Below are 49,049 nucleotides of genomic sequence, written 5' to 3' on the forward strand. Positions count from 1 at the left end.
GCCACACAGGGCTAACAATGGGCTGAGCCCATCTGCAGCCGAAGAATTACTTAAGACCGTGTCCGGAATTAGTTGACCACTACAAAGTTCCCCGGATTGGGGCGCAGGGGCTTGCCCCGCATTGGCTTTGAATTAACTAATTAAGCCAGCCCGCGCAGCGGCCACAGAAACAGTATCGCGGCTGAAAGCCACTCCCACAAAGCCACTCCTACAAAGCCACTCCTACAGCCATTCCCAAAAAAGCCTCTCAAAAACCATTCAGCCTAAAAACGCGCCGCCGGCTGCCAATCGCACCCATAAAAAAACCGGAGCCTCTGCTGCACTCAACAGCAGACACTCCGGTTTTATTACATCTCAGTGCAGACAGCTCTGCTTATATTCTCCCGCGCACTTGCGCGAAAAATTAAAGCGTCAGCAAATACTGCACTAAATCATCCACCTCAGCGCTGTTCTGCGCACACCACGGATGCGGTGCCGCTGGCATACCAATCGGCTCGGCGGTGCCCATTTCATCCGGGCCGTATTCGGCGCGCATTTTCTGGTAATCCCAGTAATAGTGGTCTTTATCCCAGGGTACGCTGACAAAATATTTATGCCGCTCGATAAAGAGGTTACGTTTGTAGCCTTTATCCAGCTTGGTTAAATATTTCGACTTGGGTACACGGAACACATCGCCTTTGCGGTTCAGGTCGGGGAACGGCGTAACATGATCCGGGCCGCCGGCATCCGGGCGTACCGGTGCGTGCAGGGTGTAGTAGTTGTTATACAGGTTGCTGCCCGGTGTGCAGCGTTGCGGGCTGACCAGATCTTCGAGGTTGCGCACATGGCCGTCCGACAATAAACCACGGTGCTGAGTCCAGTAGAGATCACGCAGGAAAGTCGCACGTACCGATTCGGTTTCTTTCTGATAAATGGTCGGGGTAAAGAAGCGGCCGACTTCATCCAGCCTCACCATTTTCTCGTTGGTATTGGCACCTAAGCCGTCGCTGTGGCAGCTGCTGCAGTCGCGCTCATAGGTGGCCTTGCCCCGGTTAACCGCGGCGCTGACATCGGCGTATTGCTGCCAGCCACTCTGTACAAATTCCCCTTCGCTTAACTGAGCATTGCCGGTTTGCGCGCTGAGTTTATTGCTGTATTTCAGCCAGCGGTATAAACCGACGTTACGCAGATCATCGTCGTCCTGATCGAGGGTGGTCATATAGGCGGTCAGGGCTTCGAGCCATTCTTTGCTCATCGCACCCTGCGCGCCGTCCGGTTCTTCGGAGTGAATATAAGAACCTTCAAAACCCACATAGGATTCGGTGTGCGATAACGAACGGCGGATGGCCATATAATTGGTCACGTTCGGAATGGCAATGGGTGAGAACTGGTAGTCGTTGTCGGTATGGCTGCCTTCGCCAACCACGCGCACCATATTGTGCTCACCGGCACCGGCAGGCATATGGTAAAGCAGCATATCTTTGGCGATGTCTTTTTTACCGCCGTTCCAGGCCGGGCCTTCTTCGCTGGTATAAATACCGTCGAAGGTGTTGGTAAGGGTTTGCAACACTGTCCATTTCATCGACCAGTTCGGGTTAGGTAAACCCGGAATCACTTTGCTGATGGCTTGTCCCGGTGCTTTTTCATAACTGACTTTATAGCCGTGACAGGAGGCACAGTTAAAACCAATCCATTCGCCATTGCCTTTATAAGGCTCGTTGGCTTCGGCGTAGCGATAACCCACCCAGTCGCTGTCGCGGGTATTGCCTTTGAATTTCGCCGGTTGTGTGGTTAAAAATCCGGGAATCGGTGTCGCCATCGGGTAGGAATTAAAATACACGTCGTCGATGGCTTCGTCCGGTACTTCGCCGCGCACGGTTTTTACCGCACCAAAGAGTTTCGCCGGATCGGCTTTTCCACCGGCAATCGGGTCGTTAGCTTTGTAATTAAAAATCGCATTCCAGTCGAGTTTGCGCACGCTGTGCGCCACACCGATGTTGTAATCGTAAGACCAGAAAGCCTGACGGCCTTTTTCCACCAGTTGCTCAAAGCCGGGATTATTAACGCTGACGGCTATCGGTGTGGTGGATTTGGCATCGCTCAGGGTCGAGACCACATCGCAGTCGTGCTCAAAAGTATCGGAAATAATGCGCGAGGTTTGTGCATCAATCACGTTATGGGCCTGGCCCGGATGTTTTAATGATTCATTAAACCCGGTGCGCTTTTGCACCTGCACAATTAACGGCCCGCTGCTGGCGTGGTCGGGTACGCGGAAGCGGATTTCGCTGTCGTTCCAGCTGAGAATGTTTTTATCCCAGCTGTCGAACTGTTCGTCGCTTTCAAAATTTACCTGATCGTTAATGGCCAGGTATTGGGTGAACATGCGCAGGTCGGTTTCCAGAATACGGGTATTGCCGAGCATGATTTTTGAGAAGTCGATGTCGGTGCCGCCACCAAAACCGCTGCCTTTTAAGGTAACTTCGTCACCGGTATTCAGTTGTGGGGCATTGGCTGAACCGGCACTCCAGCGCAGTTCGCCATTCACCAGTAATTGCTGAATCTCCGGTTGTGGAAAGTTGGCCGCCGAGGCCGCACGCTGTGCTTCGCGGCTGGCGTCAAAGGTACAGAGCGTTTCCTGATCGGGAAATTCACCGGGCAGTTCGGTAATGCAGCCGCTGAGCAGCAGCGGTACGGCCAGCAATGCCAGCCCTCCGCGGATTGGGTATCTTATTGTCATGGTGGCTAGGCCCCTGATTATTATTGTTGGTAAGAATGCGCCGCTGCAGGCTTAACCGGGCAGCGGCTGTATCACGCTAGGCCTTGCCGCAGAGGCCGACAAGCCTATGATGGGGCCCTGAAGGGGTTGGCCTGAACTACGCTAGTACGTTTGTGCTAAAAACTTGGGGTGGCGTATTTTATCCGCCCGATAGCGGCTAAACAGCCTCAGGTTAAACAGTCTCAGATTAAACAGCCTTGGGTTAAACCGCCTCTACTTAAACCAAGCGGGGAGAGAAGGATGGACGACAGTTTTTTGCTGGCACTGGCAACCTTGTTTGCCACCGTCGGCCCGGTGGATGTGGCGGCGATTTATGCGGCTATCACGGTTCATGCCAGCCAGCAGGAGAAACGGCGTATGGCCTGGCGCGGTGTGCTGATTGCCAGCAGCGTACTGTTGCTGTTTGCGCTGGTCGGCGATCTGGTGCTGCATACGCTGGGGATTTCGCTGGCAGCCCTGCGTACCGCCGGTGGCATTATGCTGTTGCTGATTGGTCTGGATATGGTGTTTGCACGTAATTCCGGTGCCATCAGCACCACGCCGCTGGAGGAAGCCGAAGCCCGCCGGCGAGGAGATGTGGCGGTGTTTCCGCTGGCGCTGCCGTTAATTGCCGGGCCTGGCACCATGGGCGCGGTGATGTTGCTGATGGCGCAGGCGAAGGAGGAGCTGGCGGCGCAGTTGTCGGTACTGGCCGCGTTGTTAAGCGTTATGCTGATCTCGCTGTTGTGCCTGCTGGCGGCCAGCCGGTTAACTCAGCTGCTGGGTGTAACCGGCATGCAGGTTATTACCCGCGTGATGGGCGTTTTATTATGCGCTCTGGCGGTCCAGTTCGTGTTTGATGGTATCGCCGGGAGTGGTCTGCTCAGCCACAGTGCTGACGCGGCCGCTTCTGTTGTGCCCGGCATCACCACGGTCGAGCAGTAATAACAGCGGCGGCAGCAGCAGAAAATCAATCAGCAGTGCCACGGCAATCGACAGCGCCAGCAGGTTGCCCATGTTGGTGCTCGGATTAAAGTGCGAAAATTCCAGCACGGCAAAACCGCCGACCAGAATGGCGGAGGTTATCAGCAGTGCGACGCCAACGGTGTGAAACGCATAACGGATGGCATCGGCGGCCTGCATCGCCAGCGCTTTGCGTGCGTGCTGGTATTTACTGAGAAAATGCACGGTGTCATCCACCACAATGCCAAGGCTGAGACACACCACCACCGAGGTGGCGGTATCGACCAGGCCGCTGATCATGCCCCATAAACCGTAGGCCATCGCCGCCGGCAGAATATTCGGAATCATGCTGATTAATCCCATTTTCCACGACCGCAAGGCGGCAATCAGCAGCAGTGAAATTAATATCAGCGCGAAGCCGGTGCCCTGCAACATGCCATGAATATTGCGGAAGGTAAGGTTGGCAAATACCACATCGAGGCCGGTGGCTTCGCTCAGATGCAACAGCGGTGCATGTTGCTGTGCCCAGGCAATGGCGGCCTGTTCCACACGGATAATATTGACCGAATCGGAGCGGTATAAACGAACCTGCAGGCGCGACGATGAGCGGTCATTATTGACCGTATCGTCCAGACCCAGCCCCAGCGGTAATGACAGTTCGTACAGCAATAAATACTGTGCCGCCGCTTCGGCGGAGTCGGGTACGCGGTAAAAGGCCGGATCGCCGCCGTTTAAATTCTGATTCAGGCGTTTAATGATGTCGGTCAGGCTGCTGACATGCACGACCTCGGGCTGAGCGCGCAGCCACTGGCTGAAGGCTTCCAGTTGCTGCAGGTATTCAACATTATTAATGCCCTCCGCCTGTTGGCTGTCGGCAATCATAAAGAGCAGATGCAGGCCGCCCAGTTCGCGGTCGATCATGTCGTTGGTCTGGCGCACTTCAAAACTTTCGTCAAAAAATTCATGCCAGCGTTCGGTAATTTCGTTGCGGCTGATCTGGCTGGCGCAGGCGGCGACAATCAGCACCATGCTGAGCAGCAGGCCTTTATGATGACGCACAATCAGGTCGGCCAGGCGGTCAATCCACTGGTGGTTATTTTCGGCACGTAATTTTTCCGGCACCGGCAGTAACGCCAGCACGGCGGGCAGAAAAGTGAGGGTAAAGGCCCAGGCAAAAAATACCCCGGCGGCAATCATATTACCCATATCGCGGTAAGGCGGAGAGTCGCTGGTATTCAGGCAAAGTACGCCGACCATGGTGGTAATGCTGGTGATTAAAACCGGGGAGAAATTCAGCCTCATGCTGTTAAGCAGCGCCTGCTGCCGTGGCTGGCCGTGGCGCAGGGCAAAATAATACGACACCAGAATATGCACGGTATCGGCGACGGCAATGGTCATGATGGCCGTAGGTACAAAACCGGTGGGCGGTGTCAGGGTATAACCCAGCCAGCCGAACAGGCCCATGGTGGACACCACCGAGAAACTGATAATGCCGAGAATCAGCAGGGTGCCGGACAGCGTGCGCAGGGTCAGCAGCATAATGCTGATCATCACCAGGTAAGACACCAGTAATAATGATTGGATATCCTGATGAATGGCTTCGCCCATGGTGACATTGGAAACCAGCGAACCGCTGAGCATAATTCTGAAATCCGGGTAACGGGCGCGGAATTCATCGGCGAGGGCGCGGGCGGCGTATACCACCTCCGGGGATTTTTCGGCGCTTTTTCCTTCCGGTAATAAAAAGCGCACATTAACACCGGAGGTGCCGCCATCGGCGGAGATTAATTTATGCAGCAGCTCGGGTAATGAAACAGCCAGTTGCTGCAGGCCGGATAAATCTTCTGCTAATTCTTCCGTGCGGTAAAAATCGTTGATCAGCAGGTCATCGCCATCAACCTGGGTGTGCTGATAATTCTGCAGCGAGTCGACCCGCTGCGAATAGGGCAGCTGCCAGCCGCGTTCTGTCAGTTGTTCAATCAGCCTAAGCCCCTGTGGGGTAAACAGACTGCCGTTGGGGTTCTGCACCAGAAAATAAATATTATCCTGATTGGAATACGTGCGCTCCATGGCTTCAAAGGCCTGCAGTTGCGGATTCTGCGGACTGAAATAGGTGCGGAAATCGCTGGTAAAGCTCAGCTTCAGTACGCCGCTGGCAAGCAGACCGACGATTAACAGGGTAAAAAACACAACGCGGCGCGGGTGGCTGATAACCCACTGGAGGTAGCTTTGGATCATGGTGAAAATGCCTGCAGGCAGAAATTATTATTGTTGGCCGATTGTAGGCTGGTCAGGCCTGCCCACAAGGGGGAATTCCGCCATTCCGTGCTTTTATCCGGTGGGCGGGAACGGCCGCCATCGCTATACTGAGCCTGACTTTCAGGCAGATACCGCAGCAAACAGGAAGAACAGCATGAACGGCAGTAACGATCAGGCAGTACCCAGCATGAACTGGCAGCAATTATTATCGGCCGCCCGTTCCGGTGAGCGTCAGGGTTCACTGGGTTTTGCGCTGGAGCCGGGGCGTACGCCGTTTCATAAAGATTATGACCGCATTATTTTTTCCTCGGCGTTCCGCCGCCTTGATCGTAAAACCCAGGTGCATCCGTTATCGGAAAATGACCACGTACACAGTCGTCTGACCCACAGCCTGGAAGTGGGCTGTGTTGGCCGCTCGCTGGGCACGCGGGTTGGTCAGGCGCTGGGCGAACGCTTACCGCCCGGCATTGATGCCAGCGATGTTGGTGCGCTGGTGCAGGCGGCTTGTCTGGCGCACGATATTGGTAATCCGCCCTATGGCCATACCGGTGAAGATGCCATCCGCCACTGGTTCCGTGCGGAAGAAAATGCCCATTTTCTGCAGGAACTGACGCCACTGCAGCGTGCAGACCTGCAGACCTTTGAAGGTAATGCGCAGGGTTTCCGCATTGTCACGCAGGTGGAGTCGCACCGTTTTCAGGGCGGTATGCGTTTAACCTATGGCACGCTGGGCGCGTTCCTGAAATACCCCTGGACGGTGGATTATGTACAGCGCGGCGAGGCGAAAAAATTCGGCTGTTATCAGACCGAATTACCGCTGTTGCGTGAGATTGCCGGGCGTCTTGGTTTGCTGGAATTAAAGCCGGATTACTGGGCGCGTCATCCGCTGGTGTATCTGCTCGAAGCGGCGGACGACATCTGTTACGGCCTGATCGATCTGGAAGACGGTATCGAAATGGATCTGCTGCGCTACGATGAAGTGGAAGCACTGCTTAAGCCGTTGCTGGCCGATCACTGGGATATGGCTCAGGCCGAACTGGAGCAGGCCGATAACCTGCGCCGGCGTTTACAGGTATTACGCGGTATGGCGATGGAGGTGCTGGTTACCGCTGCCAGTCAGGCCTTTATTCATAACGAAGACGCATTGCTGCGCGGCCGTTTACAAGGCGATCTGATCGATTACTGCCCGCCGGTGGTCAAGAGCGTTGTGCAGGGCGCAAAAGACATGGCGCGCGAACGGATTTTTAAAGACAGCCGTAAACTGGCGGTGGAAATCGGCTCGTATTCCACTCTGGGAGTATTGCTTGAGGCTTTTTTAAGTGCGGTACGTGAGCGCGTACTGGACGGTCAGGCCACTTTCCGTAATCAGCGTGTGCTGGAATTAATGGGCCGTTCGGCGCCACAGGCCGATTGGGGTCTGTATGAGGCCTATATGCGCGCGATTGATTTTATTTCCGGCATGACTGACAGCTATGCGGCACAGATTGCCCGGCAGTTTTCCGGTTACCAGCCACCGGGGCGGGGTTTTTGATACGTCATCGCTGCGTTTGCCAATTGCTGTTTAACGGTGGTCGACCGATAATGCCGGCCATCCTGTTGTTTTCTTTTCGCGCCGGTGAGGTGCTCCGATGATTCACGAATTATTACTGATCGCACTGCTGATTGTTCTCAGCGGCGTGTTCGCGGTGTCTGAAATATCCATTGCGGCTGCCCGTAAAATCAAATTGCGGGTGTTGTCTGACGAAGGCAATGAACAGGCCACTGCCGTTTTACGGCTGCAGGAAGAGCCCGGCGCTTTTTTTGCGATGGTGCAGATTGCTCTGAACGCGATTGCCATTATGGGCGGTATTGTTGGTGAGCAAACCCTGACACCGTATTTTCAGAGTTTGCTGCAGCTGTTTTATCAGGGGCCGATGCTGGAACAGATCAGCTTTGTGCTGTCGTTTACCACGGTGACCTCGCTGTTTATTTTATTTGCCGACCTGCTGCCGAAGCGCCTGGGCATGATTATTCCGGAAACCATGGCAATGAAAGTCGTCACGCCAATGCGTTGGGTCACGCTGCTGCTGAAGCCTTTGGTGATGTTTTTTAACAGTCTGACCAACCTGTTGCTGCGTTTGTTTGGTCTGCCCATGCAACGCGAAGAAACCGTAACCACCGACGATATCGTCGCCATGATGGATGCCGGTGCCGAGCACGGCAGCCTGCAACAGCAGGAATATCACCTGATTGGCAATGTGTTTGAACTGGAAGGCCGCACGTTGCCGACGGCGATGACCATGCGCGAGCAGATTGTGTACTTCGATATTAATGACAGCAGCGCAGACATCAGCGCCAAGATTATCGAGCATCCGCACAACTGGTTTTTAATCTGTGATGGTTCACTGGATAAACTGGTGGGCGCGGTAGAGTCGAAAGAAATTCTGCGCAAAGTGTTAAAAGGCGAGCAGGCCCAAATTGGCGACGATATGATCGAGCGCGAGCTGCTGTATTTACCCGATACCATCACTCTGGCAGAAGGCTTAAATGCCTTTAAAACCACCGCTCAGCCGTTTGCTGTGGTGCTGAATGAATACGCACTGGTGGTTGGTATTCTGACTGTTAAAGATTTAATGAACAGCTTTATGGGCGATCTGGTTGCCTCCAGTGGTGATGAGCAGATTGTGCGCCGTGATGCCAGCTCATGGCTGGTGGATGGCAGCACGCCGGTGGTCGATCTGGCGCGGGTGTTAGGGCTGGATATCGATGATTTTCCCGATAGCGGACAGTATGAAACGGTGGCCGGTTTTTTAATTTACCGCCTGAAACGTATTCCGAAGCGCACCGATTTTATTATTTTTGCCGGCTTTAAATTTGAAGCAATGGATATCGACAACCTGCGCGTTGACCAGCTGATGGTGTCGCGTATTAAAGAAAGCGAAAGCCCGCCGAGTAACCATATCAGCGGACCGTTATAATCATTTTATTGCCTGTACCGCAGCCGGAATAACCTGTTGCAGATGGGCAATAAAATCCTGTTCCAGATGGCTGGTATCGCCGGCAATCACATTGTCGGCGTGGAAGGTTGGCCACTGCTCACGCAGACCCAGATAGCGGTTGGTTAGAATGGGCTGCACCAGAACGTCATCAATATGCTGATAATGTTCCAGCACCGGACAGGCGCCCAGATCGCTGGCTTTCATATTGGAAGTAACAACCAGCATAAAAGCCTTGCCGCCCAGCTGTCCGCCTTCGCCATACATATCGGTAATTAAAAAGGTTTTACGGTGCTGCAATACTTCATCAAAGTATTCTTTTAACAGCGCCGGTGCACCAAACCACCAGATCGGAAAATGGTAAACAATGGCATCGGCCCAGTGCAGATGTTCTATTTCTTCTTCGATGTTCCAGCCGCCAGCGGCCTTAATCGCTGCCAGATTACGCACCTGAACGGAATGTCCCTGACGACGGGCGTAGCCCTCGGTTAATGCTGCAAGTGTGGCATTTAATTCGCCTTTGGCGGCGTACAGTTTGGGGTTAGTGGTCAGAATCAGAATATTCATTAATACCTCTGCCGGTCAGCGGCGTTGTTTGCGGTTCACAATAGGTTGTCGTCACAATAAATAAGGCAGACGGGAACGGTAGGCGCAGGCCTGGCCGCTGCTGTCTGCATGAGTGCGCAGCAATAAAAAATTGCAATCCAGACTCAGTTGCCAGTCTTTGTTGTGACGGCGGCAGGTACGGATATGACGGAACATTGCCCGCACGGGAATGCAGTAAACGGCTGTGCTCATAGGGCCTCCTGTCCGGCTAATCAAAACGGTGTAATACATCGCCCAGTGGACGGCGGGTTTTCTCACCCGGTTCTGTCAGGCGATAGCCCAGCGCCAGTGCCCAGACCGGTTTGAACAGAGTGTTGTCGATACCGGTAAGCTCCTGTAATTGCTGCTCCCAGACATTCTGTACAAAGCCTTCAATTGGGCAGGAGTCGATCCCCAGCAGTGCGGCGACTGTCATCATATTGGCCAGTGGCAGATAGGTTTGGTGAGTGGCCCAGTCGGTCAGGCTGCGCTCGGATTCCAGCAGGTTGAAATCCTGTTCCTGAAAGGTGCGGAAGAAGCCGCCTTTTGCACTCACCACTTCCGCAGGCAGTTGCTGCACCTCGGTCATCATATGGCGGATGTAATCAGAGTCATGACGCACGCCCGGAGCGCAACGCACCATACCAATTAACACGTGGCTGGCACTGGCAAACTGGCGTTTACCGCCCCAGCTGTTTTCACTCAGTTGCGCGCGTAATTGTGGATTCTGAATTAACAGAAACTGCCAGGGCTCGAAGCCAAAAGAGCTGGGTGACAGGCGTCCGGCTTCGATAATGGTGGCAAAGTCTTCGCTGCTGATTTTTCGGGCCGGATCAAAGGTTTTGCAGGCATGACGGAAATGGAACGCCTGCAGGATCTGCTGACGCAGGGTTTGCTGCCCGCTATCGGCGTGATTATTAGGAGCGCTTTGGGTTGCTGCTTCATGGGTGGACATATTGTGTTCCTCGGATGGAGTGGAATATGCCCAGTCTATTTATTGTTTGAAATTGAAAAAGACGATAACGTTTGAGTTACTTTCAAAAATATTTTGATAGTGGCTGTTCAATGGAGGCATTCATGAATCTCGCCGATCTGGAGCTGTTTATTCAGGTGGCCGATGCCGGCAGTTTATCGGCCGCTGCGCGGGTGCTGGACTGCAGTCCGGCGGTGGCCAGTGCGGCATTAAAGCGGCTTGAGCTGCAGCTGGGCGCGCGTCTGTTCAGCCGTTCAACCCGCTCATTGCGGCTGACGCGGGAAGGGACGTTGTTTCTGGCCTATGCGCGCAAGGCCCTCAGCCTGCTGCAGGAAGGTCGCGGTCTGCTGGATGGTGAGCTGCATCATGTGGCCGGACAGCTGAGTATTTCGGCCCCTTCTGATCTGGGTCGCCATTGGCTGCAACCGGCGCTGAATGATTTTCAGGCGCTGTACCCGCAGGTGCAGCTGCAGCTGAGTCTGAGCGATGAGCTGAGTAATTTTTACCGTGATCCGGTGGATGTGGCGCTGCGTTACGGCCAGCTGAGTGACTCCGGGCTGATTGCCACACGGTTGCTGGATAACCGCCGCTTGTTGTGTGCCGCACCGGCATATCTGCAACGGGCGGGAATGCCGCAGCAGCTGGAGGCGTTAAAACAGCATAATTGTCTGACCTTTTTCCTGCGTGGCGAACGTTACGATCACTGGCATTTCCGTGACGGGCAGGGCAATCAGAGCGATCTGACGGTTAATGGTAACCGCAGTGCCAGTGATGGGGCACTGGTGCGCGAATGGGTGCTGGCCGGTCTGGGGATTGCTTACAAATCGCAGTTGGATATTGCTGCCGATGTGCAGGCAGGGCGACTGCAGGTGGTGTTACCCGATTACTGGCAGGATGCGCCGCTGTATCTGGTGTATGCCGAGCGTGAATATCTGCGCCCGGCGGTGCGCTGCTTTATCGACTTTATGAAAGCGCGGGTACGCAGCTGAAGCTCAGCTGCGTCCGGCGCGTAATTCGATAACTTCGGCCGCAGGCGGCAGAGGGGGCGTGCTTTGCGCTGCGTTGTCTTCTGCCGGGTTGTTTGCCGCAGGGGTGTTTTCGGGCGTTCCGGCAGTTGCTTCTTCTATGGCTCGCAGGCGTTCTTTTTCCAGTTTTTTCTTCCAGCGTTTTTCTGCCTTTTTCAGGTGTTTGCCCATCATTTTGGCCAGTTGCGGCACCAGTGCCGGTGGCAGGTCGTGGCCCATGCCCTGAATGACTTTCAGTTTGGCTTTGCGGATGGCGGCAGCGGTGTCTTCTCCCATACGTACCGGAATTAACGGATCGTCGGTGCCATGAATCACCAGCGTCGGCAGTTTGATTTTGCGCAGCAGGTGGCTGCGGTCACCGGCGGCGGTAATAGCGACCAGCTGGCGTTTGAAACCGGTGGGGTTAGTGGTGCGCTCAAAGCTGGTTTCGGCCAGTGCGCGCAGCTCTATTTCATCCATCGGGTAGGCCGGGCTGCCGATTAAACGATTCATGCGCATGGTGTAGCGGATGGACGCTTCGCGGTTAAACGGGGTAGGCCGTTTGGCCAGTTGCAGCAGCACTTTCAGTTTGGCGTCGGGCAGACCGGGGCTGGTGGCCGACGACATAATGGAGGTCAGGCTGCGCACCCGCTTTTTATGTTTGGCGGCGAGAATCTGGGCAATCATGCCACCCATGGAGGCCCCCACCAGATGCGCGCTGTCGATCTCAAGCTCATCCATTAACGCCAGCACATCGCGTGACATATCTTTCAGCGTGTACGGCACCTGCGCTTTGCGTTTGAGTTTGGTCACCAGCCAGGTGGCGAGCAGGCTGGGGTTGCCGTGGTGATCCATCTGCGATGAGCGGCCAACGTCGCGGTTATCGAAGCGAACGACCTGATAACCTTTATCAACCAGTGCCTGACACAGGCTGTCTGGCCAGATCCGCATTTGTGCGCCTAAACCCATAATCAGAATGACGGCCGGGTCGGCTGGATTGCCCATTCTTTCGTAGGCCAGCTCAATGCCATCGGGGGTGCGGATGTGGGTCATGCAACCTTATCTCCATATCGGGGTCTTTGATACTCGCTCGCCTTGTGACCGCGTGGCGGTTAGAATGCGGAACTTTATAGATTGTAGTTATAAGTGCAGAGCTATGGATATCGATTTTCCCCTGATACTGATGGTGCTTACCCTGGGCACCGGCGTGATTGCCGGCGTCGATAAATTCTGGCTGGAGACGCGCCGCAAAGCCCGCGCTGCCGTTCTGATTGCCGAACGTGCCCACCCGGAAGATATCCATGAGGCTGAAACCGAGCCGTTTATTATCGAACAAGCGAAATCCTTCTTTCCTGTACTGGCCATTGTCTTTGTTCTGCGCTCGTTTGTCGCGGAGCCTTTTCAGATTCCATCCGGTTCTATGGAGCCTGGCCTGGTAAAAGGGGATTTTATTCTGGTCAGTAAGTTCCATTACGGTTTGCGGATGCCGGTGTTCGGTACCACTCTGGTGCCGGTCAGCGAGCCACAGCGCGGTGATGTGATGGTGTTTTTCCCACCCGATGACCCGCGTTACTTTATTAAGCGGGTGATTGGTCTGCCGGGCGACCATATTGAATACCGTAACCGCCAGCTGAAAGTGAACGGCGAAGTGATTGAAACCCATGAGCTGGGTGGCGAGCCGCCATACCGGCCGCTGAAGTATCTGGCGCAGGAACAGCTGGATTCTGCTGATGCGACGGTACAGTGGGTGGTCGGACGTGATCAGCGCACCAATCAGACCGTGATCTGGGCCGGACCTGAAGGCGAGTGGGATGTGCCGGAAGGCAGTTACTTTATGATGGGCGACAACCGCGGCAACAGCCATGACAGCCGTGGCTGGGGTTTTGTGCCGGAGAAAAATATTGTGGGTAAAGCCGTGGCGGTATGGATGCACTGGGAAACCTGGAGCGATATTCCATCATTTGGCCGCAATAAGTGGATCGACTGATCTACACTTAGACGATACGTTATAAACAGGTATCGTCTTATGCCATCCTCTGCTTCAACAACGAAAAAAACTCCCTGCAAATTCTGCCAGCGCTCGCGCTGGCTGATGACCATCACGATTCTTGTCGTGTTATTCAGCGTGGCTTTTCTGAATCTCAGTGGCTGAACTGCAGTTTATTTCTGCGTTTTTTTAACTTTCACTAAAGTCGTATCTGCCACGACATATTTTTACCATTTAAGTACTGGATATTTACTGCCAAGGGCATACAATGCCGCCCCTTGATAGGTTGAAGTACGGCAGTTCTGATGAATTATCTGACGAGACAGCTCAAAGGCAAGGCACTGGATATAGTCGATCGACTGCTCCCCGTGCGACCGGTAATGCGCAGCGCCAATGAACAATTGCTGCTGGACCGCGAATCACGCCGCATGCACCTGTATTATTGCCGCAGTTGCCCTTCTTCCATCACCGTTAAACGCCACTGTGAACGCCTCGGTTTGCGTGTGGTAGAAAAAGACGTCCTGCGTGTTAATGCCTACCGTAATGAGCTGCTCAATGGCGGTGGTGCTCCCAAAGTTCCTTGTTTACGTGTTGACGATGAACAAGGCGGCCAGTGGCTGTACAGCCCGGATGCCATTCTCGACTATCTGAAAAACCGCTTCTGATCCTTTAACACTCACTTCCGGCTTCGTCTTATCCTGTTCTGTGGCGTGAACGGCCTTCGCTCCGTTGGCTACCTGACGGTAGAATGCGGGCATTGTGTTTCCTAGGAAGTGGCCATGCCCGTTTTAACGTCTTCATACTGTCCTCCATGGCTGTTGGCCAATGGCTATGTGCAAAGTATTTTCCCGACTTTTTTCCGCCAATTGGATGACGGCCACCTGTTGCGCGAGCGCATTCCCACCGATGATGGCGATTTTCTCGATCTTGACTGGAGCCGGGTAGGTTCACGCACGCTGGTGGTTGTTTCGCACGGACTGGAAGGCCATTCGCGCCGGCCTTATGTGCTGGGTACGGTGCGCGAGGCTAACCGCAACGGCTGGGATGCACTGGCGTGGAACTTCCGTTCATGCGGTGGCGACACCAATCTGTTGCCGCGTATGTATCACAGTGGCGCCACCGATGATCTGCACCGGGTGGTGCGGCACGCATTGTCGCAGGGCTATGAGCAGATTCATCTGGTGGGTTATTCCATGGGCGGTAATCTGAGTCTGGTGTATGCCGGGCGCGAGGCGGCAGAGCTGCCGGAAGAAGTGCGCTCGGTGGTGGCGTTTTCGGTGCCCTGTGATTTACGCGGTAGCGCTTACCAGCTGGCCAAATGGCAGAACCGCGTTTTTATGTGGAAGTTTCTGCGCGATCTGAAAGAAAAAATGACCATAAAATCGCAGCGATTTCCGCATCTGGTGAACGTTGAGGGGTTTGATGATATCCGCACGTTCAAACAATTCGATGATCGTTATACCGCGCCTTTGCATGGTTTCCGCGATGCCGAAGATTATTGGGCGCAGTCCAGCAGTTTGCGGTATTTGCCGCATTTACGGGTGCCAACTTTATTGGTGAATGCCCGCAACGATCCGTTTCTGTCGCCTGAATGTTTCCCGCAACAACTGGCTGCCGGGCATGAGTTTTTGCATCTGGAAATGCCGGACAGTGGTGGGCATGTTGGGTTTATTCAGCACACGGATGATCAGACTTACTGGATGGAGCAGCGGGCAATGCGCTTCATTGCCGACGCGGTGGCAGATGTGGAAAGTCTCAGCAGCCTGGTTGCTCCTGAGGCGGCAGTATCCTGAGCATCAGCAGGGGAAGACAGCGGATGTAAGCGGGTGTGAGTGACGTAGCCGAAGTTTTCCGGCGGTTACGGCAGGTCATCTGCTCCGTACTTATCACAGTAAAATTGACGAAATTTGCCAAATTCATGCGTCAATATTTTGTGATGTTGTGTTTAGTTGTTAAAACAACCATTCACTGAACGTAAGTTGACTAGAGTTTGAAGTAAGCACTTTGCGAGCTTCAGACCATGATCCGTTGGACCTTCTTACTTTTGCTGCTGTTTAGCGCGGCCTCGCGGGCATCGCTGCTGCCACCGGCGCAATGGCAGCAAATCCGGCTCAGCGATGATCGTGTCCTTGAGGTGATGCCCCGTGGCGATAAGCAGCAGTTGTGGGTTGAAACCCGTGACGGCGACGCTTTGTTAGAAGTGGCCGGACACTGGTATCACGCCGTCGCCGGAGCTGATGGTCTGCTGAGCGCAGGTGAGCCTCTGGTCAGTGGCACTCCGGCGGCTGTAGACATGATTCAACCAGCATTCCGCGCGTTTGCTGCCCCGTCCGCAAATATCTCCAGCGCTGCAAGTATAAATGTCTCTGCTGCTCCACAACGTATGCCTTTCCGTTACGATGCCAGCGCTTCTTACTTTCGCCAGTCATTACTGGTGGTGCGTGTTGCCTTTGCCGACCAATCATTTGGCGCGACCGATGCAGAGGTTGCCGGACGCTTCTTCGGTGCGCAGCGCAGTGTGCAAAATTACTACCGCGAAAACTCCTATCAGCGTTTTGATATTCAGCCAGCCCGTGAGCAAAGCGGCATTGCTGACGACGGCATTGTCAGCGTTACCCTGAACCGCAACCATCCGGATTTCGGTAATGGTTATGGCAGTGCCAGCCAGGCGTTGGTGCGTGAGGTGCTGGCGCAGCTGGGGTCGCAACTGGATCTGAATGAATATGACCGTAACGGCGATCAGTGGCTCGACCCGAATGAACTGGGCGTGGTGTTTCTGATTGCCGGTTATGAACAGGCGTATGCCGGTTCCGCAACAACACGCCCGCGCGTGTGGGCACACAAGTCGACTCTGTATCAGGGCCGTCTTGGCGATTTCTATCTGGCAGAGTACGCCATGTTTGGTGAGCAGCATCAGACGCATCTGGCGACCATTGGTGTGATTTGTCATGAGCTGGGCCATTTATTGTTTGATCTGCCTGATCTGTACGACCGCAGCGGAAATGGCATGGGCATCGGCCGCTGGGGATTGATGGGGCTGGGCGGCTGGAACCGTACCGATGGTGTGGCTGGTGAGACGCCGGCTCATATGCTGGCATGGAGTAAAGAACAGGCCGGATTTATCCGTCCGCAGAACGCAGCTGCCGGGATTAACCGGGTTGAGTTACGCGCGGCCAGTGATGGCGACGATGCGTTAACCATCGCGCTGGATAACTACCGTCATGGTGAGCGGCTGATGCTGGAACATCGTCGTCAGTCGGGTTATGACCAGGGGCTGCCGGGCAGCGGTATATTGGTTAGCCGGATTAACGACCGTGCCGGTTTTGGTTCGTTAAGTGCACAGCAGGAAGGTCGTTTATTAGCCATCGAAGAAGCGGATGGCCGCGATGATCTGCTCAGTAACAGTAATTTGGGTGAAGCGTCGGACCTGTTCAGTTCAGCGTCCGGCCAGACGCTCTATTCCGGCAGTGCTCAACAAAACAGCAGCAATGGTGCGGTGCAGTTATTACAACTGCAGGCTGGCCTGGTCGCTGAGTTGGACGTTGATCTTTCACGCGCGCCTCTGGGGGACAACCTAGGGCTGGATGAGTTGCCACCGAACGCAGTCTGGGGAGCCGCCGCAGGTCGTGCCCAGGTGCTGATGACCTTACCGGTTAAAAAGGGTGTGCTGTCGTTTGATGGGGTGGATGTATTTGCGCTGGGGAGTGGCCGTGCCGATATCGCGTTATTCCGCCGTTTTGATGGCCGTGAAGGACAGGAGCTTTTATGGCAGGAAAACCAGTTTGCTGTACAGAGCGGCTGGAACCGCTTGCTGTTTTCCGCTCATATACTGGCCGAGGGGTTGGACAGTGTGGTACTGCAGGTGAGCGTGCAGGCATTGTCTGGTAATGCGCCTCTGGTCACCGATGAGCAGGGTGGTCTGAGTGGTCAGACCTGGGTGCGTTCTGACGAAGCCGAAAACTATGAAGCGGCGGCTTTTGATGCCAGCTTGCGTCTGCTGGTCAGTGTTGATCCTGACGCGCTGGCCTCACCTCCGCTGGTGGATGCGGGTAAAGGCAGTGTCAGCGTTGGACAAAACAGCGCAAACGGCAGTGCGGCCTCGGCGTCATCCGGCGGCGGTGTTCTTCTCTTTATGTTGCCACTGCTGGCGCTGTTGGGCCTCGGCCGTCGCCATTAATAGGTGCCCAGCAGCACATTTCTTCGTCTCTACCCATAGCCATGTGGCGATGCAGCGTGAATAATCCCCTCTGAACCATGTGGCAGCCCATGTGCTGCTGTCTCTGTATGACAAACCGGGGATGGGCTTTGTCTTCTTTCTTGCGATTTAAAACTCTGTGGCGTGGCTACAGCCTGTATGTGCTGATGATTCTCGCCGTTGTATTACTGGTGCTGGCCGAGCCTGTCAGTGGTGAATGGCTGCGTTTTGACCGCATGGCGGTGGACGGCGGTCAATGGTGGCGACTGTTGACCGCCAGTTGGGTGCATCTGTCCTGGCAGCATGCGCTGGGGAATGTCGCCGGCGTTGCTTTGTTTGCATACATTGCCGGTCCTTCACTGAATTCCAGGCGTGGTCTGTTATTGCTGTGTTGGTGTGTGGCGTTTGTCGGCTGCGGGTTGTATCTGTTTGCCCCTGATCTGTACCGCTATGCCGGGCTTTCTGGGGCTTTACATGGCTTGCTGCTGGTTGCTCCTTTTGTTTCTCATTATTACGGTCGCCGTATTGCCTGGCTGTTTTTTGTGGTGATCGTGGCGAAAGTCATCTGGGAGCAAACCCCCTGGTATAACGATATGGCGCTGGCGGATGTGATTGGTGGCCGGGTTGAAACCCGCTCACATTTGTTAGGCACGCTGGCCGGGGTCTTTTTTTTGCTGCAGCTGTATTGGCGGCGAGTTGTGTGCCTGAATCCGGGAGATTAACACCATGAATGAGGAATCGGTGCTGACAGGGGGGGATGAAGAAAACCCCTGGCAGATCCGCAGTCAGAAGCAGGTTTATGACAACCCCTGGATTCGGGTCGATGAATACGATGTTATCAACCCGGCCGGTAATCCGGGGATTTATGGCACGGTCAGTTTTAAGAATCGCGCGGTAGGCATTGTTCCGCTGGCTGCTAATGGCGATATCTGGCTGGTGGGCCAGTACCGCTTTCCTTTACGTCAGTATCATTGGGAAATTCCGATGGGGGGCGCGCCTGCGGATGAGCTGCCGCTGGATTGCGCGCGGCGTGAGCTGAAAGAAGAAACCGGGTTGATTGCCAGAGATTTTACCCCGCTGTGTCATTTGCATATGAGTAACTGCATCAGCGATGAAGAAGGCTTTGTCTTTCTCGCTCAGAATCTGACTCAGGCCGACAGTGAGCCGGAAGAAACGGAGGTGCTGAGCATCCGCCGTCTGCCATTTATGGAGGCGCTGGCCATGGTTCTCGATGGTCGCATTACCGATGCGATTACGGTCGCGGCACTGCAGCGCGTTCGCTTGCTGGGGTTGGCCTGAGGGACGGCGCGTATAGCAACAGAGCAATAAAAAAGGCAGCCAGGCTGCCTTTTTTATGGTCTTGCGGTTGCTCTTTCTACCGGACGGAGACCGGTTCAGCCGTTCGCGGCGATCGGCATTTGTTTGTGCGCCTGGCGATACTGAGCCGGGCTCTGATCAATCTCTTTGATAAAGATGCGATCCAGCGTTCGGCGACCTGACAGGCCGATGTTGAGGGCAATCTGCTCAATGCTCTCTTCGGTGTTCACCAGCAAGCGCTTAGCGGTTTCCAGGCGGACGCTGGTAACGATCTGCTTCAGTGACGTTTCTTCACGATGCAGGTGACGGTTCAGCGTGCGGGCACTGATATGGAAGTAATCGGCAACTTCCTGCTGGTTGGCATTCAGACGGATCTTGTTTTGCAGGAAAGCCTTGCGGATACGCTCTGCCAGTGAGCCGGACCGCGCCAGTTTGCGGTACTGTTCTTCCACTTCACGCTTCATCATATTCAGGATGTGCGGGTTGGTGTTGTGAAGACCCTCATCCAGCCACTTGCTGTGGAACTGAATAGAGCACTCATCAGCGTTGAACTGTACTTCGCTGCGCCACTGGGAGCTGTAATGCTCGCTGTACTGAGTGGCCGGGAATGGCAGGGCGATGGTGCTGATGTTCAGCTCTGGCCCGCACAGCTGCCGTAACCAGCTCAGCAGAGTGCTGATAATAATTTCTGTCCGGCGGCGTTGGGTTGAAACAATAAAATTCTCTTCTACCGGAAGTTTCACCTTAATGATGTTGTCGCGGGTACGGGTGACCTGAATTTCCAGTTGATCGCTCAGCAACGAAGAAAATTTTTCGAGGTAATAGAGTGCTTCGCGCAGGGTGTTGCAGCACAAAAACAAATGCTGCAGCTGGCAGCTGCTGTGAACGTTGAATTTGTGCGATGACTGTACACACAGCGACTCGTCATTGCTGCGTTTCACCAGGTGGCTGATTAATTCGTCCGCATCTTCCGCGTTGATACGGCTGTCCGGGTCTTTCAGCTGTTTGAGTACGCGTTGAATAGCACCGGTTGCACTCTCCGGCAGCTGATCAAAAAACGTCGGGCCTGCAGCTTCCAGCAAAGGACGAACCAATGCGGTGGATACGTAACCTTGTTCCATGTTCATAGGCGTCTAATCTGATTCGGTTTTTGTTTTTTAACCTTACTCAATAGCAAGTGGTATGCCACTGACAGGTTGGTAAAAAGAGCAGGCATTATGGTAATAGAATGTGACCAAATTTGTCATGTGTTACCGTAGGTAACAGAGGGCTGGCACTTATCTACCCGAGCCCCCATTCTGGTCTAATGAGAAAGGTTATATTGTGACGAGTCTAACAATTATTGGCATAAACCTACCCGGAACAGGGTTTTTTTAGCATTTTCTTGTCCGGGCAGGGTAAGGAACTGGTACAGCAGTTCGCTTTTTCAGAATTCGTACTGGGCACCGAGTGTGATTAATTGAAAGCGAACCCGATTAAATTCTTTACTATCCAGCGCCGTTGTCTCTAATTCGGCGCGAATTGCCAGATCGGGAAGGGCGCGCCATAAGAATCCACCACCACTGATTTGGTCTATTGCGGATGTTTGTTTGCTATTGACGATCCGGCGGCTGATGGTTTTGTCCTGGAATGCTTTGATTTCAACAGTGTCATAATCGGCGAACCAAAGATTTGCACCGGTCTTCAGAAAGAAGTCGATATCGTCCGTTAATGAGAAACGATAACGGAAGGTGATCAAAAAACTCTGTGGTCGGGCATTGGCAAAGCCGGTGTAGGTCGCGAACGACTGGCGGTTGTTTGCCGGGTCCGTAGCATCAGTAATGGCATTGGTACGGACGACAGTACCATGCTTGGCATTTCTGAACTTAGGCGGCGTATCGTCATCGACATCGGTAAAGTCGGCTTTGGGGTCGTCATAACTGGCCTCACCAATATCCATGATGCCGAACTCCAGAGCCAAACGATCGGTAATATTCGGGCCAAACGTGAGTTTGATGGTGTTGCCGAAGGAATCCATATCCTGGGAGTCGGTAATACCGCCCTGCAGGCCAACGAATCCGCCTTCTGCCTGTGCGGCAGGGGATAACAGAGATAAACCGAACAGAGAGCTTAACGCCAGCGAAGCCAGCATGCGGCCGTGTAAGGGCTTGCAGGAAGATGAGGCCATAGTGAGGGAATCCATTTTTTATAGTTTTACTGATCAATGTGAACAGAGATTATCTTGTTATTGTATGTGCAGGGTCGCCAGCTGCCGCTGTTCGTACCTGACGTCTGCCGCATAATACCAGTCACTGCTTCAATATAAAGCCACTCTTAGGCCTCTTTACGTTGATAGGTTCATGCGGGCTGCGGCAGGCGCGACCGTCAGGAAACTGAGCGGACATAAATGGCTGTTTAGCGGCCATTGTCTGAAATTCCGCCGCTGCTAGGGTTTGTTTCTGGAGAATATCGGCAAATTTGTCAGTAAGTCTTTCGCCGCACACGCTGATATCGGAAGATAAGATGATAATGAGCTTTATTTTCCGTTAGATTTTGCTATCGTTTATGAAAATCAATTCTTAAAACTACGGTTAATATGACAATTCGAGGTGTAAATTCTCCCGCTAAGCCACAGACTTGGCTGGGGGAAAACGGCATTGTCTATCACGACCTTCATGGCTTCAGTCATCTGACGATTGATCTTGTACGTTATATGCACAATGCCCGCGGACGAATTGCGGGGCGGCGTAAGCGACCGGTATTGATACTGGGTCAGGATATCCTCACGGTGGATTTTGAGGTTCAGTTGTTTGCCTCTCATCCGGATCTTCTGCGCTCTACCAGTGCACTGGCGGTGGTTGGTAATTCTTTTATGCTGCGTCATCTGACGTCGATGTTTCTCAGCTATCACGCGCCGGTCTATCCGGTGCAGCGCTTTGATCTGCGTGACGAGGCTGAGGGCTGGTTAACGGGTATTATCGATCAGACTCAACATGGCTGAGCCTGATCGCTCTTGCGTGTGTTCAGATCTTTTCTATACGTCCTTTCATGTGAACTTTCTCGCCTTTAATGCTGCGTAACTCAAAGTCGATTCCTGCCTTTACTGCTGGTTCGCTGCTCAGGGTTTCGTGCAGGTTGTAATTCAGTTCGACCGTGGATGGCAGAAAAACCGGCAGTTTGAATTCTGTTGTCAGCCGGCAGACGTCACTACCGAGCAAAGGTTGTAAGGCTGCCGCCGTCCGGGCTTTGCTCCACATACCATGAGCTATATGGCTCTTGAAGCCGAACAGTCTGGCGGATAAGGCATACAGGTGAATGGGGTTGGAGTCGCCTGAGACACGGGCGTAGCGACGGCCGAGATTGCTGTTCAGAGTCCAGCGTTCTGCGGTGGTAAAGCTGGCCAGAGGGGCACGTTCTTTTTTGGGCCCGCGCGGCGTATCACTGCGCATCCGCGCCAGGTTGGTACTGACCGACTCCCAGACCAGTTCACCACCGATGGTGACTTCGGTACGGATATCAAATTCCAGGCCTTTGTCGGTGCGACTGCTGCCTGAAAAGTGGCAGCGGATGTCGAGCTTTTCCTCCTGGCGGATGGCGCGGTACTGAGTGACTTCATTGCGGATATGCACCAGCCCCATCAGGGCCAGAGGGAAGTGTTTGTGCAGCATCAGCTCCATATGCAACGGAAAGGCCAATACGTGTGGATAGGTCAGCGGCAGCAGGGAGTTATGGCTGCTGAAACCGCAGACAGCGGCATAAGCCGCCACCCGCTCAGGCCGGGCTTTAACGCCAACCAGCAGGGCTTCGATATCCGGCATGTGCAGGTCGCGTTGACTGGCACCGCGGGCCAGCAGTGCGCGGGCGTATTGGCTCAGAGTTCCCGGAGTCGCACTGAATTGCATGCGTATTGCTTGAGTCATAGCCACGGAGTCCTTATGAATATTCTGATCAGACAGGGGTGAGAGCGCTGAGTATAGAGGCCTGCCGGGAGCGACCATTGGCGCTGCCTCTCCGCACTCTGCGTCAGTTTGGTCAATAGGACTTGCAGCGGCCTGTTTATCTGGCAGAATTCGCCAACACTCATCAGGAATTTCAACGACTTATGTCCGGTGGAATGACAGAACTGCGTGACTCTGGCGTTATGATCCAGCTGGCCCATCAGGCCATGCTGAAGATGGGGCTGGATGTAGATGCGGTGTTTGCACGTTTGGGCGTTACTCCTGAGCTGTTGGCAGACCGTAACATCCGTACTCCGCATGAAGCTCAGCTGATCTTCTGGCATGTCTTGCAGGAAGTCAGTAACGATGCCGATATTGGCCTGCATCTCGGTGAACACATGCCCGTATACAAAGGGCAGGTGCTGCAATACCTGTTTTTATCCAGCCCCACTTTTGGTGAAGGTCTGAAACGAGCGCTTAATTATCAGCGCCTGCTCAGTGACGCTTCTCAGGCCAGTACCGGTATTGAAGGCGAGCAGGCGTACATTCTGGTGGAGAGCTCCAGTGACCGTGTTGCCGGCTTGCGTCACCTGAATGAATGCATGGCGCTTGGGTTGATCCGCTTTTTCCGTTATGTCACTGATGATGCCTTTGTGCCTTCCTGCGTTCACTTCAGCCATGAACAGCCGGCAGACAGCCGCGAGCATGAGCGCATCTTCGCTTGTCCGGTGCTGTTCCAGCAGGAAGATAACCGTATTTATTTCAATACTCAGCTGTTGGATATGCCGTCTTCTCATGCTGAGCCGGAATTGCTGCAGTTGCATGAAAAGCTGGCCATTGAGCACGTGGCCAAGCTGGAGCGGCAGGATATCGTGACCCGTGTGTATAAAGTTTTTGGTGAAATACTGGAGACCGGCCAGGTCAATCTGGAAGATGTTGCCGAGCGGCTGGATATCAAATCGCGAACGTTACGGACCCGTCTGGCAGAAGCGGGTACTAACTTCAATCAATTGCTGGCGGATTATCGTTGCAACCTGGCTAAGCGTTTGTTGTCGGGAACCAATGAAAGTATTGATGAAATTGTCTACCTCACTGGGTTTTCCGAACCCAGCACGTTCTATCGGGCGTTTAAACGCTGGACCAGTCAAACCCCGGTTGAATACCGCAATCAGCGTCGCCAGTCATAATTTCTTCTTAATTTACGCGCAAACGTGGGGGAATCGTCCCCGCGCTGCGGGTGATCTTTGACTTATCATCATCATAGTGTTCATTTTTTGATCTGGTTTTTTCAGTGAGTCTGAGCCATTGTGGGCTTGGAATGGCTGAATCACTATGCGTGAGTCTTGCCGGGATTCAGAAATTCCCCCAGTTTCTATTCGGAGGATTTTTTATGAGCCAGATGCAAAAGTTATCGCTGATTCAACCGCTGGTTGAGCATTTGATGCAGACTCAGGACGTGAGTGAGTGGCGTCAGGCGTTGCTGAATCAGGGGATCATGAATAAAGAAGAAGTGATCAGTCTGGATCAGAGTGCGCTGCATGCCGCCTATAAAACGCTGAAAACCATGCAGCTTTTGCATGAACACCCGGATCACATCATGAATGAAATTGAGCGCAATAAAGTCTGTTGGAAGCTCGATTTTGGTTATGAGTACCATCAGGGAGCCGTTTGCTACTGATGCTCTGAGCGCCGGTTTTCACAGTCTGTTAGCGTAAAACACAAAGCCTGCCAGTCGCGGGCTTTTTTTGTTTACTGACTAAACTGTCACAGGACTTAACTTCCGGCGACAGCCGCCGATAACTAACAGAACGGCAACACAGTCTGAGCGGAGGCTTTATGGCAATCACAATTTCCCCCTCGCAATACCGGAACTACGGCACTCAGGGTCAGGAGGGGAGCAAAAAAGCGGCTACTGAGCCGGCCACCGCTGCCAAGCAGAGCGCTGCTGCGCAATCTCTGGCGAAAGCCATGCCCGGTGTTGTGCAACTGGATAAGAAGCAAAGCCCGGAAGATACGGCCGCCGCCATTCTGCGCCATGTGGAAAATGGTATTAATCAGCTGCGTACTCAGGGAGCCGATCAGAGCCGTATTGATCAGCGTCTGCAGGCCGCGCGTGAAGGTATTGCCAAAGGATATGCTCAGGCCACCGAAATGCTCGATGGTATGGGCTTGCTGGACGACGAATTAAAAAATCAGATTGCCGCCGGACGCCAGATGGTGGATGACGGTCTGGATCAGCTCTCTAAACCGGCAGAGCAGGCGTCGGCGTTGATGACCAGCAACAGCTCATTGCGCGTGGCGAATGAGCTTTCATTGCAGGTACTCACTCAGGAAGGTGATCGGGTAACGGTCCGCTTTTCTCAGGGCAGCAGTCTCAGCACTTCCATAAATAAAGATAACAGTGGCAATTCGGCGTTCAGCCTGCAGGCTTCGGCTCAGCAAAACTGGAGTATGGAAGTGAATGGTAATCTGAGTGAGGCTGAACGTTCGGCGCTGTCAGGTTTGTTTGACGATGTGCAGTCGCTGAGTGAGCGTTTTTTTGCCGGTGATATTGGCAGCGCACTCGAACAGGCAATGGATCTTGGCTTTGATGGCAGTCAGCTGGCATCAATGAGTCTGAATCTGACGCAGCAGACGGTGGCAACATCAACCAAAGCCTATTCCAGGGTGCAGCCTCAACTGCCAACGCCAGAGCTTGAATCAATGAAAGCCCCATTGGCTTCTTATGTCGATGCCTACATGGCCGCACTGGATAAAGCCAGTCCGCTGGCCGATGCGCCGCAAACCTTGCAGGATCTGGTGAATGAATTACTGTCAGAAGAAGAGCGCCTACCCGTATGGCAGTCATTCCATGACGGACTGAATTCATTGATTGGCAATAAAGCCTGAGAGACAAAACCTCACTTCATTATTTCTTCAGCGGGGCAGACTTTTTGTCATGCCCCGACGCTAACCGCTATACTCCCGCCTATCTGTTTTTTATTGGAATTGCCTGATGGCTCTGGTTTTATTCGGCACTGAGGGCTGTCATCTCTGCGAGTTGGCGCAGGCCGTTATTATGAATATGGCCGGACAGATAACGGTGGATGTGTATCTCGAAGACATTGTCGACACCGAAGGTTTGGTGGAGCGTTATGGTCTGCGCATTCCGGTACTTCTGAATGACAACAACGGGGCTGAACTTGATTGGCCTTTTGATGAAGCACAGCTGCTGCAGTGGCTGGCATTAAGCGCTGCGGCAGCAGCCGAATCTGACATTATTTCTGAATAAAGGATGACGAGCATGCGGATTTTTTCTGGACTTTTATTGGCTTCACTGGCGCTTTTACAAGGGTGCTCCAGTACTCAGCTTTCGCCCACCGGAGAAGCGGTTTATTACGCACTGCAGACCGATACCACATTGCGCACCTGGGTAGATTCCTGCGAAGACGTCAGCGCCAAAGCCAAGCAGGCGGCTTATACCGCTAAGCAAAACTGGTGGCAGCGTAACGGTGCGTTTGTTGAAAGTGCGGATTTTGGGCTGGCCTACGATATTATTCATGTCACCGATGAGCGTAACGAAACCGGTGCGCGTATGGCAATGGCTCTGACCTGGCAGGTGGTTGAGACCGCCGAGGCAGAGGTTCAGGAATTACTCAATGCCAGTGGTGATAAAGAAGACCTCTGTCTGCGGGTACTGTCACAATACAATCAGGGAGAGCGTGATTTACGCAGCCAGGATAAGGTGTACGACTCTTTGGTTAACCTGCAGCGCCGCCTGCAACGGGACGGCACCGATCTGAATCTGAAACGGGCATCTATTGAGCAGAAAACAGGGAAAGTGTATGGCCGTTCTTTTTATGTTGTGGAAAAAATGGCGAAACGCAATGGTTGTGCCGGCGCTGAAGTTCATTTGTTAAAAAATGCCTGGCCGCACGAAGTCTACGATGCACGCTGCCCGGATAACAGCTATTTGCTGGTGCGTTGTGAGTGGGGGAACTGTCTGGTAACAGACTGAGAGGGGATCAGGAAATATGAAAAAGAGCCGCAATACGGCTCTTTTTTTATGTGCGTTTTTTATGTGTTGTTTTTATGCGTTACTCCAGCGCCAGCAGGGCGCGATTTTTATCCAGAATAACCTGACCAATGCCTTTTACCTGGGTGATGTCATCCAGAGATTTAAACTGACCGTGTTGTTTACGGTAAAGAATAATGGCTTCGGCTTTCGCTTTGCCAATGCCGTCAAGCTGGCTGAGTTGCTCCGCGGTGGCGGTATTGATATTCACGGCTTTGACTTCTGTGCCGGTAGTGGCAGGCGCTTCGGCTGCTTGTACGCTGAGGACGCCCAGAGTCAGACAGGCAGAAAGGATGATGTGCTTGATCCATTGCATAGTGTTCTCTCCTTGAGATGGGAGTATTGAACATAACAACGAATATTTTGCGGAAAAATCCGGGAAAAGTATCAAATTAGCCGATACTTTTCCCAGACATTGGTGTGACTCAGGCTTTGTCGGCTTTCTTTGCCGGAGCTTTTTTCTTGTCGTGCTCAACCCATTTATTGTCGACAAAATACGCCGACCAATTGGTCGCCTTGCCATCATGCTCACTCATTACATACTGCTCTTTGGTTTTGCGGCTGTAACGGATAATAGCTGGATTGCCTTCCGGGTCCTGACGCGGAGCGTCGAGCAGGAAGTGGTATTTTTGTGGCAGTTCAGCCTGATGTGGCAGCAACTCTTCAACCAAAGGTGCACGTGTTTCGCGTTTTTTCGGAAACTGGCTGGCGGCCAGGAATAAGCCTGTGGCACCGTCACGCAGAACGTAAGTGTCGTCTACTTTCAGACATTTCAGCTCCGGCATGGCAATAGGGTCCATTTTCGGCGGTGCTGCTTCGCCACTCTTCAGCAATTTCCGGGTGTTCTTACATTCGCTGTTGGTACAGCCAAAGTATTTGCCAAATCGACCGGATTTCAGCTGCATTTCGCTGCCGCATTTATCGCATTCGAGTGTTGGGCCATCATAGCCTTTAATCTTGAACTGTCCGGTTTCTACGGCAAACCCGCTGCAATCAGGATTGTTACCACAAATATGAACTTTGCGGGTTTCATCCAGCAAATAGCTTTCCATGGCGTTGTCACAGATAGTGCAGCGGCGCTTGTCCATCAGGCGGCGGCTTTCTGCTTCTTCGTCTTCATCGGCAGAAATCGCTTCATCACCGGGCACCAGATTCAGCGTCTGTGTACAGCGCTCTTTGGGCGGCAGGCTGTAACCGGAACAGCCGAGAAACACACCGGTAGAGCCTGTGCGGATCTGCATATGGCGGCCACAGGTTGGGCAAGCGATGTCTGTATCAACCGGATCATTCGGACGCATGCCATTTTCGCCATCAGCGATTTCCAGTTTTTGCTGGAAGCCCTGATAAAACTCATCCAGGACGTCGGTCCAGTTGATATCACCTTCAGCAATATGATCGAGTTTCTCTTCCATGCTGGCGGTAAAGCCGAAGTCCATCAGATCATCGAAGTTCTCAACCAGACGACTGGTAACAATATCGCCCATTTTTTCGGCGTAAAAACGGCGGCCTTTCAGGCTGACGTAACCCCGTTCCTGAATCGTGGAAATAATAGAGGCATAAGTCGAAGGACGGCCGATACCGCGTTTTTCCAGCTCTTTAACCAAGGCCGCTTCTGAAAAGCGCGGAGCGGGTTTGGTGAAATGCTGCTTCGGCTCCAGTTCAACCAGCTGCAGTGTGTCGCCTTCGCTGACATCCGGCAGCAGTACGTCATCTTCGCCTTTACCCATGGCGGCCAGCACTTTCAGGTGACCATCAAAGCGCATAACGCGACCGCGGGTTTTCAGCTCAAATTCACCGGCTTTAACGGTGATGCTGGTGCTGGTGAATTGTGCGTCTTTGATCTGACAAGCGACAAAACGTCGCCAGATCAGATCGTATAAACGTTGCGCATCGGGCTCCATTGAGCTGAGATCGGTTGCGCGCAGGCGAACGTCGGAAGGACGGATCGCTTCGTGCGCTTCCTGAGCGCCTTCTTTGCTGCTGTAGCTGCGAGGCTCGTCCGGCAGGTACTGCTCGCCCAATTTATCGCTGATGTAGTCGCGTAAGTTACTGACGGCTTCCTGACTCAGATTGGTCGAGTCGGTACGCATATACGTGATGTAACCGGCTTCATACAGACGCTGCGCCAGGGTCATGGTTTTCTTGACGCTGAAGCTCAGGCGTGTGCTTGCGGCTTGTTGCAGCGTTGATGTAATAAAAGGCGCGGCAGGTTTGGAGCTGGTCGGTTTATCTTCGCGTTTGAGAACGTTGTAGCTGTGACCGCGCAGGGCAGACACGGCCGACATGGTGTCTTGTTCGTTGACCGGGCGGAATTCATTACCGTTCTGGCGTGTGACCTGAGCGCGTAACGCTTCACCGCCGGGAGTGCTGAGGTCGGCAAAGGTTTCCCAGTATTCTTCCGGAATAAACGCACGGATTTCACGTTCGCGCTCAACAATTAAGCGTACCGCAACCGATTGCACACGACCTGCGGATAAGCCGCGGGCCACTTTGCTCCACAGCAGTGGCGATACCATAAAGCCAACAACGCGATCAAGGAAACGACGCGCCTGCTGAGCATTAACACGATTCATATTAAGTTCGGAGGGTTGTTCGAACGCGCTCTGAATCGCTTTCTTGGTAATCTCGTTAAAGACTACGCGGCGGTATTGTTTTTTGTCGTCGCCAATAATCTCACGAAGGTGCCAGGCGATGGCTTCTCCTTCGCGGTCCAAATCCGTTGCGAGATAGATTTGATCGGCATCTTTGGCCAATCGTTGCAGTTCTTCAACCACCTTTTCTTTACCCGGCAGGATCTGATAATTGGCCGCCCAGTTTTTTTCCGGGTTAACGCCCATGCGTCCTATCAGCTGCTCGCGCGATTTTTTCTTTTTGTACTCGGCCTTGGCTTCGGGGGACATCTTGCGGGTAAGAGCGGCCTGCTTGGCACGCTCCTTAGGATCGCTGGGCTGTCCTGAGCCAGAGGTTGGCAGGTCGCGTACGTGACCCACGCTGGACTTAACAATAAAGTCCTTGCCCAGGTATTTATTGATGGTTTTAGCCTTTGCAGGCGATTCCACGATAACCAGCGATTTGCCCATATTCCTTTGATTAACCCTTTCTTGTTGATATAGCCAGGCGCACAGAAGGCGACACTTTATAGGTACACCGGGGGGGGTGGTCAAGCTTCTCTCGCCGTCAGTGTCTTGTAATGCTCTCCGGCAGAGCGGTGAAACGTTGCTAAACTTGTCACCAGAGTATGACGATACAGATGCCACCGGGGGCCTTGAAAACAAGGCTGTTGTTTAGGAATAGCATAGATTGCGGGGAACAGTTTTTTATGTCGGCGATTGGTTTGATAGTAGCCATTGCTCTGCCGGTTGCGTTGATTTTGTTCGGACTGGTGATGGCAGGACGCAGACAACAGGCGCAGCAAGCCCAGCGTTTGCAGGCCCGTGCCGTAAAACAGGGAGCGGATGATCTGCTGGAAGCGCTGGAGTTTCTGATTCTCGTCGATAACTTTAAAGAAGTGCAGCTGGCCATTCTGGAGCGGGTAGAGCAGCTGTACGTTGTTTATCAGGAAGCACTGCCGAAAAAAGACGGTGCCGGCGAAGCGGCTGAAGAGCCATTTGATGCCGAACCATACCGGCGAAAAATTGATGAAGGTAAGGGAAATCGCCGGGTATTAAAAAGCGATCGTGAAATTCGTTATGCGCGGCGTCAGTTTGGCCGGGTGCTGAAAGCGTTGAATGTAATGGCGCGAAAACGGCTGATTTCTGAAACCGCCATGATGGAATATCGCCGCTATTTGCGCCTGACGTTACTGGAAAAAGAGGTTGATACCTATACCGCTCAGGGCGATGTGGCGGCCGGGCGCGGGGATGTGATTACCGCCACCAACTATTATAAAGCCGCGAAGAAAATTCTGATTGAATTTGACCTGCAATATCCGGAAAAGAATCAGCGCATCCGTGATCTGACCCAGCGTACTGCGTCTTTATATAGTGGTGGTGACAAGAAAGAGGACAACCTGTCGCAGGCGCTGTCGAAGGAAATAAAAGACGAGCACGATCCTTTTGGTATTCCCACCAACCCGGCAGCATCGGAGAAACGTAAATTCTGATGTCGCAGTTATCCTGAACGTCCTTTTTGCGGGTCGTAAAATGTCAGATTGCCGCATTCTGATATTCCCGCAACATACTGATATTCATAAGAAAAAACGAAATGTGATATTTGTCACACAATAGGCATTCCGCTTTGGGTGGCGGAAACTGACCTGTTAGGCATCATGACTTTTCATTAGTGTGTCTGACAATCGGACTTTGCAGTAACCCGCTGATCGCAGTCGGCAACCACTCAGATATCACGAACAGAGACGCAAGTATGAGTATCCAGGAAGCCGTGTTAATCCTGCATGAACATGAGGTTGTTGAAGCTTATTGGCTGGCGGATTTTGAGCGTCTTGTTCGTCAGCAAACACCGCTGCAGCATGCGGTTGAAAACAAGGTTCAGGCGGCGTATCTGCAGATTGGTAGTCATCGTTCGGCCGAGGCGCTGGTACTGTTTGAGGCGCCGGTCAAACACTCGGTGATCGATGCTCGCTGGTATATGCCATTACGCCGTCTGGCCGACAGTGCCGGGCGTGGTCCGAATATGGGCGCCGGTCGTATTCGCCTGGCTTGCCGAAGTCAGTGCTCCATCAGTTGGCATGCGGACTCGTTGTGGGAACCGGTCACATCCGATTTTATGGCCATCCGTAAAGCATTACGTGGTAATACGCTGCGCGATCAGGCGCCGCTAACCGAACGTGATCTGTGGCCACAGGAGCGTGTCTCTGCAGTGGAGCGGGTCAGTGCCGGTGCCGGCAGTCTGCTGGCTAAAAAACACAGCGATCCGGAAGTGGAAGATCTTAAGCGCACTCTGCGTAACGAGATGGAAGCTTATCGGCGCCAGTTACAACAGCTGCAGCAGGAAATTGAACGGCAGAAAAGTCTGAACGAAAAACTCGGGCGTCAGGCCGGGGCATCCGGTGAGACTGAGCTGGAAGAGTTACGTCAGGTTCATCGCAACGAAATGGCGGCCCATGCCGCAGAAATTGAAACCCTTACGCGGGTGCTGGAGCAGGAGCGTCAGGAAGCGGAACGTCTGCGTCAGGCGTTGAATGAAAGCCGTCCGCAATCTCAGTCAGCACTGAGTAATGAAGAGGCGCTGCGTTTAAAAGAAGAAGTAGCGACCTTGCGTCAGTACCTTGACAGTGCCGAAGAACAGAGTGCAGAGCGTTTTGTCGGCCGTCTCGACGGCCTCGAAGCGGTGTTGGTGGCTTTCCACCCCGGTGTCGGACATCTGACCATCAGTCCGGCACATATGCTGCGCTATGCCGACAATCCTCTGGCATACGCCGCGCAGAAATGCTTTGTCAGTGAAGATATTTACCGCCGCTGGCTGGATCATTATGACGATCCGCACTGCCAGCAATGCAAGGCGGAAATTCCCCGCATAGAACATCCGCGTGAGTTTGATCACGACCTCAATGCCTACTGCAAGCTTCACCGCCAGCTGCATCTTGCCGGCAGTTGACGTGTCTGTGGCAGACAGTTCTGAATTTGACTGGCCCGGATTTGAGTGGCCCGGATTTGAGTGGCCCGGATTTGAGTGGCCAGAGCTGGCCAGTCTGATTCAGCCGCTACCGGCATTCATTGCACCCGCCTTACTGGAGCAGCCCTTGCTGAATTCGGCTGCCCCCGACATTCTGCGGCTCGATCTGCTGCATCCTAATATTTCCGGCAACAAAGCCTTTAAGCTGGCTGGGTTTCTGCCGCGCTTCAGAGAATCCGGCCGCGGCGCGTTGCTGAGTTTTGGTGGACCGTATTCCAATCACCTGCATGCGCTGGCTGCTCTCGGGCAGGCACTGAATACTGCGGTGATTGCGGTAGTGCGCGGCTATGAACACTTGCCGCTGACGGCTACGTTGCAGGATTGTCAGAGCTGGGGGGCTAAGCTGGTTTTCGCCGATAAAAAAACTTATGCCCGCCGTTATGATCTGCAATGGCAGCAGGAGCTGGCTCAGCAATACGATGCCTTTGTGATTCCTGAGGGCGGCGCAGGTGATGCCGGAGCACTGGAGTGCCGGCATCTGGCACCATTGTGCGCCGGCTATGATCAGGTCTGGCTGGCGGTTGGTAGCGGCACCACGGCGCTGGGGGTCGCCAAAGGGCTGCGTGAATTCAATATTGATTGCGAGCTGATCGGCGTGAATGCGGTGGCGGATCAGGGCGAGCGTTTGCGGGCCTGGCAACAGGCGATGCCGGCGGATGTACGCTGGCGCCTGCTGGATGAGGCCCATCTTGGGGGATTCGGCCGCACTTCGCCGGAGCTGCTGGCACTGATTGAACGCTATGACCGCCAGAATCTGCCACTGGACCCGGTGTATACCGCCAAGCTGATGCTGGCCTTTGAACAGGAGTTGGTGACTGAATCTGTGAACGCCCGGGCTTTACTGGTACACAGCGGCGGCTTGCAGGGCCGGCGCGGTTATTCGCTCTGATCATTCTCGCTTTTATCTGTTTCAGCCCAGTTTCACCGGCAGATTCTTATGGGTGCCGTTGTGTGGCCAGTCATCGGGCATAATCAGCCAGCGCTGCTGTTCGGCCCAGCCATATTGGCCTTCTTCTGTCTGTATCACGCAGCAGGGATAGGTCAGGTGACGGAAATGCGTGCGCAGGTACTCAAGTAACTCCTCCCGGCCAATACTGAAAGTCGTCAGCGCCGGGCTCAGCCACTGTGGTTTGGCCAATACATACCAGCGCCCCTTGGGCAGATAGTCGGCGGCCTGCTGGGCATGACACCAGTGTCCGCGCCAGTGGTGGGCCGACACTTCCGCTGGCAGGCAGGCCTGATACGCCGGATTGGCCGGGTAAAACAGACAGCCGCGCATCACCGCCAGACTGGCCTGCGGCTGCCAGTTCAATTCTGACAGTTGCTGCTGAGTTTGCGGATTCTGCCGCATGGGCAGCTGATGTTCATGGGTATGGCGGATTTTGCGGGCCAGCAGGTCGGCGCGGTTGGGGCCGACCCAGTGCTGGCCCTGTTCGTTGCCGTAGCCAAGATAAAACTTCAGAGCCAGCTCCAGATGCCATTGCTGTTGTTCGTTATCCAGCAGCAGATCCAGCTCACCGAGGGTTTTTCCCTGATCAATAATCTGCACATTGGCCAGAAAGCGGATGCCGCTGAGTTGCAGATATTGCTGCCATAACTGTTCAAAAATAAGTCCCAGTCGCGGGCTGTTGAAGTCCGGAGCCAGATTGCTCAGTTGCTCTGCCAGCGGCTGCCATTGATCGGGCAGCCAGGGTTGCTTAGCCGGGCTCCAGTCGCAGTCGAGCAGGGGCGGGCCGAACAGGCTCCAGATCAGGTCACGCTGATGCTGGCCGGGCAGGGCGAAGTAGGAATGATCAGCGGCAAACAAGCGTTTTTAACTCCTCTGTGATATAAAACAGGCCATTCATTTGTGGCGCTGCTGTTGCAGTAACACACCACATCATCCACCAGGGTTGCCAGGTCGCAGTAATGGAAGAGTTTCGTAATATCGGCATGATCGGCCGTCTGAACAGCAATAAAGTGATTGAGACGGTCAAGCGTCTGTCCCGTTATCTGATCGATGAAGGCTACCACGTTATTCTCGATGACCGCATTGCCGAAGTGATGCCGGGTCATGGCATGCAGGTCAGTAATGTGAACCTGCTCGGTGAGATCTGTGATCTGGTGATTGTGGTCGGTGGCGACGGCAGCCTGCTGGGTGCCGCCCGTGCGCTGGCGCGTTTTAATACGCCGGTGTTGGGGATTAACCGTGGCCGTCTGGGCTTTCTGACCGATATCAGTCCGGACGAAACCATGTTGGATGCGGTGCAGAATGTACTCAATGGCGAATACGTCAGTGAAATGCGCTTTCTGCTCGATGCCGAAGTAAAGCGCGATGGCAATCCGATTGCCACCGCCGCCGCGTTAAACGACGTGGTGCTGCACCCCGGTAAATCAGCCCGCATGATTGCCTTTGATCTGTGGATTGAAGGCCAGTACGTATACAACCAGCGTTCCGACGGCCTGATTGTATCGACACCAACCGGTTCGACCGCCTATTCGCTGTCCGGTGGTGGCCCGATTATGCATCCGAAACTGGACGCTCTGGTGCTGGTGCCGATGTTCCCGCATACCCTCTCCAGCCGACCGATTGTGGTGGACGGTAAAAGCGAGATTAAAATCGTCATTGATACTGACCTGGACATTTATCCAACCATCAGTTGCGACGGTCAGACGCATATTCCCTGCGCGCCCGGCGATAGTATTACCATTCGCAAAAAAGCCCATAAACTGAAGCTGATTCACCCCAAAGGCCACAATTTCTATGAAATTTGCCGGACTAAACTGGGCTGGAGTAGCAACCTGGGGGATTAAGTATGCACCAGGGTTACGATTTAATCGGTGACATTCACGGCTGTGGCGAAACGCTGATCGAATTGCTGGAGCAGATGGGCTACAGCAAGCGCGGTGGTGTTTATCAACATCCGAAGCGCAAGGTGGTCTTTCTCGGCGATATTGTCGATCGCGGACCGCATATCCGTCTCGCCTGTCATGTGGTGCGCGACATGGTTGATGGTGGTCATGCCGACATTGTTATGGGCAACCATGAATACAATGTGGTGACCTATTGCACCGAAGCGCCACCAGGAATGCGCCAGCCTTTTTTACGGCCGCATACCAAACGCAACAGTTTTATTGTTGAGCAGACGCTGGAACAGTTTGCCAATTATCCGCACGAGTTTAATGAGTTTCTCGACTGGTTTGTCGACCTGCCGCTGTTTCTTGATTATGAGCACTTCCGGGTGGTTCATGCCTGCTGGGATCAGGGCATGATTGATGAGTATTTAATGCGTTACGGTGATAATAAACTGCACCGCAATATGCTGGCCGAATCGGTCAATACCCGTTCTTTTATTTACAAATTTCTTGACCGGATGCTGCGCGGAACGTCGTTAAAATTACCCGACGGCCGCGCCATGACCGCCAAAGATGGCATGGTACGGCAGTTTTTCCGTACCAAGTTCTGGGAAGATGAGCCCGAGCGTTACAGCGATGTGGTGTTTCAACCCGATCCGCTGCCAGACGATATTGAGCATGCCTTGTTGAGTCGTGAAGAGCGTGAACAATTGCTGTTTTACGGCCCGCAGGAAAAACCGCTGTTTATTGGTCATTACTGGATGCAGGGTTTACCTGCGCCCATTGTGCCTAATATCGCCTGTCTTGATTACAGTGCGGTTAAATACGGGCGTCTTGCCGCTTACCGCATGGATACCGAACGCAGCCTGCAACCGGGTAAATTTACCTGGGTACGGGTGGAGAAGAGCGAACGCTGATGGAACCGGTATTAGTTTTGGTCGCACCGGCCGCTGTCGATTTATCCCCCTTAACTCAGCGTTTATGGGCGGAGCGCATTGCCCATCGGGTGATCGAACAGGAAGGGCAGCAGTGTCTGTATCTTGCGGATGCTGGTCATGCGCCGCAGGTTAAGCAGTGGCTTGAAGAATGGCAGGCGGGTCAGATTTCACCGCTACAGCCTGAAGCGGTTGAGCCTAAAATCTGGCACGGGCTGTTGCAGCTTCTGGCCACTCCGTTCAGCACCTTTATTTTATTGTTATTGCCCGCAGTGTTTGCCTGGATGCATTTTTCTGCCGACTGGCAAAACTGGCTGAGCAGCGGGGCTGAACTCTGGCCTGAGCAGCGTTTTAATCTGGCCACATACTGGCAACTGGGGTTTTGGGATTTATGGCGGCCGACACTGCTGCATTTTTCCGTTTTGCATCTGCTGTTTAATTCGCTTTGGTGGTGGATTCTGGCGCGCCGCATTGAACAGCAGGAAGGTTGGCTGCCACTGCTGGTATTGCTGTTGGCCTGCGGTCTGATCGGTAATGTGGTGCAATGGTGGTATGCCGGTCCAGCGTTTGGTGGAATTTCCGGCGTGACGCTGGGATTGCTTGGCTGGGTTGGCTTTCGTCAGCGCCGGCGTAACATCGATTACCAGATTCCCCGTATGTTATTACCGGTGATGGTGGGCTGGCTGCTGCTGACCATCAGCGCTGATACCTTAGTGCCGGGATTATCCGGCACGGCGCACGGAACGTATTTAGGTGGACTGATCTGCGGTTTTATTCTGGCTATAGTCTGGCCGGTAAAAGCAGTGGTCCGTGATACTGACTTTTAAGTAAGAAAAGATCCGCCGTCCGTTTTGGCTGGTCTGGATGAGGTTGCTATGACACTTGAACAACTTATTAAATCTCTGACACCTGAGATCTATCAGAATCTGCGCAGCGCCGTGGAACTGGGACGCTGGCCCGATGGTCGCAAACTGGAAGCTCAGCAACGTGAATTGTGCATGGAAGCCATTATTCATTATGAACAGATTCATGACCTGCCAGCTGAGCAGCGCGTGGGTTATATGGAAGACGCCTGCAAATCGTCCGGTAAGGATGATCACGACGACGTCCAGACGCTGACGCTGCAGTAATTTATGACACAAGTACTGGCCAGTGGCCTGCTCAGTAAAATGGCGCTGCAGCCGGGCAGCAGTAACAGCGAAGTTCAATATCAGCTGGTGCTGGGGGATCAGCGCGTGGATTTAAATCCGCTGATCGGGCGTCACATTGAAATGACCTACAGCGGTGCGATTCATTGCAGTCATTGCGGACGACGTACCAAGACCAGTTTCAGCCAGGGCTATTGTTACCCGTGTTTTACCACGCTGGCGCAATGTGATTCCTGCATGATGAGCCCGGAAAAATGCCACTTTGCGGCGGGCACCTGTCGTGAGCCGGAATGGGCAGAGCAGGTGTGCTTTAACGATCATATTGTCTATCTTGCCAATTCATCCGGCCTTAAAGTCGGCATTACCCGTGCGACGCAAATGCCGGTGCGCTGGCTTGATCAGGGCGCGGCGCAGGCATTACCGATTGCGCGGGTAAAAAACCGGCGCTTATCTGGGTTGGTTGAAGATTTGCTGCGCTCACAGGTGGCCGATAAAACCAACTGGCGCACGCTGCTGAAAGGTCCGGCAGCAGAGCTGGATCTTGCACTTGAACGTGATCGCTTGCTGAATGAATTTGCTCAGCCACTGGCTGAGATTGAACAGCGCGAAGGCGTTGGCAGTGTGCAGTTGCTGAACGATGCGGATGTCTGGCAATTTGACTATCCGGTGACTCAGTATCCGACCAAAATCAGCAGTTTTAATTTTGATAAACATCCTCAGGTCAGCGGGCGTCTGCTGGGTCTGAAAGGCCAGTATTTAATATTGGATGGTGGTGTGATTAATTTGCGTAAATTCAGCTCATACCACATTTCATTTGCATTAAAGGATTAAGGGGTTTCCATGCGCGATGCACAGCCAAAAGCCATTTACCTGAAAGACTACCAGCAACCGGACTATTGGATTGAGCGTACCGAACTGACGTTTGAGCTACAGGATGAATATACCCTGGTTACCGCTCAGCTGGATTGTGTGCGCAACGAACAGGCCCAGCCTGGTGCCGCGTTGCTACTGGCCGGGCAGGATCTGGAATTGCTGAGTCTGGTATTGGATGGCCAGCCTTTGACCGCCGGGCAATATGAAACCGGTGAAGAAAGCCTGACCGTGCATGGCCTGCAGGAACGCTCACAGCTGGAAATACAAACCCGCATTTATCCAGCAAAAAATACCGCCCTCGAAGGTCTGTATCGTTCCGGCGGTATGTACTGCACGCAATGTGAAGCTGAAGGCTTCCGCCGTATCACCTATTACCTCGACCGTCCGGATGTGATGTCGGTATTTACCACACACATTATTGCCGATGCCGCGCAATTTCCGGTCTTACTGTCTAACGGTAATCTGGTTGCCGATTGTGTGGACGATGGCTTACATAAAGTGACCTGGCACGATCCGCATAAAAAACCGGCGTACCTGTTTGCATTGGTTGCGGGGGATTTACGCGTTAAAGAAGACCGTTTCACCACCATGAACGGTCGCGATGTCGCGCTGAAAATTTTTGTTGAACCGCAGAATATTGATAAAACCGACTACGCACTCGATGCTTTGAAACGTTCCATGCGCTGGGACGAAGAAACCTACGGTCGTGAATACGATCTGGATATTTTTATGATCGTGGCGGTGGATGATTTCAATATGGGGGCCATGGAAAATAAAGGCCTGAATATTTTTAATTCATCCTGTGTGCTGGCCAACCCGGCGACCGCCACCGATGCTGCCTATCAGCGCATTGAAGCCATTGTCGCCCACGAATATTTTCATAACTGGTCGGGTAACCGCGTCACCTGCCGCGACTGGTTTCAGCTGAGTCTGAAAGAAGGTTTTACGGTTTTCCGTGATGCCTGCTTCTCCGCCGATATGAATTCCGCCACGGTAAAACGCATTGAAGACGCGAACATTATGCGTACCGTGCAGTTTGCCGAAGATGGTGGGCCGATGGCACACCCGGTACAGCCGGATTCTTTTATCGAAATATCCAACTTCTACACCGTGACCATTTATGAGAAAGGTTCAGAGGTGGTGGGGATGCTGCATAAAATTCTCGGAAAAGACGGCTTCCGTAAAGGCTCCGACCTGTATTTCGAGCGCCACGACGGTCAGGCCGTGACGATTTATGATTTTGTACAGGCGATGGAAGATGCAAATCACGTCGATCTGACGCTGTTTAAGCGTTGGTATAAGCAGGCGGGCACGCCGGTGGTGACGGTTAACAGTGAATACGATGCCGACGCACAACAATTGCGCCTGACGCTCAGCCAGCGCTGCCCGGATACGCCGGGACAAAGCAATAAATTAGCACAGTGGATTCCGGTGCAGCTGGGTCTGATTGGCGCCGATGGCCAGGATTTAGCCATTGATGTTGAACCGGCGGCTGCCTGGACCGAAAGCAGCCAGGTGTTGCACCTGACCGAAGCCGAGCAAACCTTTGTCTTTAACGGCATCAGCGAGCAGCCGCGTTTGTCGCTGTTCCGCGATTTTTCTGCGCCGGTAAAAGTTGAGTTTGAACAATCCGCCGACGATCTGTTGTTTTTATTGCAACACGACAGCGACGGTTTTAATCGCTGGGATGCGGGTCAGCGCCTGATGCTGAGCTGGATTAGCGCCGCGCAGCAGGGACGTTTTGAATTACTGCCGCAAGTACGAGATGTGTTTGCCCGCTTGTTGGCCGACGAGTCGCTCGACCCGGCGATGGTGAGTTGTTTACTGACCTTGCCTTCAGAAGCGTATATCGCTGAATTCTCTGCGCAGGTTGACCCGCTGGCAATTCATGCGGCGCGCAAACAGGTGCAGCAAGCGATTGCTGCTTCTCTGGTTAAGGAGTTTTCGGCCTGTTATCAGCGTCTGCAATCGACCGCTGCTTATGCGCCGGTCCCGGCACAAATGTCGGCGCGCAGCCTGAAAAATCTGGCTCTGGCGTATTGGGTCAAAGGCAGTGCCGATGGTCTGGCGCAGGCGGTAAGCCAGTATCGTAGTGCTGATAACATGACCGATCAGATGGCGGCACTGGTCGCTGTTGTGAACAGTGGTGCATCGGCGCAGGCAGAACAATTGTTGGGTGATTTCTACCAGCAGTGGTCGCAGGATGCGCTGGTGGTTAATCAGTGGTTGTCTGTGCAGGCGGGTTCTGCCGAATTGGGTCGTGTGGAATTTATTCAACAACTTCTGGCACATCCGGCGTTCGATTGGCGTAACCCGAATAAGGTACGCTCTGTGTTGGGAGCATTTGCTAACCAGGCGTTGTGTCATTTTCACCGTGAAGACGGCGCCGGTTATCGCTTGTTAGCAGACGCGGTTTTGCGTCTGAATGACAGTAATCCGCAAATTGCAGCGCGTCTGCTGACGCCGCTGACAAAGTGGCGTCGCCTGGTGCCGGAATTATCGGAGTTGATGAAAGCCGAGTTGCAACGCATTATGCAGCATGACGCTTTATCCAAAGATGTGTATGAGGTTGTCAGCAAGAGTTTGATTTGAGCATCGCTGCAAGTTTCTTTATTCTTGCTTCGGGGAAGAATGCCGCACTCTGCGGTGTAGTTGAGGTCGCATAATGAAAAAAAATAAGTGGATAGCGGCTGGTGCATTGGCGTTGGCATTGGTAATGCCAGCGGCGATGGCGGCAGTATCCGTCAAAGAAGCGGATCGCCTGAAAGGGGAACTGACACCGCTGGGAGCTGAGCGCGCGGGTAATAACGGTGATATTCCACCCTGGCGCGGTGGTTTGGGTCTGCCGCCGGTGGGCTATAACAAATCCGGCCAGCACCATATTGATCCGTATGCTAAAGATAAACCGCTGTTTGTCATCACAGCCGCCAATATGAAACAGTATGCGGAGTACCTGACGCCGGGTCAGCAAGCGTTATTTAAGGTCTATCCTGATACCTTTAAAATGCCGGTGTATAAGACCCGTCGTACTGCCGCTGCGCCTGACTGGGTGTACGAAAATACCTACAAAAATGCCATTCGTGCCGAGCTGAATAAAGGCGGCAACGGTCTGATGTACGCCTATGGCGGCATTCCTTTTCCGCTGGCTAAAAACGGCCTGGAAGCTATCTGGAACCACGTAACCCGCTGGCGTGGTATTTATTTAACCCGCCGGGCTTCTGAAATTGCTGTGCATGTTGATGGTGATTTCTCGCTGGTGACGGTACAGCAGGAAGTTGAATTTAACTTCTATCGCCGTGATAAAAACATCGAAGACCTGAACAATATTCTGTTCTATTACCTGTCGTTCACCAAAGCTCCTGCACGTCTGGCCGGTGGTGCGGTATTGGTTCATGAAACCCTGAACCAGGTGGATGAGGCCCGTCAGGCCTGGGGTTATAACGCGGGTCAGCGTCGTGTTCGTCGTGCGCCTAACCTGGCGTACGATACTCCGATTGCTGCCGCTGATGGTCTGCGTTACGCCGATGACACCGACATGTATAACGGCGCGCCGGATCGTTACAACTGGAAGCTGCTGGGTAAAAAGGAAATCTATATTCCTTATAACAGCTACAAACTGAGCTCGAATAAAGTCAGCTATCAGGATCTGATCAAGCCCGGCCACCTCAATCCGGATTATACCCGCTATGAAAAGCACCGCGTGTGGGTGGTTGAGGCAACGTTAAAAGAAGGCATGCGTCATGTGTATCACAAGCGTGTGTTCTATCTGGACGAAGATACCTGGGGTATTGCCGTGGCCGACCAATACGATTCGGCCGGTGATCTCTGGCGCGTGAATATGGCGTACATGAAAAACTACTATGAGGTGCCGGTCACCTGGACCACCATGGACGTTTTTCATGATCTGAAAGCCAAGCGCTATCACGTGCAGGGCCTGGATAACGAAGAGCAGGGCACAACCGACTTCAGTAATGAGCCACCGGGTGACCGCTACTTTACTCCGGCTGAACTGCGTCGTCGCGGCAAACGCTGATCGCGTCAATGAACGGAGAACGGATGAGTTTTACTCATCCGTTCTGGTATTTAAGGGACTAAAACTGGCTATATTCCCCTTACATTCTGTAACAACTGGACGTTAGTCAATGATAAATCAGTCGGCTAGACTAGCCGCCTTCCGACATTACTATAAAAACGGAGCTCCTTATGTATTCTGATTTGGTTCAGTCTTCCGCTCGTGCTATGGGAAGAGCGCTTGCGACAGGCTTTACCCGGGTTGGGTTGATTCTTGGCGTACTCTTAAGCGCTGTTTCAGCTCAGGCTGCGTGGCAAGACCCCCTTAACACCCCGGCGTTACAAACCCAACGTGCTCACCACACATTGCTGCTTGATGTTGTCCGGGCAGATCGTCGCCTGGTGGCGGTGGGTTCGCATGGACACATTGTCTACTCTGACGACGACGGTTTAACCTGGGTACAAGCCAGAGTTCCGGTTTCTTCAACATTAACCGCGGTGTATTTTCCATCCGGTGACTACGGCTGGGCCGTGGGCCATGATGGTGTGATTCTTTATTCCTCAGACGCAGGCAAAACCTGGGTTAAGCAGTTTGACGGTTACCTGGCCAACTCGGCCATTGTGGCTGCGGCAACGAAATCCAAGCAGCGTGCCAAAGATCGTCTCGAAGCCGCCGAAGCGGCTGGCGATGATGTCGCCATCGAAGAAGCCGAAATGGCGCTGGAGACGGCAACATATGGTTTGCAGGATGCCCAGTACGATCAGACGACCGGCTCAACCAAACCTTTCCTCGATGTCTGGTTCTATGATGCTAAGCGCGGTTACGCGGTCGGCGCTTACGGCATGTTCTTCTATACCCAGGATGGTGGTACTACGTGGGAAGATGTTTCCGCCCGCTTACCCAATCCGGATCGTCTGCACCTGAACTCCATTGCCGCGGTTGGCCCGCGTTCCCTGGCGATGGTCGGCGAAATGGGCATGATTCTGCGCTCCGATGATCTGGGCCAGAGCTGGCACAGCATGGATTCTCCGTACGAAGGTTCATTGTTCGGCCTGATTGCCGCTGGCGACAAGCAGCTTATGTTTGGTCTGCGTGGTCACGTGTTCAGCTCGGTCGATGGTGGTATCAGCTGGGATGAAAAGGCGACCGGCAGCGAGCAGACTCTGCTTTCCGGTACCATTGGCCGTAAGCACACCCTGCTGGTGGGCAATGGTGGTTCTGTCGTGATTTTTGATGCACAGATGCAAAAACCACGGGCATCGATTCTGGAAGGGCGTAAAGCCTTTGCAGCGGTTGCAGAAGCATCAGACGGTAACTTTATTATTGTTGGCGAGGCGGGTGTTAAGCGCCTTAATGCTGCCGGCGAATTGATTGATCAGACCATCAGTATGGCGGCGGGAGACTTTTAATCATGGCTGAACAACAGCATCATTTTTCTACAGAGCCGGAACACTACATCCTGTCGAAAGAGACAGAGCCGGCTTTAGAGCGCATTCTTTTTAATAACCGCATGCTGGTTATGATTGTCCTGGGTCTGCTGACCCTGGTATTTGCCTATGGTCTGACCAAGGTAAAACTGGACTCCAGTATTGAGAAGTATATTCCGCTGAACCACACCTTTATCCAGAATTATCTGGTGCATAAAGATGATATGAAAAGCGGTGTGGCCAATGTGAAAATTTCCATCGAGGCACTCGAAGGCGATATTTTCACCAAAGACTATATGGAAACCCTGAGCAAAATTAACGATGACGTATTCTTCGTTAAAGGGGTCGACCGTTCCGGTATGCAGTCTTTATGGACGCCGAATACCCGCTGGACGGAAGTAACGGAAGAAGGTTTTCAGGGCGGTCCGGTAATTCCCAGTACCTATGACGGCGGTCCGGAAAGTCTGGAGCAGGTACGTCAGAACGTGCTCAAATCCGGCCAGGTCGGACGTTTGGTATCGAACGATTTCCGTTCATCCATTATTGATGTTCCTCTGGTAGAAAAAGATCCGGAAACCGGCGAAAAACTCAGCTATCAGCAGTTTTCTCAGGATCTGGAAAATAAAATCCGCGCCAAATACGGCAACGATAAATACCGTGTATACATTACCGGTACACCGAAAAAACTGGGTGATTTACTCGATGGTGCCACATCCATCGCGTATTTCTTCCTCGCGGCGATGGTGATGACGGCCATCCTGTTGTACCTCTATTCCCGTTGTCCGAAAGGTACGCTGGTGCCTATCGTTGCCTCGCTGATTGCTGTTGTCTGGCAGTTGGGTGCACTGGCACTGATGGGTTACACCGTTGATCTGTACTCGGTTCTGGTGCCTTTCCTGGTGTTCGCGATTGGTATCAGTCACGCGGTACAGATTATTAACGGTATCGCCATTGAATCCGGTAAAGGTGCCGACAAACTGCAGGCTGCCCGTCAGGCATTCCGTGGTTTGTACGTACCGGGCATGCTGGCCCTGCTCAGTGATGCGATGGGCTTCCTGACACTGCTGTTTATTGATATCGGCGTTATTCAGGAACTGGCGATTGCCGCGAGTATCGGTGTAGCGATGATCATCGTTACTAACCTGGTGCTGTTGCCAATTGTGATGTCCTATATTGGCATCAGTGAAGCCGGTGTCCGCCACGCCAAGAAAACCGAAAAATCGGAGCCAAAACTGTGGAAGGCAATGTCTTACTTTGCCAGCCCGAAAGTAGCACCATTTCCGATTGTGATTGCTATTGTCATGGCGGTGTTCGGTTATCAGATGAGCCAGGGCCTGAAAATCGGTGATCTGGACAAAGGTGCACCGGAGTTGCGTGCTGATTCACGCTACAACCTCGATAACGACTTTATGGTGTCCAATTATTCCACCAGTTCTGATGTGCTGGTGGTCATGGTTGAAACGGCCAAAGAGCAGTGCAACAGCTTTAAAGTGATGGACGCCGTTGACCGCTTTATGTGGTACATGGAAAACGTTCCGGGTGTGCAGTCGACGACATCGCTGGTAACTGTCTCCAAGCTGGTGACCAAGGCGATGAACGAAGGCAACCTGAACTGGTCAGCGCTGTCGCGTAACCAGACCATTCTGAATACTTCTATCCAGCGTGCGCCAAGCAGCCTGCTGAACCCGAATTGTTCAATGGCACCGGTGATTGTGTATTTGAATGACCACAAAGCTGAAACGCTGGAAACCGCAGTGATGGCGGTTGAAGAATTCAAAGCGCAGTACGACGACACTGTTGACGAAAAATATTTCGGCTACACCATTGCCGAAATTGAGCAGGCAATTGCCGCCAAAGAAATCGATTCCGTACCGGTTCGTTTCCAGCTCGCTTCCGGTAATGCCGGTATCGAAGCGGCGACCAATCAGGTGATTGCAGACGCTCAGGACACCATGTTGATTTTCGTTTATGTGGTGGTCTTTGTGCTGTGTTTCATGACCTTCCGCTCGTTCACTGCGGTGGCCTGTATTCTGATTCCGCTGGCGCTGACGTCAGTACTGAGTCAGGCACTGATGACCTACTTAGGCATTGGCGTTAAGGTGGCAACATTGCCGGTGATTGCATTGGGTGTGGGTATTGGTGTCGATTACGGTATTTATATCTACAGCCGTCTGGAAGTGATGATTATTGCCGGTAAAACCTTGCAGGAATCTTTCCTGGAAACACTGAAATCGACCGGTAAAGCGGTAAGTTTCACCGGTATTACTCTGGCCATCGGTGTTGCAACCTGGATGCTGTCGCCGATTAAATTCCAGGCGGATATGGGTATTCTGCTGACCTTTATGTTCCTGTGGAACATGCTGGGCGCCTTGATCTTGCTGCCTGCTCTGGCGCATTATCTGCTCAGGCCGGAACGCATTATTGCCCGTCATAAAGCCCGCCACGGAGATATTCCTCCGGCAGGCTGAGCGGCAGAAAATTAAAACGGTGGCGCTGCCACCGTTTTTTTTGTCTTTTTGCAGGGAAACAGAAACGAGAGAAGGAAGCAGAAATGAAAAGCCCGTTGGGATTAAACGCCGATTTACCGGTTGCCGATCTGGTGACCGAAGCCATCACTCTGTTGTGGTCAAAGCGGACGGCGGTGATCAAAATGTTTTTACCGGCGATGTTGATTCTGGCTCTGGTCGACTGGAGCAGTTCAACGTTTCTGGCTGAAAATGATTACGTCAGTCAGTTTGGTTTTTTGATCGTATCGGTATTGCTGAGCGTGGTATTTGCTACGTCCTGTCATCGCTTTACGCTGTTGCCACAGGATAAGTGGGACGCAAATGCTTTACACGGTATGAGACGGGAAGAATTCCGCTATTTACTGCGCGGATTATTACTGGGCGTTATCGGTGCCGTCGTCTTTTTTTGCAGCATGCTGGTCGCCATGATTTTTCTGGGGCAGGAAGATGCCTGGCTGGGAGCTGTGATCGGTATTCTGCCAGCGCTGTACATCTGGTCACGCTTGTCTGTCACCTTGCCTGAATTAGCTCTGGGTCAGAAAACAGACCTTAAGCGCGCCTGGTCATTAAGTGCCGGTAATGGCTCACGCCTGGTGTTGGTGGTGTTTATTGTACCAATTGCTCTGGCATCGCCTTTTTTAGCGTTGTTTATGCTGGATCATTCTGTGCTGAGTTATGTGGCGGCGTTCGGTACTTATATTACCAGTTTGATTTCTCTGGTGATGTTGTCGCTGTCCTATCGCTTTTTGCTGGATTTTTATGAGCCCCAAATGCCTGAGCAGGAGAGTCTGCCAACAGAGACAGCTGAGCCGGCGGTTAAGCCACGGGATTCCGGATTTGATGCCTGAGCGGCTTATTTGCTGCGCAGTGGTTTGCACTGCAGAATCAGAGGCGCTTTAAAACCTGCTGCGGCAGGTTTTTTTATGCCCGTGCTTTGTGCTTGTACAGGCTTTGCGTGTCATGCAATACGCAGTAATAATGACCCATCATTTAATTGCAGAAAAAGACCATGAGACTCGGCGATATTTCGGTGGCTTATGTGGAGCTGATGGCGCGCGCGGTAGAAGAAAGCGGCGCCCGTCCACAAGCGGTATTGGCCCAATATCAACTGGATGATGTAAAGCTGGCATCACCGGACGCACGCATCAGTATTCCGCGTTTTATGCGTATGGGGCATGCCTGCATTGAGGCGTTTTCCATTCCCTGGCTGGGGTTGGATATGGGGCGTCTTACCTCACCACCTGCGATGGGGTTGGCGGGCTTGCTGGCGCAGAGTGCCGCTGATATCCGCAGTGCCTGCAGGGCGCTGACCGAGTATGAATTATTGTCGAGCTTTAACGCCCGTGGACGTTCGCAATTTTTGCTGGAAAAGGGCAGGGGCGTTGCGCAGTTTTATTCCATCAGTCCGTATAACGAATACAACCTGTTTGTCGTTGATTCGGTATTGTCAGGCTGGAACCGCTTTATGCAACTGCTCAGTGGTCGTCATGACCTGCTGGCACGGGTTGAATTTGAATTCTCAGCACCGGTTTATCGGGAGCGTTACAGCGATATTTTTCAGTGCGAGGTTCATTTTGGTGCAGAGCGTAATGCGGTTGTGCTGCATGACTGGGCACTGGATTTGCCGGTACAGCAACGCTGTGCGTCAACCTATTCGGCACTGAAACAACTGGCGGATCGCGAGCTGGAACGGGTACGCCTGGGATTAACGTTCCGTGAACTGACCGAGCGCGCTATTGGCCCTCTGCTGAACGGTCAGACGCCCACACTGGAACAGGTCGCGCAACGGCTTAATATGGCGCCCTGGACGGTCAGGCGGCGTTTAACCGATGAAGGTTGCAGCTTTCAGCAGGTATTAAATGATACGCGGCGGGATCTTGCGGTGAGCTATGTGCGGGATACGTCGCTGACTCTGGGTGAAATAGCCTATGTATTAGGCTTCGGATCAGCGACGGCATTTCAGCGGGCATTCAAACGCTGGACTGGCGAAGCGCCAGGGCGTTTTCGTGAACGGTCGGGCAGAGCTTACATCTCTACCGCGTCGTCCACATCGTCTTCGTAGTCGTCAAAACCGACTTCCAGAAGATCTTCGATGTAGTCAGACATAACTACCTCCATGTTCAGGATTATTGTTTTGGTTGTTTTACGTTAAGCACACCCTGTGCCAAAACGTACACCTATAAGCCAGCCCTGAATCAGGCAAGAAACGTATATTAAAGTTCCCGTGCTCAGATCATTCAGCGCTAAAGCAGGCGTAAGTTAATTCTGTACTGTTACAGCAAGATGAAAACCGATGATTACTAGGAAAGGCAGATCAGAAAGGAGACGTGCGAATCGGGCAGAGGAAATCGGAGGATCTTTCAATAACCAAAGGTATCGCAAGAGCGAACAATTGGTCGGTACAGCTAAAGTAAAACGTTTTTAAAATGGCGGACTGGACGGGACTCGAACCCGCGACCCCCGGCGTGACAGGCCGGTATTCTAACCAACTGAACTACCAGTCCGCTGATACCAATCTTAAAGCGTTTTATCTTTAAGAATGATGGTGGGTGATGACGGGATCGAACCGCCGACCCTCTGCTTGTAAGGCAGATGCTCTCCCAGCTGAGCTAATCACCCAAATCTGTATGAAAAATGGCGGACTGGACGGGACTCGAACCCGCGACCCCCGGCGTGACAGGCCGGTATTCTAACCAACTGAACTACCAGTCCATT

Annotated in this window: 43 protein-coding genes and 3 tRNA genes; 31 read left to right on the plus strand and 15 right to left on the minus strand. The window is 53.1% G+C overall.

Features of this window, described 5'->3' with window-relative positions:
* Positions 1 to 403 precede the first annotated feature (403 nt).
* Positions 404 to 2,716 (minus strand): hypothetical protein, encoded by a 2,313-nt coding sequence (locus NYR02_RS18365; protein ID WP_260977824.1) that lies wholly within the window; start codon positions 2,714 to 2,716, stop codon positions 404 to 406.
* 279 nt (positions 2,717 to 2,995) lie between these two features.
* Between NYR02_RS18365 and NYR02_RS18370 the strand changes: the two genes are divergently transcribed.
* On the plus strand, positions 2,996 to 3,679 hold the full coding sequence (locus tag NYR02_RS18370; RefSeq protein ID WP_260977825.1) for a MarC family protein: 684 nt from the start codon (positions 2,996 to 2,998) through the stop codon (positions 3,677 to 3,679).
* Here the strand turns inward: NYR02_RS18370 and NYR02_RS18375 are convergent.
* On the minus strand, positions 3,563 to 5,935 hold the full coding sequence (locus tag NYR02_RS18375) for an efflux RND transporter permease subunit (RefSeq protein WP_260977826.1): 2,373 nt from the start codon (positions 5,933 to 5,935) through the stop codon (positions 3,563 to 3,565). The genes NYR02_RS18370 and NYR02_RS18375 overlap by 117 nt on opposite strands.
* Before the next feature lie 175 nt (positions 5,936 to 6,110).
* On the opposite strand from NYR02_RS18375, the gene NYR02_RS18380 reads away from it, so the two are divergent.
* Positions 6,111 to 7,487 carry a deoxyguanosinetriphosphate triphosphohydrolase gene (locus NYR02_RS18380; protein ID WP_260977827.1) on the plus strand — a complete coding sequence of 459 codons (1,377 nt, stop codon included), beginning with the start codon at positions 6,111 to 6,113 and terminating at the stop codon, positions 7,485 to 7,487.
* Positions 7,488 to 7,584: 97 nt separating this feature from the next.
* Positions 7,585 to 8,913 (plus strand): polyamine export protein PaeA, encoded by a 1,329-nt coding sequence (gene paeA, locus NYR02_RS18385; protein ID WP_260977828.1) that lies wholly within the window; start codon positions 7,585 to 7,587, stop codon positions 8,911 to 8,913.
* On the opposite strand, the gene NYR02_RS18390 is transcribed toward paeA, so the two are convergent.
* The 3 genes from NYR02_RS18390 to NYR02_RS18400 are packed head-to-tail and all read right to left on the minus strand — an operon-like array spanning position 8,914 to position 10,471.
* Positions 8,914 to 9,498, minus strand: a complete 585-nt coding sequence (locus NYR02_RS18390) for an NAD(P)H-dependent oxidoreductase (protein ID WP_260977829.1) — start codon at positions 9,496 to 9,498, stop codon at positions 8,914 to 8,916. It abuts the gene before it with no gap.
* Positions 9,499 to 9,549: 51 nt separating this feature from the next.
* Positions 9,550 to 9,729: a hypothetical protein gene (locus NYR02_RS18395; protein WP_260977830.1), complete on the minus strand. Its 180-nt coding sequence runs from the start codon at positions 9,727 to 9,729 to the stop codon at positions 9,550 to 9,552.
* A 16-nt stretch (positions 9,730 to 9,745) separates the two neighbouring features.
* A complete protein-coding gene (locus NYR02_RS18400) occupies positions 9,746 to 10,471 on the minus strand; it encodes an NAD(P)H-dependent oxidoreductase (protein WP_260977831.1) in 726 nt (241 codons plus the stop codon).
* Positions 10,472 to 10,593: 122 nt separating this feature from the next.
* Between NYR02_RS18400 and NYR02_RS18405 the strand changes: the two genes are divergently transcribed.
* Positions 10,594 to 11,478: a LysR family transcriptional regulator gene (locus NYR02_RS18405; protein ID WP_260977832.1), complete on the plus strand. Its 885-nt coding sequence runs from the start codon at positions 10,594 to 10,596 to the stop codon at positions 11,476 to 11,478.
* A gap of 3 nt (positions 11,479 to 11,481) precedes the next feature.
* Here NYR02_RS18405 and NYR02_RS18410 read toward each other — a convergent pair whose 3' ends face one another.
* The gene (locus tag NYR02_RS18410; RefSeq protein WP_260977833.1) at positions 11,482 to 12,546 is read right to left on the minus strand and encodes an alpha/beta fold hydrolase; all 1,065 of its coding nucleotides are present in this window, start codon (positions 12,544 to 12,546) and stop codon (positions 11,482 to 11,484) included.
* A gap of 103 nt (positions 12,547 to 12,649) precedes the next feature.
* Between NYR02_RS18410 and lepB the strand changes: the two genes are divergently transcribed.
* The 7 genes from lepB to NYR02_RS18445 all read left to right on the plus strand — a co-directional run bounded on the left by lepB (position 12,650) and on the right by NYR02_RS18445 (position 18,974).
* Entirely contained in the window at positions 12,650 to 13,480 is an 831-nt protein-coding gene (gene lepB, locus NYR02_RS18415) for a signal peptidase I (protein ID WP_260977834.1), read from the plus strand.
* Between the two features lie 39 nt (positions 13,481 to 13,519).
* Positions 13,520 to 13,645 (plus strand): hypothetical protein, encoded by a 126-nt coding sequence (locus NYR02_RS18420; protein ID WP_260977835.1) that lies wholly within the window; start codon positions 13,520 to 13,522, stop codon positions 13,643 to 13,645.
* 140 nt (positions 13,646 to 13,785) lie between these two features.
* Entirely contained in the window at positions 13,786 to 14,145 is a 360-nt protein-coding gene (locus tag NYR02_RS18425) for a glutaredoxin family protein (protein ID WP_260977836.1), read from the plus strand.
* A 114-nt stretch (positions 14,146 to 14,259) separates the two neighbouring features.
* Positions 14,260 to 15,273 carry a YheT family hydrolase gene (locus tag NYR02_RS18430; RefSeq protein ID WP_260977837.1) on the plus strand — a complete coding sequence of 338 codons (1,014 nt, stop codon included), beginning with the start codon at positions 14,260 to 14,262 and terminating at the stop codon, positions 15,271 to 15,273.
* Positions 15,274 to 15,500: 227 nt separating this feature from the next.
* Positions 15,501 to 17,657 (plus strand): M6 family metalloprotease domain-containing protein, encoded by a 2,157-nt coding sequence (locus tag NYR02_RS18435; protein ID WP_260977838.1) that lies wholly within the window; start codon positions 15,501 to 15,503, stop codon positions 17,655 to 17,657.
* A gap of 128 nt (positions 17,658 to 17,785) precedes the next feature.
* Positions 17,786 to 18,397, plus strand: coding sequence for a rhombosortase (gene rrtA / locus NYR02_RS18440; protein WP_260977839.1), 612 nt, complete (start codon positions 17,786 to 17,788; stop codon positions 18,395 to 18,397).
* 4 nt (positions 18,398 to 18,401) lie between these two features.
* Complete coding sequence (locus NYR02_RS18445; RefSeq protein ID WP_260977840.1) at positions 18,402 to 18,974, plus strand: NUDIX domain-containing protein; 573 nt, start codon at positions 18,402 to 18,404, stop codon at positions 18,972 to 18,974.
* A gap of 95 nt (positions 18,975 to 19,069) precedes the next feature.
* On the opposite strand, the gene NYR02_RS18450 is transcribed toward NYR02_RS18445, so the two are convergent.
* Entirely contained in the window at positions 19,070 to 20,119 is a 1,050-nt protein-coding gene (locus NYR02_RS18450) for an AraC family transcriptional regulator (RefSeq protein WP_260977841.1), read from the minus strand.
* Positions 20,120 to 20,418: 299 nt separating this feature from the next.
* Entirely contained in the window at positions 20,419 to 21,159 is a 741-nt protein-coding gene (locus NYR02_RS18455; RefSeq protein WP_260977842.1) for a hypothetical protein, read from the minus strand.
* Between the two features lie 408 nt (positions 21,160 to 21,567).
* On the opposite strand from NYR02_RS18455, the gene NYR02_RS18460 reads away from it, so the two are divergent.
* Positions 21,568 to 21,972: a DUF7793 family protein gene (locus NYR02_RS18460; RefSeq protein ID WP_260977843.1), complete on the plus strand. Its 405-nt coding sequence runs from the start codon at positions 21,568 to 21,570 to the stop codon at positions 21,970 to 21,972.
* A gap of 22 nt (positions 21,973 to 21,994) precedes the next feature.
* Here NYR02_RS18460 and NYR02_RS18465 read toward each other — a convergent pair whose 3' ends face one another.
* Positions 21,995 to 22,891, minus strand: coding sequence for a MaoC family dehydratase (locus NYR02_RS18465; protein ID WP_260977844.1), 897 nt, complete (start codon positions 22,889 to 22,891; stop codon positions 21,995 to 21,997).
* 182 nt (positions 22,892 to 23,073) lie between these two features.
* Here NYR02_RS18465 and NYR02_RS18470 point away from each other — a divergent pair, with 182 nt between their 5' ends.
* The 5 genes from NYR02_RS18470 to NYR02_RS18490 all read left to right on the plus strand — a co-directional run bounded on the left by NYR02_RS18470 (position 23,074) and on the right by NYR02_RS18490 (position 26,906).
* Entirely contained in the window at positions 23,074 to 24,096 is a 1,023-nt protein-coding gene (locus tag NYR02_RS18470; RefSeq protein WP_260977845.1) for an AraC family transcriptional regulator, read from the plus strand.
* A gap of 203 nt (positions 24,097 to 24,299) precedes the next feature.
* Positions 24,300 to 24,587 carry a hypothetical protein gene (locus tag NYR02_RS18475; protein WP_260977846.1) on the plus strand — a complete coding sequence of 96 codons (288 nt, stop codon included), beginning with the start codon at positions 24,300 to 24,302 and terminating at the stop codon, positions 24,585 to 24,587.
* A gap of 158 nt (positions 24,588 to 24,745) precedes the next feature.
* Entirely contained in the window at positions 24,746 to 25,798 is a 1,053-nt protein-coding gene (locus NYR02_RS18480; RefSeq protein ID WP_260977847.1) for a DUF5610 domain-containing protein, read from the plus strand.
* A 106-nt stretch (positions 25,799 to 25,904) separates the two neighbouring features.
* Positions 25,905 to 26,180: a glutaredoxin family protein gene (locus tag NYR02_RS18485; RefSeq protein WP_260977848.1), complete on the plus strand. Its 276-nt coding sequence runs from the start codon at positions 25,905 to 25,907 to the stop codon at positions 26,178 to 26,180.
* A gap of 12 nt (positions 26,181 to 26,192) precedes the next feature.
* The gene (locus NYR02_RS18490) at positions 26,193 to 26,906 is read left to right on the plus strand and encodes a hypothetical protein (RefSeq protein ID WP_260977849.1); all 714 of its coding nucleotides are present in this window, start codon (positions 26,193 to 26,195) and stop codon (positions 26,904 to 26,906) included.
* A gap of 79 nt (positions 26,907 to 26,985) precedes the next feature.
* On the opposite strand, the gene NYR02_RS18495 is transcribed toward NYR02_RS18490, so the two are convergent.
* The gene (locus NYR02_RS18495) at positions 26,986 to 27,279 is read right to left on the minus strand and encodes a ComEA family DNA-binding protein (protein WP_260977850.1); all 294 of its coding nucleotides are present in this window, start codon (positions 27,277 to 27,279) and stop codon (positions 26,986 to 26,988) included.
* Positions 27,280 to 27,388: 109 nt separating this feature from the next.
* Positions 27,389 to 30,043 carry a type I DNA topoisomerase gene (gene topA / locus NYR02_RS18500; protein WP_260977851.1) on the minus strand — a complete coding sequence of 885 codons (2,655 nt, stop codon included), beginning with the start codon at positions 30,041 to 30,043 and terminating at the stop codon, positions 27,389 to 27,391.
* Between the two features lie 239 nt (positions 30,044 to 30,282).
* Between topA and NYR02_RS18505 the strand changes: the two genes are divergently transcribed.
* The 3 genes from NYR02_RS18505 (at position 30,283) to NYR02_RS18515 (ending at position 33,486) form a co-directional block, all read left to right on the plus strand.
* On the plus strand, positions 30,283 to 31,065 hold the full coding sequence (locus NYR02_RS18505; RefSeq protein WP_260977852.1) for a hypothetical protein: 783 nt from the start codon (positions 30,283 to 30,285) through the stop codon (positions 31,063 to 31,065).
* Between the two features lie 260 nt (positions 31,066 to 31,325).
* Complete coding sequence (locus NYR02_RS18510) at positions 31,326 to 32,519, plus strand: hypothetical protein (RefSeq protein WP_260977853.1); 1,194 nt, start codon at positions 31,326 to 31,328, stop codon at positions 32,517 to 32,519.
* A gap of 7 nt (positions 32,520 to 32,526) precedes the next feature.
* On the plus strand, positions 32,527 to 33,486 hold the full coding sequence (locus tag NYR02_RS18515) for a 1-aminocyclopropane-1-carboxylate deaminase/D-cysteine desulfhydrase (RefSeq protein ID WP_260977854.1): 960 nt from the start codon (positions 32,527 to 32,529) through the stop codon (positions 33,484 to 33,486).
* 21 nt (positions 33,487 to 33,507) lie between these two features.
* Here the strand turns inward: NYR02_RS18515 and NYR02_RS18520 are convergent, their stop codons facing one another.
* A complete protein-coding gene (locus NYR02_RS18520; protein WP_260977855.1) occupies positions 33,508 to 34,404 on the minus strand; it encodes a DUF1853 family protein in 897 nt (298 codons plus the stop codon).
* Positions 34,405 to 34,505: 101 nt separating this feature from the next.
* On the opposite strand from NYR02_RS18520, the gene NYR02_RS18525 reads away from it, so the two are divergent.
* The 11 genes from NYR02_RS18525 (at position 34,506) to NYR02_RS18575 (ending at position 48,396) form a co-directional block, all read left to right on the plus strand.
* Positions 34,506 to 35,390, plus strand: coding sequence for an NAD(+) kinase (locus NYR02_RS18525; RefSeq protein WP_260977856.1), 885 nt, complete (start codon positions 34,506 to 34,508; stop codon positions 35,388 to 35,390).
* Between the two features lie 2 nt (positions 35,391 to 35,392).
* Positions 35,393 to 36,349 (plus strand): metallophosphoesterase, encoded by a 957-nt coding sequence (locus tag NYR02_RS18530; protein WP_260977857.1) that lies wholly within the window; start codon positions 35,393 to 35,395, stop codon positions 36,347 to 36,349.
* Positions 36,349 to 37,194, plus strand: a complete 846-nt coding sequence (locus tag NYR02_RS18535; RefSeq protein WP_260977858.1) for a rhomboid family intramembrane serine protease — start codon at positions 36,349 to 36,351, stop codon at positions 37,192 to 37,194. The genes NYR02_RS18530 and NYR02_RS18535 overlap by 1 nt, the downstream gene beginning before the upstream one ends.
* Positions 37,195 to 37,242: 48 nt before the next feature.
* Positions 37,243 to 37,497, plus strand: coding sequence for a YeaC family protein (locus NYR02_RS18540; RefSeq protein WP_260977859.1), 255 nt, complete (start codon positions 37,243 to 37,245; stop codon positions 37,495 to 37,497).
* 3 nt (positions 37,498 to 37,500) lie between these two features.
* Entirely contained in the window at positions 37,501 to 38,346 is an 846-nt protein-coding gene (locus NYR02_RS18545) for a DUF2797 domain-containing protein (protein WP_260977860.1), read from the plus strand.
* 9 nt (positions 38,347 to 38,355) lie between these two features.
* On the plus strand, positions 38,356 to 40,980 hold the full coding sequence (gene pepN / locus NYR02_RS18550; RefSeq protein ID WP_260977861.1) for an aminopeptidase N: 2,625 nt from the start codon (positions 38,356 to 38,358) through the stop codon (positions 40,978 to 40,980).
* Positions 40,981 to 41,053: 73 nt separating this feature from the next.
* A complete protein-coding gene (locus NYR02_RS18555) occupies positions 41,054 to 42,421 on the plus strand; it encodes a DUF1329 domain-containing protein (RefSeq protein ID WP_260977862.1) in 1,368 nt (455 codons plus the stop codon).
* A gap of 170 nt (positions 42,422 to 42,591) precedes the next feature.
* Complete coding sequence (locus tag NYR02_RS18560; protein WP_260977863.1) at positions 42,592 to 43,809, plus strand: WD40/YVTN/BNR-like repeat-containing protein; 1,218 nt, start codon at positions 42,592 to 42,594, stop codon at positions 43,807 to 43,809.
* A gap of 2 nt (positions 43,810 to 43,811) precedes the next feature.
* Positions 43,812 to 46,295, plus strand: a complete 2,484-nt coding sequence (locus NYR02_RS18565; protein ID WP_260977864.1) for an efflux RND transporter permease subunit — start codon at positions 43,812 to 43,814, stop codon at positions 46,293 to 46,295.
* An 83-nt stretch (positions 46,296 to 46,378) separates the two neighbouring features.
* Entirely contained in the window at positions 46,379 to 47,182 is an 804-nt protein-coding gene (locus tag NYR02_RS18570; RefSeq protein ID WP_260977865.1) for a hypothetical protein, read from the plus strand.
* A gap of 161 nt (positions 47,183 to 47,343) precedes the next feature.
* Positions 47,344 to 48,396, plus strand: a complete 1,053-nt coding sequence (locus NYR02_RS18575) for an AraC family transcriptional regulator (RefSeq protein ID WP_260977866.1) — start codon at positions 47,344 to 47,346, stop codon at positions 48,394 to 48,396.
* Positions 48,397 to 48,761: 365 nt separating this feature from the next.
* Here the strand turns inward: NYR02_RS18575 and NYR02_RS18580 are convergent.
* From NYR02_RS18580 to NYR02_RS18590, 3 genes are all read right to left on the minus strand, one after another.
* Positions 48,762 to 48,838 (minus strand) — tRNA-Asp (locus tag NYR02_RS18580).
* Positions 48,839 to 48,877: 39 nt separating this feature from the next.
* Positions 48,878 to 48,953, minus strand: a tRNA-Val gene (locus NYR02_RS18585).
* Positions 48,954 to 48,969: 16 nt separating this feature from the next.
* Positions 48,970 to 49,046 (minus strand) — tRNA-Asp (locus tag NYR02_RS18590).
* Between the last annotated feature and the right edge of the window lie 3 nt (positions 49,047 to 49,049).

The sequence above is a fragment of the Thalassolituus pacificus genome (assembly GCF_025318105.1).
Classification (GTDB): domain Bacteria; phylum Pseudomonadota; class Gammaproteobacteria; order Pseudomonadales; family Oceanobacteraceae; genus Venatoribacter; species Venatoribacter pacificus.

Coding starts and splice junctions, on each gene's coding strand:
- NYR02_RS18365 (WP_260977824.1), bottom strand. CDS start 2,716: ATGACAATAAGATACCCAATCCGCGGAGGGCTGGCATTGCTGGCCGTA.
- NYR02_RS18370 (WP_260977825.1), top strand. CDS start 2,996: ATGGACGACAGTTTTTTGCTGGCACTGGCAACCTTGTTTGCCACCGTC.
- NYR02_RS18375 (WP_260977826.1), bottom strand. CDS start 5,935: ATGATCCAAAGCTACCTCCAGTGGGTTATCAGCCACCCGCGCCGCGTT.
- NYR02_RS18380 (WP_260977827.1), top strand. CDS start 6,111: ATGAACGGCAGTAACGATCAGGCAGTACCCAGCATGAACTGGCAGCAA.
- paeA (WP_260977828.1), top strand. CDS start 7,585: ATGATTCACGAATTATTACTGATCGCACTGCTGATTGTTCTCAGCGGC.
- NYR02_RS18390 (WP_260977829.1), bottom strand. CDS start 9,498: ATGAATATTCTGATTCTGACCACTAACCCCAAACTGTACGCCGCCAAA.
- NYR02_RS18395 (WP_260977830.1), bottom strand. CDS start 9,729: ATGAGCACAGCCGTTTACTGCATTCCCGTGCGGGCAATGTTCCGTCAT.
- NYR02_RS18400 (WP_260977831.1), bottom strand. CDS start 10,471: ATGTCCACCCATGAAGCAGCAACCCAAAGCGCTCCTAATAATCACGCC.
- NYR02_RS18405 (WP_260977832.1), top strand. CDS start 10,594: ATGAATCTCGCCGATCTGGAGCTGTTTATTCAGGTGGCCGATGCCGGC.
- NYR02_RS18410 (WP_260977833.1), bottom strand. CDS start 12,546: ATGACCCACATCCGCACCCCCGATGGCATTGAGCTGGCCTACGAAAGA.
- lepB (WP_260977834.1), top strand. CDS start 12,650: ATGGATATCGATTTTCCCCTGATACTGATGGTGCTTACCCTGGGCACC.
- NYR02_RS18420 (WP_260977835.1), top strand. CDS start 13,520: ATGCCATCCTCTGCTTCAACAACGAAAAAAACTCCCTGCAAATTCTGC.
- NYR02_RS18425 (WP_260977836.1), top strand. CDS start 13,786: ATGAATTATCTGACGAGACAGCTCAAAGGCAAGGCACTGGATATAGTC.
- NYR02_RS18430 (WP_260977837.1), top strand. CDS start 14,260: ATGCCCGTTTTAACGTCTTCATACTGTCCTCCATGGCTGTTGGCCAAT.
- NYR02_RS18435 (WP_260977838.1), top strand. CDS start 15,501: ATGATCCGTTGGACCTTCTTACTTTTGCTGCTGTTTAGCGCGGCCTCG.
- NYR02_RS18445 (WP_260977840.1), top strand. CDS start 18,402: ATGAATGAGGAATCGGTGCTGACAGGGGGGGATGAAGAAAACCCCTGG.
- NYR02_RS18450 (WP_260977841.1), bottom strand. CDS start 20,119: ATGAACATGGAACAAGGTTACGTATCCACCGCATTGGTTCGTCCTTTG.
- NYR02_RS18455 (WP_260977842.1), bottom strand. CDS start 21,159: ATGGCCTCATCTTCCTGCAAGCCCTTACACGGCCGCATGCTGGCTTCG.
- NYR02_RS18460 (WP_260977843.1), top strand. CDS start 21,568: ATGACAATTCGAGGTGTAAATTCTCCCGCTAAGCCACAGACTTGGCTG.
- NYR02_RS18465 (WP_260977844.1), bottom strand. CDS start 22,891: ATGACTCAAGCAATACGCATGCAATTCAGTGCGACTCCGGGAACTCTG.
- NYR02_RS18470 (WP_260977845.1), top strand. CDS start 23,074: ATGTCCGGTGGAATGACAGAACTGCGTGACTCTGGCGTTATGATCCAG.
- NYR02_RS18475 (WP_260977846.1), top strand. CDS start 24,300: ATGAGCCAGATGCAAAAGTTATCGCTGATTCAACCGCTGGTTGAGCAT.
- NYR02_RS18480 (WP_260977847.1), top strand. CDS start 24,746: ATGGCAATCACAATTTCCCCCTCGCAATACCGGAACTACGGCACTCAG.
- NYR02_RS18485 (WP_260977848.1), top strand. CDS start 25,905: ATGGCTCTGGTTTTATTCGGCACTGAGGGCTGTCATCTCTGCGAGTTG.
- NYR02_RS18490 (WP_260977849.1), top strand. CDS start 26,193: ATGCGGATTTTTTCTGGACTTTTATTGGCTTCACTGGCGCTTTTACAA.
- NYR02_RS18495 (WP_260977850.1), bottom strand. CDS start 27,279: ATGCAATGGATCAAGCACATCATCCTTTCTGCCTGTCTGACTCTGGGC.
- topA (WP_260977851.1), bottom strand. CDS start 30,043: ATGGGCAAATCGCTGGTTATCGTGGAATCGCCTGCAAAGGCTAAAACC.
- NYR02_RS18505 (WP_260977852.1), top strand. CDS start 30,283: ATGTCGGCGATTGGTTTGATAGTAGCCATTGCTCTGCCGGTTGCGTTG.
- NYR02_RS18510 (WP_260977853.1), top strand. CDS start 31,326: ATGAGTATCCAGGAAGCCGTGTTAATCCTGCATGAACATGAGGTTGTT.
- NYR02_RS18525 (WP_260977856.1), top strand. CDS start 34,506: ATGGAAGAGTTTCGTAATATCGGCATGATCGGCCGTCTGAACAGCAAT.
- NYR02_RS18530 (WP_260977857.1), top strand. CDS start 35,393: ATGCACCAGGGTTACGATTTAATCGGTGACATTCACGGCTGTGGCGAA.
- NYR02_RS18535 (WP_260977858.1), top strand. CDS start 36,349: ATGGAACCGGTATTAGTTTTGGTCGCACCGGCCGCTGTCGATTTATCC.
- NYR02_RS18540 (WP_260977859.1), top strand. CDS start 37,243: ATGACACTTGAACAACTTATTAAATCTCTGACACCTGAGATCTATCAG.
- NYR02_RS18545 (WP_260977860.1), top strand. CDS start 37,501: ATGACACAAGTACTGGCCAGTGGCCTGCTCAGTAAAATGGCGCTGCAG.
- pepN (WP_260977861.1), top strand. CDS start 38,356: ATGCGCGATGCACAGCCAAAAGCCATTTACCTGAAAGACTACCAGCAA.
- NYR02_RS18555 (WP_260977862.1), top strand. CDS start 41,054: ATGAAAAAAAATAAGTGGATAGCGGCTGGTGCATTGGCGTTGGCATTG.
- NYR02_RS18560 (WP_260977863.1), top strand. CDS start 42,592: ATGTATTCTGATTTGGTTCAGTCTTCCGCTCGTGCTATGGGAAGAGCG.
- NYR02_RS18565 (WP_260977864.1), top strand. CDS start 43,812: ATGGCTGAACAACAGCATCATTTTTCTACAGAGCCGGAACACTACATC.
- NYR02_RS18570 (WP_260977865.1), top strand. CDS start 46,379: ATGAAAAGCCCGTTGGGATTAAACGCCGATTTACCGGTTGCCGATCTG.
- NYR02_RS18575 (WP_260977866.1), top strand. CDS start 47,344: ATGAGACTCGGCGATATTTCGGTGGCTTATGTGGAGCTGATGGCGCGC.